This window comes from Flavobacterium sp. JAS, from assembly GCF_020991455.1.
GTDB lineage: Bacteria > Bacteroidota > Bacteroidia > Flavobacteriales > Flavobacteriaceae > Flavobacterium.
Genome location: NZ_JAJMOX010000009.1, coordinates 1 through 57,201 on the forward strand (window position 1 = coordinate 1; position 57,201 = coordinate 57,201).

63 protein-coding genes and 1 tRNA gene (1 of these 64 only partly in view) are annotated in these 57,201 nt (G+C 32.3%); 36 read left to right on the forward strand and 28 right to left on the reverse strand.

Translation table 11 applies throughout. The annotated features are described in order from the left end of the window. Positions 1-417 precede the first annotated feature (417 nt). From LPB88_RS14195 to LPB88_RS14205, 3 genes are read right to left on the reverse strand one after another with little or no spacing between them, the layout of a single operon-like run. Positions 418-2,835 (reverse strand): ABC transporter permease, encoded by a 2,418-nt coding sequence (locus tag LPB88_RS14195; RefSeq protein WP_230716357.1) that lies wholly within the window; start codon positions 2,833-2,835, stop codon positions 418-420. Position 2,836: 1 nt separating this feature from the next. Next, positions 2,837-5,248 carry an ABC transporter permease gene (locus LPB88_RS14200; RefSeq protein WP_230716358.1) on the reverse strand — a complete coding sequence of 804 codons (2,412 nt, stop codon included), beginning with the start codon at positions 5,246-5,248 and terminating at the stop codon, positions 2,837-2,839. Between the two features lie 4 nt (positions 5,249-5,252). Beyond that, positions 5,253-5,966 (reverse strand): ABC transporter ATP-binding protein, encoded by a 714-nt coding sequence (locus LPB88_RS14205; RefSeq protein WP_230716359.1) that lies wholly within the window; start codon positions 5,964-5,966, stop codon positions 5,253-5,255. A gap of 280 nt (positions 5,967-6,246) precedes the next feature. On the opposite strand from LPB88_RS14205, the gene LPB88_RS14210 reads away from it, so the two are divergent. The 9 genes from LPB88_RS14210 to LPB88_RS14250 all read left to right on the forward strand — a co-directional run bounded on the left by LPB88_RS14210 (position 6,247) and on the right by LPB88_RS14250 (position 13,812). After that, positions 6,247-7,596 (forward strand): sigma-54 dependent transcriptional regulator, encoded by a 1,350-nt coding sequence (locus LPB88_RS14210; RefSeq protein WP_230716360.1) that lies wholly within the window; start codon positions 6,247-6,249, stop codon positions 7,594-7,596. Position 7,597: 1 nt separating this feature from the next. Next, positions 7,598-8,932 (forward strand): PAS domain-containing sensor histidine kinase, encoded by a 1,335-nt coding sequence (locus LPB88_RS14215; RefSeq protein ID WP_230716361.1) that lies wholly within the window; start codon positions 7,598-7,600, stop codon positions 8,930-8,932. Positions 8,933-8,988: 56 nt separating this feature from the next. Further along, a complete protein-coding gene (locus tag LPB88_RS14220) occupies positions 8,989-9,552 on the forward strand; it encodes a hypothetical protein (RefSeq protein ID WP_230716362.1) in 564 nt (187 codons plus the stop codon). Positions 9,553-9,635: 83 nt separating this feature from the next. Continuing rightward, positions 9,636-10,139 carry an endonuclease V gene (locus LPB88_RS14225; protein WP_230716363.1) on the forward strand — a complete coding sequence of 168 codons (504 nt, stop codon included), beginning with the start codon at positions 9,636-9,638 and terminating at the stop codon, positions 10,137-10,139. Positions 10,140-10,277: 138 nt separating this feature from the next. Then, positions 10,278-10,871 (forward strand): YdeI family protein, encoded by a 594-nt coding sequence (locus LPB88_RS14230; protein WP_230716364.1) that lies wholly within the window; start codon positions 10,278-10,280, stop codon positions 10,869-10,871. A 57-nt stretch (positions 10,872-10,928) separates the two neighbouring features. Then, positions 10,929-11,492: a DUF4256 domain-containing protein gene (locus tag LPB88_RS14235; protein WP_230716365.1), complete on the forward strand. Its 564-nt coding sequence runs from the start codon at positions 10,929-10,931 to the stop codon at positions 11,490-11,492. Between the two features lie 263 nt (positions 11,493-11,755). Further along, a complete protein-coding gene (locus LPB88_RS14240) occupies positions 11,756-12,562 on the forward strand; it encodes an SDR family oxidoreductase (RefSeq protein WP_230716366.1) in 807 nt (268 codons plus the stop codon). Positions 12,563-12,574: 12 nt separating this feature from the next. Then, entirely contained in the window at positions 12,575-12,880 is a 306-nt protein-coding gene (locus LPB88_RS14245; protein ID WP_230716367.1) for a hypothetical protein, read from the forward strand. 17 nt (positions 12,881-12,897) lie between these two features. Continuing rightward, positions 12,898-13,812 (forward strand): AraC family transcriptional regulator, encoded by a 915-nt coding sequence (locus tag LPB88_RS14250; protein ID WP_230716368.1) that lies wholly within the window; start codon positions 12,898-12,900, stop codon positions 13,810-13,812. Positions 13,813-13,882: 70 nt separating this feature from the next. Here LPB88_RS14250 and LPB88_RS14255 read toward each other — a convergent pair whose 3' ends face one another. Beyond that, entirely contained in the window at positions 13,883-14,317 is a 435-nt protein-coding gene (locus LPB88_RS14255) for a PepSY-like domain-containing protein (RefSeq protein WP_230716369.1), read from the reverse strand. Positions 14,318-14,535: 218 nt separating this feature from the next. On the opposite strand from LPB88_RS14255, the gene LPB88_RS14260 reads away from it, so the two are divergent. The 7 genes from LPB88_RS14260 (at position 14,536) to LPB88_RS14290 (ending at position 19,963) form a co-directional block, all read left to right on the forward strand. Beyond that, positions 14,536-15,171, forward strand: coding sequence for a Pr6Pr family membrane protein (locus LPB88_RS14260; RefSeq protein ID WP_230716370.1), 636 nt, complete (start codon positions 14,536-14,538; stop codon positions 15,169-15,171). A 112-nt stretch (positions 15,172-15,283) separates the two neighbouring features. After that, positions 15,284-15,853 (forward strand): Crp/Fnr family transcriptional regulator, encoded by a 570-nt coding sequence (locus LPB88_RS14265; RefSeq protein ID WP_230716371.1) that lies wholly within the window; start codon positions 15,284-15,286, stop codon positions 15,851-15,853. A gap of 78 nt (positions 15,854-15,931) precedes the next feature. Further along, on the forward strand, positions 15,932-16,669 hold the full coding sequence (locus LPB88_RS14270; protein WP_230716372.1) for an SDR family NAD(P)-dependent oxidoreductase: 738 nt from the start codon (positions 15,932-15,934) through the stop codon (positions 16,667-16,669). Positions 16,670-16,750: 81 nt separating this feature from the next. Then, a complete protein-coding gene (locus LPB88_RS14275; protein ID WP_230716373.1) occupies positions 16,751-17,356 on the forward strand; it encodes a bifunctional 2-polyprenyl-6-hydroxyphenol methylase/3-demethylubiquinol 3-O-methyltransferase UbiG in 606 nt (201 codons plus the stop codon). Positions 17,357-17,431: 75 nt separating this feature from the next. Continuing rightward, a complete protein-coding gene (locus tag LPB88_RS14280; protein ID WP_230716374.1) occupies positions 17,432-18,271 on the forward strand; it encodes a hypothetical protein in 840 nt (279 codons plus the stop codon). A gap of 83 nt (positions 18,272-18,354) precedes the next feature. Then, the gene (locus LPB88_RS14285; RefSeq protein WP_230716375.1) at positions 18,355-18,780 is read left to right on the forward strand and encodes a VOC family protein; all 426 of its coding nucleotides are present in this window, start codon (positions 18,355-18,357) and stop codon (positions 18,778-18,780) included. Positions 18,781-19,117: 337 nt separating this feature from the next. Then, the gene (locus tag LPB88_RS14290) at positions 19,118-19,963 is read left to right on the forward strand and encodes a class I SAM-dependent methyltransferase (RefSeq protein ID WP_230716376.1); all 846 of its coding nucleotides are present in this window, start codon (positions 19,118-19,120) and stop codon (positions 19,961-19,963) included. 101 nt (positions 19,964-20,064) lie between these two features. On the opposite strand, the gene LPB88_RS14295 is transcribed toward LPB88_RS14290, so the two are convergent. Both LPB88_RS14295 and lepB read right to left on the reverse strand, forming a co-directional pair. Further along, positions 20,065-20,646 carry a bifunctional (p)ppGpp synthetase/guanosine-3',5'-bis(diphosphate) 3'-pyrophosphohydrolase gene (locus tag LPB88_RS14295; RefSeq protein ID WP_230716377.1) on the reverse strand — a complete coding sequence of 194 codons (582 nt, stop codon included), beginning with the start codon at positions 20,644-20,646 and terminating at the stop codon, positions 20,065-20,067. Positions 20,647-20,850: 204 nt separating this feature from the next. Continuing rightward, positions 20,851-22,464, reverse strand: coding sequence for a signal peptidase I (lepB, locus tag LPB88_RS14300; RefSeq protein WP_230716378.1), 1,614 nt, complete (start codon positions 22,462-22,464; stop codon positions 20,851-20,853). Positions 22,465-22,636: 172 nt separating this feature from the next. Here lepB and LPB88_RS14305 point away from each other — a divergent pair, with 172 nt between their 5' ends. After that, a complete protein-coding gene (locus LPB88_RS14305; RefSeq protein WP_230716379.1) occupies positions 22,637-23,095 on the forward strand; it encodes a hypothetical protein in 459 nt (152 codons plus the stop codon). A gap of 123 nt (positions 23,096-23,218) precedes the next feature. Here the strand turns inward: LPB88_RS14305 and LPB88_RS14310 are convergent, their stop codons facing one another. Continuing rightward, a complete protein-coding gene (locus tag LPB88_RS14310; protein WP_230716380.1) occupies positions 23,219-23,785 on the reverse strand; it encodes a nucleoside monophosphate kinase in 567 nt (188 codons plus the stop codon). Between the two features lie 408 nt (positions 23,786-24,193). Between LPB88_RS14310 and LPB88_RS14315 the strand changes: the two genes are divergently transcribed. Continuing rightward, positions 24,194-24,655 (forward strand): hypothetical protein, encoded by a 462-nt coding sequence (locus LPB88_RS14315; protein WP_230716381.1) that lies wholly within the window; start codon positions 24,194-24,196, stop codon positions 24,653-24,655. Between the two features lie 359 nt (positions 24,656-25,014). Here the strand turns inward: LPB88_RS14315 and LPB88_RS14320 are convergent, their stop codons facing one another. The 5 genes from LPB88_RS14320 to LPB88_RS14340 form a co-directional block, all read right to left on the reverse strand. Beyond that, on the reverse strand, positions 25,015-25,566 hold the full coding sequence (locus LPB88_RS14320) for a DinB family protein (protein WP_230716382.1): 552 nt from the start codon (positions 25,564-25,566) through the stop codon (positions 25,015-25,017). Positions 25,567-25,623: 57 nt separating this feature from the next. After that, positions 25,624-26,130 carry a Crp/Fnr family transcriptional regulator gene (locus tag LPB88_RS14325; protein ID WP_230716383.1) on the reverse strand — a complete coding sequence of 169 codons (507 nt, stop codon included), beginning with the start codon at positions 26,128-26,130 and terminating at the stop codon, positions 25,624-25,626. Positions 26,131-26,398: 268 nt separating this feature from the next. After that, a tRNA-Val gene (locus tag LPB88_RS14330) sits at positions 26,399-26,473 on the reverse strand. A 161-nt stretch (positions 26,474-26,634) separates the two neighbouring features. Then, a complete protein-coding gene (locus LPB88_RS14335) occupies positions 26,635-27,441 on the reverse strand; it encodes a hypothetical protein (protein WP_230716384.1) in 807 nt (268 codons plus the stop codon). Positions 27,442-27,534: 93 nt separating this feature from the next. Next, positions 27,535-28,770 (reverse strand): folylpolyglutamate synthase/dihydrofolate synthase family protein, encoded by a 1,236-nt coding sequence (locus LPB88_RS14340; RefSeq protein ID WP_230716385.1) that lies wholly within the window; start codon positions 28,768-28,770, stop codon positions 27,535-27,537. 131 nt (positions 28,771-28,901) lie between these two features. Here LPB88_RS14340 and LPB88_RS14345 point away from each other — a divergent pair, with 131 nt between their 5' ends. From LPB88_RS14345 to LPB88_RS14355, 3 genes are read left to right on the forward strand one after another with little or no spacing between them, the layout of a single operon-like run. Then, positions 28,902-29,597 (forward strand): MotA/TolQ/ExbB proton channel family protein, encoded by a 696-nt coding sequence (locus LPB88_RS14345; RefSeq protein ID WP_099709612.1) that lies wholly within the window; start codon positions 28,902-28,904, stop codon positions 29,595-29,597. Positions 29,598-29,600: 3 nt separating this feature from the next. Beyond that, a complete protein-coding gene (locus LPB88_RS14350; RefSeq protein ID WP_230716386.1) occupies positions 29,601-29,996 on the forward strand; it encodes a biopolymer transporter ExbD in 396 nt (131 codons plus the stop codon). A gap of 27 nt (positions 29,997-30,023) precedes the next feature. Further along, positions 30,024-30,521: a hypothetical protein gene (locus LPB88_RS14355; RefSeq protein WP_230716387.1), complete on the forward strand. Its 498-nt coding sequence runs from the start codon at positions 30,024-30,026 to the stop codon at positions 30,519-30,521. Positions 30,522-30,787: 266 nt separating this feature from the next. Here the strand turns inward: LPB88_RS14355 and LPB88_RS14360 are convergent, their stop codons facing one another. The 3 genes from LPB88_RS14360 to LPB88_RS14370 all read right to left on the reverse strand — a co-directional run bounded on the left by LPB88_RS14360 (position 30,788) and on the right by LPB88_RS14370 (position 33,987). Then, the gene (locus LPB88_RS14360; RefSeq protein WP_230716388.1) at positions 30,788-31,690 is read right to left on the reverse strand and encodes an energy transducer TonB; all 903 of its coding nucleotides are present in this window, start codon (positions 31,688-31,690) and stop codon (positions 30,788-30,790) included. 347 nt (positions 31,691-32,037) lie between these two features. Beyond that, positions 32,038-33,264: a Glu/Leu/Phe/Val dehydrogenase dimerization domain-containing protein gene (locus tag LPB88_RS14365; RefSeq protein ID WP_230716389.1), complete on the reverse strand. Its 1,227-nt coding sequence runs from the start codon at positions 33,262-33,264 to the stop codon at positions 32,038-32,040. Between the two features lie 147 nt (positions 33,265-33,411). Further along, on the reverse strand, positions 33,412-33,987 hold the full coding sequence (locus LPB88_RS14370) for a chalcone isomerase family protein (protein WP_230716390.1): 576 nt from the start codon (positions 33,985-33,987) through the stop codon (positions 33,412-33,414). Positions 33,988-34,472: 485 nt separating this feature from the next. On the opposite strand from LPB88_RS14370, the gene LPB88_RS14375 reads away from it, so the two are divergent. The 13 genes from LPB88_RS14375 (at position 34,473) to LPB88_RS14435 (ending at position 43,586) form a co-directional block, all read left to right on the forward strand. Beyond that, positions 34,473-35,615: an acyl-CoA dehydrogenase gene (locus LPB88_RS14375; protein ID WP_230716391.1), complete on the forward strand. Its 1,143-nt coding sequence runs from the start codon at positions 34,473-34,475 to the stop codon at positions 35,613-35,615. A 104-nt stretch (positions 35,616-35,719) separates the two neighbouring features. Further along, the gene (locus LPB88_RS14380; RefSeq protein ID WP_110835517.1) at positions 35,720-36,397 is read left to right on the forward strand and encodes a Crp/Fnr family transcriptional regulator; all 678 of its coding nucleotides are present in this window, start codon (positions 35,720-35,722) and stop codon (positions 36,395-36,397) included. A gap of 93 nt (positions 36,398-36,490) precedes the next feature. Beyond that, positions 36,491-37,087, forward strand: coding sequence for a peroxiredoxin-like family protein (locus tag LPB88_RS14385; protein WP_230716392.1), 597 nt, complete (start codon positions 36,491-36,493; stop codon positions 37,085-37,087). 6 nt (positions 37,088-37,093) lie between these two features. Further along, on the forward strand, positions 37,094-37,552 hold the full coding sequence (locus LPB88_RS14390) for a YHS domain-containing (seleno)protein (protein ID WP_230716393.1): 459 nt from the start codon (positions 37,094-37,096) through the stop codon (positions 37,550-37,552). 8 nt (positions 37,553-37,560) lie between these two features. Next, positions 37,561-37,947 carry a DoxX family protein gene (locus tag LPB88_RS14395; RefSeq protein WP_110835514.1) on the forward strand — a complete coding sequence of 129 codons (387 nt, stop codon included), beginning with the start codon at positions 37,561-37,563 and terminating at the stop codon, positions 37,945-37,947. A gap of 2 nt (positions 37,948-37,949) precedes the next feature. Continuing rightward, positions 37,950-38,438 carry a DinB family protein gene (locus tag LPB88_RS14400; RefSeq protein ID WP_230716394.1) on the forward strand — a complete coding sequence of 163 codons (489 nt, stop codon included), beginning with the start codon at positions 37,950-37,952 and terminating at the stop codon, positions 38,436-38,438. After that, on the forward strand, positions 38,426-39,136 hold the full coding sequence (locus LPB88_RS14405) for an NRDE family protein (protein ID WP_230716395.1): 711 nt from the start codon (positions 38,426-38,428) through the stop codon (positions 39,134-39,136). The genes LPB88_RS14400 and LPB88_RS14405 overlap by 13 nt, the downstream gene beginning before the upstream one ends. 13 nt (positions 39,137-39,149) lie before the next feature. Continuing rightward, a complete protein-coding gene (locus tag LPB88_RS14410) occupies positions 39,150-40,184 on the forward strand; it encodes a D-alanine--D-alanine ligase (RefSeq protein WP_230716396.1) in 1,035 nt (344 codons plus the stop codon). A 2-nt stretch (positions 40,185-40,186) separates the two neighbouring features. Next, on the forward strand, positions 40,187-40,843 hold the full coding sequence (locus LPB88_RS14415; RefSeq protein ID WP_230716397.1) for a hypothetical protein: 657 nt from the start codon (positions 40,187-40,189) through the stop codon (positions 40,841-40,843). 29 nt (positions 40,844-40,872) lie between these two features. Further along, on the forward strand, positions 40,873-41,838 hold the full coding sequence (locus tag LPB88_RS14420) for a M20/M25/M40 family metallo-hydrolase (protein WP_230716398.1): 966 nt from the start codon (positions 40,873-40,875) through the stop codon (positions 41,836-41,838). Between the two features lie 35 nt (positions 41,839-41,873). Beyond that, positions 41,874-42,551 (forward strand): SDR family oxidoreductase, encoded by a 678-nt coding sequence (locus LPB88_RS14425; protein WP_089351992.1) that lies wholly within the window; start codon positions 41,874-41,876, stop codon positions 42,549-42,551. Positions 42,552-42,578: 27 nt separating this feature from the next. Further along, the gene (locus LPB88_RS14430) at positions 42,579-42,854 is read left to right on the forward strand and encodes a four helix bundle protein (protein WP_370635838.1); all 276 of its coding nucleotides are present in this window, start codon (positions 42,579-42,581) and stop codon (positions 42,852-42,854) included. A 120-nt stretch (positions 42,855-42,974) separates the two neighbouring features. Continuing rightward, a complete protein-coding gene (locus LPB88_RS14435) occupies positions 42,975-43,586 on the forward strand; it encodes a SprT-like domain-containing protein (RefSeq protein ID WP_230716399.1) in 612 nt (203 codons plus the stop codon). Positions 43,587-43,717: 131 nt separating this feature from the next. Here LPB88_RS14435 and LPB88_RS14440 read toward each other — a convergent pair whose 3' ends face one another. The 6 genes from LPB88_RS14440 to gcvP form a co-directional block, all read right to left on the reverse strand. Further along, positions 43,718-44,479, reverse strand: a complete 762-nt coding sequence (locus LPB88_RS14440) for an ABC transporter ATP-binding protein (protein ID WP_230716400.1) — start codon at positions 44,477-44,479, stop codon at positions 43,718-43,720. Beyond that, positions 44,479-45,225 carry an ABC transporter permease gene (locus tag LPB88_RS14445; protein WP_230716401.1) on the reverse strand — a complete coding sequence of 249 codons (747 nt, stop codon included), beginning with the start codon at positions 45,223-45,225 and terminating at the stop codon, positions 44,479-44,481. The genes LPB88_RS14440 and LPB88_RS14445 overlap by 1 nt, the downstream gene beginning before the upstream one ends. 81 nt (positions 45,226-45,306) lie before the next feature. Next, positions 45,307-46,155, reverse strand: a complete 849-nt coding sequence (locus LPB88_RS14450) for a glycosyltransferase family 2 protein (protein ID WP_230716402.1) — start codon at positions 46,153-46,155, stop codon at positions 45,307-45,309. Positions 46,156-46,255: 100 nt separating this feature from the next. Further along, positions 46,256-46,783, reverse strand: coding sequence for a methyltransferase (locus LPB88_RS14455; RefSeq protein ID WP_230716403.1), 528 nt, complete (start codon positions 46,781-46,783; stop codon positions 46,256-46,258). Between the two features lie 280 nt (positions 46,784-47,063). Next, positions 47,064-48,122 (reverse strand): 3-oxoacyl-ACP synthase III family protein, encoded by a 1,059-nt coding sequence (locus LPB88_RS14460; protein WP_230716404.1) that lies wholly within the window; start codon positions 48,120-48,122, stop codon positions 47,064-47,066. A 283-nt stretch (positions 48,123-48,405) separates the two neighbouring features. After that, positions 48,406-51,258, reverse strand: a complete 2,853-nt coding sequence (gcvP, locus tag LPB88_RS14465; RefSeq protein WP_230716405.1) for an aminomethyl-transferring glycine dehydrogenase — start codon at positions 51,256-51,258, stop codon at positions 48,406-48,408. A 135-nt stretch (positions 51,259-51,393) separates the two neighbouring features. Between gcvP and LPB88_RS14470 the strand changes: the two genes are divergently transcribed. Together LPB88_RS14470 and LPB88_RS14475 are read left to right on the forward strand one after the other, a co-directional pair. Next, complete coding sequence (locus tag LPB88_RS14470) at positions 51,394-52,206, forward strand: hypothetical protein (protein WP_230716406.1); 813 nt, start codon at positions 51,394-51,396, stop codon at positions 52,204-52,206. Between the two features lie 37 nt (positions 52,207-52,243). Next, positions 52,244-52,675 carry a hypothetical protein gene (locus tag LPB88_RS14475; protein WP_230716407.1) on the forward strand — a complete coding sequence of 144 codons (432 nt, stop codon included), beginning with the start codon at positions 52,244-52,246 and terminating at the stop codon, positions 52,673-52,675. Here LPB88_RS14475 and LPB88_RS14480 read toward each other — a convergent pair. The 7 genes from LPB88_RS14480 to LPB88_RS14510 all read right to left on the reverse strand — a co-directional run. After that, the gene (locus LPB88_RS14480) at positions 52,653-53,123 is read right to left on the reverse strand and encodes an SRPBCC family protein (protein WP_230716408.1); all 471 of its coding nucleotides are present in this window, start codon (positions 53,121-53,123) and stop codon (positions 52,653-52,655) included. The two genes, LPB88_RS14475 and LPB88_RS14480, sit on opposite strands and share 23 nt — an antisense overlap. A gap of 379 nt (positions 53,124-53,502) precedes the next feature. After that, on the reverse strand, positions 53,503-54,414 hold the full coding sequence (locus LPB88_RS14485) for a TIGR01777 family oxidoreductase (RefSeq protein WP_230716409.1): 912 nt from the start codon (positions 54,412-54,414) through the stop codon (positions 53,503-53,505). Between the two features lie 110 nt (positions 54,415-54,524). Beyond that, positions 54,525-54,911, reverse strand: coding sequence for a hypothetical protein (locus LPB88_RS14490; protein ID WP_089351971.1), 387 nt, complete (start codon positions 54,909-54,911; stop codon positions 54,525-54,527). Between the two features lie 19 nt (positions 54,912-54,930). Continuing rightward, positions 54,931-55,278 (reverse strand): hypothetical protein, encoded by a 348-nt coding sequence (locus tag LPB88_RS14495; protein ID WP_230716410.1) that lies wholly within the window; start codon positions 55,276-55,278, stop codon positions 54,931-54,933. A gap of 19 nt (positions 55,279-55,297) precedes the next feature. After that, the gene (locus LPB88_RS14500; protein ID WP_370635839.1) at positions 55,298-56,383 is read right to left on the reverse strand and encodes a YqjF family protein; all 1,086 of its coding nucleotides are present in this window, start codon (positions 56,381-56,383) and stop codon (positions 55,298-55,300) included. Between the two features lie 97 nt (positions 56,384-56,480). Beyond that, positions 56,481-56,771, reverse strand: coding sequence for a hypothetical protein (locus LPB88_RS14505; RefSeq protein WP_230716411.1), 291 nt, complete (start codon positions 56,769-56,771; stop codon positions 56,481-56,483). Positions 56,772-56,839: 68 nt separating this feature from the next. Next, positions 56,840-57,201, reverse strand: the 3' portion of a protein-coding gene (locus tag LPB88_RS14510; RefSeq protein WP_089351967.1) for a GbsR/MarR family transcriptional regulator. The gene runs 142 nt beyond the window's last position; only the last 362 of its 504 coding nucleotides appear in the window; the start codon falls outside the window, past its right edge — the gene reads right to left on this strand; the stop codon is at positions 56,840-56,842.

Sequence of the window (57,201 nt, forward strand, 5' to 3'; positions counted from 1 at the left end):
CCGACCCAGAGGGAAACGCCATAATCGAGATTAAGGAAACGTTATGGTTGTATGATAGATTTTTTTAATGGGACCCAAAATTAGAATAGTCCTCTCTGGTTTTTTTCTTTGGATTTAAGAGCATAAAAAACAAACTTGGACTCTGGCCTGTCTTTTAAACAAAAACCTTTAATTTTTCTTTTAAATGGTTTTTTTTTAGGATTCTTAATATATAATCATTGAAAAACAAATTTCCATTCTATTTGGTGATTTGCTTTTTATTTATGGAGTAGTTAAATGAAGAAGCTCTAGTTTTTAATTAATTTATATTGTTTTTAGAATGCATTATATATTAAAAAACTCCTTAATTTCTTAAGGAGTTTTTCGTGACTAACATTAACAATTTATTCTAAAAAATGATTCTTGTTCTATAATCTTCTATTCATATTTCAAATATTTCAAAACATCGGTTTTTGTTGCTGTATATGCTCTTGAGAGTACAATTATTAAAGTGAAAGTTAATAATGTTATAAAACCTGTAATAAATGGAAGTAAAGTAACATCTATTCTGAAAGCAAAATTCTCCAGCCATTTATTCAGTAAATAATAAACCGGAAACAACGCGATTACAAAACCAATAATGCAATACAAAATATATTGTTTAGATAATTCTTTCAATAAAACATTTGTGTCGGCGCCAAGCGTTTTTCTGATTGCGATTTCTTTCATTCGTCTTTGTATAGAATAAGATGCTAAAGCGAATAAACCAAAAAGCGCAATTAGAATTACTACAATGTTTAGCAGTGAAAACAAGTTTTTTTGCTTCACATACGATTCATAGGTTCTCGCATATTCTTTATCTACGAAATCATATTGAAACGGATATTCGGTATCGACTTTCGACCATAATTTTTCTATGTTCGTAATAGTGTTTCCAAGATCGTCTGATTTTAGTTTTGCATAAACTTTGTTAATGTTCTGCGTCATACCAAACATTTTGATATTGTAAAAAGCAATTGGCGGTACTTTTAATTCAGGACTTAATAAGCTGAAATCCTGTACAATACCAATTATTTTTACTTTCTGCTCATGAATTAAAAGTTCCTTGCCAATAGGATCTTTAAGATTCATTAATTTTAATGCGCTTTCGTTTATGATCACAGAATTTATAGTATCTGAAGCTAGTTTTCTATCAAAATTTCTTCCCTTAATTATTTTGATGTTCAGCATTTTAAACATGCCAAAATCTAAAGGGATAACGCGTTGTTTAAAAAGTTCATTATTGTATAAAACACCTGATATAGAATTGTCTGAACCATCAAACGTAATAAGCCCCGTAGAGACTTGTTCGACGCCTTTAATTTTGCTGAGCCGCTGTTTTATGATGTTGTATTTGTTGTAAATATTTTGGGCTGCATTTTCTCCCTGGTAATCAACTGATGGGAAATTTAAAGATACCGAAATTACCTGATCGCCCTTAAAACCCAGATCTTTATTCTGTAAATATTTAATTTGCTGGTATACGATATTTGAGCCAATAATAAAAAAGGCTGCAATGGCAAACTGAAAAATAAGCATTCCGTTGCGCAGCCAGATACCGTTTTTGCTTCTTTCGAAATTTCCTTTCAAAACTTTAAAAGTTTCGAAATTGGATATATAAATGGCCGGAAATAATCCTGCCGTCAAAATTGTAATGATAAAAATCAATATCAATTGTATGTAAAACTGACTGGCAAGAAGTACAATGTTTTTGTTTAAAAAGTTGTTGTAATACGGCAAAGTCAGCTCTACAATTACTAGCGCCAGTAAAATAGAAAAAGTCGTGGTTAAAACTGTTTCAAAAAGAAACTGACTAACAATATCGCCTTTTGATGCACCCGAAATTTTACGTACTCCAACTTCTTTCGCCCGCTTTACAGCATTAGCAGTTGCGAGATTGATGTAATTAACAATCGACAAAACGAGAATCAAAACAGATAAACCCATCATGATTATTAAAAACTGATAATTTCCTCGTGTTTCAGGATAACCATCTATTATCGAATGTAATCTGGCTTTTGATAAAGGTTCAAGAATAACTGTAAAATGACCCACTTTTTTAGCCATAACTTCGGGTGTAAAACCTGCTTCTTTGGAAAGTAGCGTAATAAAATTGTGGTTGTAAAGTCTTTCGAGCTTCTGTCTTGTAAGATCAAGTTTTGACGGGTCTTTTACTTTTAATAATAACTTTAAAACAAACGGACCAGTCAATCCGGAAGTTGTATATTGTTTCATTTTATTGATGATGGCATTTGGCGCAATCGAAGAATTTCCTGGAATATGGTACACGGCCCTTACAGAAAAAAGCTGGTCAAAACATTTTATTTGTTTTCCAATGGGGTTTTCATTTCCAAAAATCCTTTTAGCCGTAATATCTGAAATAGCAATACTCGCATCATCTTTTATAGCTGAAATTGAATCGCCCTTAATAATTTTGAAAGGAAAAAAAGAAAAGAAATTTTGTTCGACATTGATAATTTTATCTACAAACTCCTTTTTTCCTTTGTAAATAATTTTATCCTTTTGATACCAGCTATCAGCATATAGTATAGATTCGATATTTGGATCTTGGTCTAAAGTCGGTTTCAGGAATAAGGCACAATCTGACAAAGCGGGCATATCGCTTAGTTGAACCAAAACCTGATAAACTTTTTCTTTTTCAGGATTCCAGGCATTGTAACTCTGTTCGTCGTTCCAATAAAGTAAGGCGAATATTAATCCCGCGATTCCTATTGATAATCCTAAAACATTTAAAGCCGTAAAGAACTTGTTGTTTTTGAAGTGATAAATAAATATGTTGATCCAGTTTTTTAGCATTTTACTCGTATTTTAAGTGTTTTAGAACATCAATTTTGGTTACTTGGTAAGCTTTTGCCAGTACAATTGTCAATGTTAGAAACATTAACGCACTAAGGGCGACAAAGAAGGGAAGTACGGGAATGTCAATTCTGAAAGCAAAATTTTCAAGCCATTTTCGCAATAAAAGGTAGGCGGGAATTATTCCGATTACAAAACCAATCAAACAGAAAATCACGTATTGTTTTGATAATTCTTTCAGTAAAATATTGGTTTCAGCGCCTAATGTTTTTCTGATCGCGATTTCTCTCAATCTTCTTTCCATAGAAAAGGAAGCTAAAGCAAACAACCCGAAAACGGCAATCAGAATTACAATTGCGTTTAAAAGTGAAAATAATTGACTTTGATCCTGATATTTTTTATACGTTCTGGCATAGTTTCTATCAACGAAGTTATATTCAAAAGGGTATTCAGCATCCACCTTTGTTTTCCAAAACTTTCCAATAGCATCAATGGTTTGTGACATTTTATCTGGAGAAATTTTAACCGCGATCGTATGCATTTCATTTTGAGACCATGATTGCGTTTTAATATGAAAGAAAATCATGGGGCTAATTTTGTTTTCAAGCCCAAAATAATTAAAGTCTTTTACAATTCCGACTACCTTATAATTGCCATCCTGCCAGTTGACGATCTTATTTATAGGGTCTTTTTCCAGTAATGTTTTCGCTGCAGTTTCATTTAATAAAACATTTGAAATGGTGTCTGAGGAAATTTTTTCTGTTAAATCACGTCCTTTTATCAATTGTACTTTCAAAAGATTCAGCATTCCAAAATCAATACCCATTTGCTGTGTTATAACCTCCTGGTGACTTTTGTAGTGTAAACCAGCCCATGAATTTTCCAGACCGCCAATAGAAAATGATCCTGTAGAAACGGCTTCAACACCATTAATTTTTTGAAGTTCCTGCTGAATTGCTTTATATCTTTCAAATTGTCCTTTTCCTTTTTTAGACTTAAATGAAATATCGATGACTTGCGCTCCTTTAAAACCTAAATCTTTTTCAGTCATAAAATTTACCTGTTGATACACAATAAAAGAACCAATGATAAAAAATGTGGCAATAGCAAATTGTAAAATCAGCATTCCATTACGAAGCCATACACCACTTTTACTCCTCGAGAAGTTCCCTTTTAAAACTTTCAGTACTTCAAAATTTGATATGTAGATCGCAGGAATAACACCAGAAACAAAAACAACAAGAATGAAAACTAATACTAATTGAAGATAGAATTGACTGCCAATAAGAATGAGATTTTTGTTTAATAAAGCGTTGTAAAAAGGCAATGAAAGTTCTACAATTACCAGGGCCAGCAATACTGAAAAAAGTGTAATCAATATGGTTTCAAATACAAATTGAATAACGATTTGCAATTTTGAGGCACCAATAACTTTTCTTATACCCACTTCTTTAGCACGTTTTACAGCATTGGCAGTTGCCAGATTAATGTAATTGGCAATCGATAATAACAGAATTAGTATGGATAAAGCCATCAATATTTGTAAAAAAATCAGATTGCCATTTCCTTCGGCAAATGGAGTATTTCCTTGATAAAGTCTTGCTTTGGTGAGGGGTAATAACTGTGCTTTAAGAGGTTCGCCGTATCTTTTTATGAAGGCTTCAAGAGATAAACCCTCTCTCTTTGCCTGCTTTTTGTAGTTTTCTTCAAGGAAGATCTGATCCAATTTTTTGATAACCGCAGTGGTGTCACTTTGTTTTTTTAGCTTAAGTATTAATCCATAATTCAAACCCCAGCTTTCTCTGTTTTTTTCTAAATCCTCTTCTATGATCGTTGTAACTGCAGATGGCATCACCGAAGATTTTTCGGATAACCGATATACTCCTCGAACAACAAAAAGTTGTTCAGCATATCGGACTTGTTTTCCCATCGGATTCTCGTCTTTAAACAAACGTGAAGCCGTTTCTTCAGAAATTGCAATGCTGTTGCGATCGTGAATAGCACTTTTTGCGCTACCGTGAATAAATTCAAAAGGGAAAAAAGAAAAGAAACTGCTTTGCGCTGTAAGAATCTTATCAACTAACTCTGTCTTTCCGTGGTATTGTATGGTTTGCTTCGAGTAATTGGTTCTAAAATAGCAATAGGCATCTAAATAAGATGTGGTAGATTTTAAAATAGGGGCTGGAACTGCTGAAGATACAGCCCAGATATTTCCTCCTCCAAGATTACTCATTACCGAATAGACTTTATCTTTTTCGGGATTCCATTGGTCATAGGCATGTTCTTCATTCCAATACAAAATCGCGAAAATCAATCCCGCAATTCCAATACCCAAACCCAAAACATTCAAACTTGTAAAAAGCTTGTTATTTTTGATGTGGTATATAAATATGTTGATCCAGTTTTTAAGCATGATCTTAATTGTTTAAAGAGGCTGCAAAAACATCAACATTTCTATTGTTTGTTTTTTCAGAAAGGATAATCCCGTCTTTCATTAAAATTGTTTTTTGCGAGAATGAAGCATCATAATCAGAATGTGTCACCATCAAAATTGTAGCTCCACTAGCGTGCAAATCAGTCAATAATTCCATTACTTCATTACCATTTCTACTATCCAGATTTCCTGTAGGTTCATCGGCAAGAATAATTTTCGGATCATTAATTAAAGCTCTGGCTACCGCAACACGTTGTTGTTGACCTCCTGAAAGTTGCTGCGGATAATGTTTCAATCGGTGCGAAATACCCAATATTGTTGCTATATCCTGTACTTTTTTCTTTCTTTCTGATGCCGGAACATTATTGTAAATCAGCGGTAATTCGATATTGTCAAAAACGGATAATTCATCAATTAGATTAAAATTCTGAAATATGAATCCAATATTTTCTTTTCTGGCTTTCGATTTTAATTTCTCTTTGATGCCAACCATTTCCTGACCCAATAATTGATAACTTCCGTCAGAAGCACTATCTAATAATCCGATGATATTTAACAAAGTCGATTTTCCGCTTCCGGATGGCCCCATGATCGAAACAAAATCACCTTGATTAATGGTTAATGAAATTTCGCTTAAAGCATTTGTTTCTACTTCTTCAGTTCTAAAAATTTTTGAAAGGTTTTTGATGTTGATCATAATCGTTGTTTTAAGATTGATGTTTTTTTAAAGATTTTTTATTGCTGAAGTAGCAGAAACAGGTTCGAAATTAAGATAATTAACAATATAATCGATAGATGCCTATTTTTGTTACTTTTACCAACAATAATGTTTCACATATTTGATGATTTGCTAATCTTATTGTGATTTTCGTGCCAAAATTTTAAAGATTGTAACTGTCTTATTTTTAAAATTTTATTTTTTCAAAGAAATCTGAAGTGTCCATTTGTGGACAGCTTTCGTCCAAAACCGAACAAAAATGAAAAAAACAAATGCCTCAATATTAATTATCGACGATCAGGAAGACATCCTTTTTGCGTCGAAAGTGTTCCTGAAAAAGTATTTTGAAGACATTTATACGCTTAATAATCCAAAAAATATTGTCGAATTATTGTCAAAAAAAACAATTGATGTTGTTTTGCTTGATATGAATTACAGAATTGGTTTTGAAGACGGAAGGGAAGGTTTGTATTTATTGAAAGAAATAAAAACGCTTTCGCCAAAAACGGTTGTGATTTTAATGACTGCTTTCGGAAAAGTCGAAACAGCTGTCGAAGGTTTAAAAAATGGTGCTTTTGATTATATTTTAAAGCCTTGGGAAAACAAAAAACTGCTTGAATCTGTAAAACAAGCCGTTGATAAATCGAGAAAAGAACAAAAGAAAGTTAAGAATGTCGAAACCGAAAATGACTTTTTTATTGGTAGTTCCGAAATTATAAAAAAGGCATATTCACTGGCAGATAAAGTGGCGAAAACGGATGCTAATGTTTTAATTCTTGGAGAAAACGGAACAGGAAAATTTGTTCTGGCGCATCATATTTTTAGTGAATCCGAAAGAAAAAACAATCCATTTGTGGCAGTTGATTTAGGATCTTTGAATTCTAATATCTTCGAAAGTGAGTTGTTCGGTTATGCCAAAGGAGCTTTTACAGATGCTAAAATAGATACTCCCGGACGTTTTGAAATGGCGCAAAACGGAACTATTTTCTTAGATGAAATTGGGAATGTTCCGTTGCATTTGCAATCTAAACTTTTGCAGGTAATTCAGACTAAAACGGTAACAAGATTGGGAGAAACGAAACCAAGACCTTTAAATGTCAGGATTATTACTGCAACGAATTTAAATTTGAAAGAGGAAGTTGCTGATAAAAATTTCAGGGAAGATTTGTATTATAGAATCAATACAATGGAAATTATTTTGCCTCCGTTGCGCGAACGAAACGAAGATAAAATTCCGTTGGCAGAATATCTTCTGGATAAAATGATCGAAAAATACGGGAGAGACGAAATTGCTTTTGATAAAAAAGTTCTGGAACAAATCGAGAAACACGCCTGGAATGGAAACATCCGGGAAATGGAAAATAAAATTGAGCGCGCCGTAATTCTTTGTGAAAACAATAAAATTACAGTTGCCGATTTAGATTTGGAAACTATCACAGCCTACGAAGAAAATCCCGATGATATCCAGCTTTCGTCTGTAGAGAAAGCTGCAGTCGAAAAAGCTTTACTCAAAAATAATAATAATATCAGTAAAACTGCCGATGAACTTGGCTTGTCGAGAGGTGCATTGTATCGTCGTTTAGAGAAGTATAACATTAGTGTCAATTAATATGTTTAAATCATTTCAGACCTACAAATTGCTGTTTTTAAGATTAATTTGTATTGTAGCCGCAATTGAAATTTCGATTTACTTTTTTAAAGACGGTTTGCTTTTTACGGGAGTATTTGGACTTTTTATTGTTTTTCTTCTCATTAGGGAAATGTATTTTTATGTTCGAAATTTTGTTTTGCTTTATGATAAAACTATTGCTTCGATTTTGCAGAATGACTTTACTTCGGATTTTACCAAGCATAAATTCAATAAAAGTTACAATGATTTATTTCTATTGTATGATACTTTAAAACACAAGCAAAACGAACAGGTTTCAAAAGATATTATTTATCGTTCGATCCTGAATAATATCGAAACCGGGATTGTTATTTTGCAAAAGCAGGAAAATGATTGGGATATTTTTTTGATGAACGATTATTTCTCTTCACATTTTAATGTTCCGAAAGTTTCTAAATGGAAGTATCTTAAAAATCAATTACCATCTTTATGTGAGATTATTGAGGAAGATAATTTTCAGGAAATAAAAACATCTGTAGAAATCAGTATAAAAGAACAAAATATGCAGACGTTTGTTTTGCAGGCTTCAAGAACAGAGATTTTTGAGAAAGATTATTTTATCGTTTTACTCGATTCGATTCAGAATGTAGTCGAGAAAAAAGAAAAAGATGCATGGGTAAATTTGATGAAAGTGATTTCACATGAGCTTTTAAATTCCATAACACCAATTCGTTCTATTTGCCAGAATTTGCAGGATTTAGTCGAACAGGATTCCTTATCGGCTGAAGATTTAGAAGATGTAAAAAATAGCGTTGAAACGATGTTGAGACGAAGTGATCATCTTCAAAAATTTGTCGAAGGTTATCGAAAGTTGGCAATGCTTCCTTCTCCCAAAAAAGAAAAAATAGAATTGCAGCATTTGATAGACAATTGTATACAAATTATGAATCCTTTGTTTAAGGAAAATCAGATTGAAGTTGTAAACACAATTTCTTTTAAACGCTGGATAAATGTTGATTCTCAGCAAGTCGAACAAGTTTTGATTAATCTTTTGACGAATTGTATTTATGCCTTAAAAAATATCGATCAAAAACAGATTTTAATTTCGGCGGAAGCCAAAGAAAATCGCCTTTTTATAAGAATTGCTGACAACGGAAATGGCATTGAAAAGGAAATTGAAAACAAGATATTTTTACCTTTTTTTACCACCAGAAATGAAGGTGCAGGAATTGGATTGACACTTTCTAAAAATATTATTGAAGCACATGGTGGTTATATTTCATATAAAAGTGAAGTTGGAAACACTGTTTTTGAAATTTCTTTAATTGAGGAATGATTTTATTTTTAAAGTTGTAGAAATAAATATAGTAGTTATGCTTAATAAAAATATATATGGAAATAGATAGAGACTTAGTCCGAAAAATGATAGATGATTCTATAGGGGGTGATTATGTTATTGATGAATTCATAAATAGTTCTAAATATATATTTATAACCTATAAACATAAAGAATTTGATGACGATGATGAAAGAGGGAAATTAATAGGACCCGGACCAATAGTTTATAACAAAGAATCGAAGGAATATACAACTAGTGGAAGTGGTGAATTTGTTTGTGGAAAATACTCTGGTTACTTAGATGGGTTTAAGGAATATATTGAAAAAGAGTTATCTTTTGAAGAAATTAAAAGTAATATACTCCGAAGAAAATATGTGAATCATGATGATATTTGGTATTTAGAACTTATTTATAAAAAAGGAAAAGGAGATTTTAAATCATACCTTACAAAAAACAGAAACTATAATCTTATGTTGCATAGTATTTATTGTTCTGAAGATCTTGATTCTATCGCATATTTTGAAAATATTTGGATAGAACTTAAACTAAAGTATGAAATAATAAGCCCGAATGAGATATTATTGTGGAAAAGCTATTCTGGAGATCTGCTTGGTTGAGAAGTAGATTTTGCGTTTATAATCTTAGAACAATGCATTGTTTTCCGGATTAATTTATATTAGCGAATAAAAGATTTTTTAAAATGATATTAGCATTTGATACTTATTACTTTGACGGAAAAGCAAAAACCGTTTGTCTTGAATTTACAGAGTGGAACCAAAGTGAAAACTTTAAAGTTCACACCGAAATAATTGACAATGTAGAAGAATATATTCCGGGAGAATTTTACAAAAGAGAACTTCCATGCATTCTGAGTCTATTAAATAAAATGGATTTAACAAATCTTGAAGTCATTATTGTAGACGGATTTGTTTATCTGGACGACGAAAAGAAATACGGTTTAGGCGGTCATTTATACGAAAAACTAAACAAGAAAACTCCAATAATTGGGGTTGCCAAAACAAATTTTGCTTCGATTGAAAAAGACAAAAAGAGTTTGATCAGGGGCGAAAGTGTAAAACCATTATATGTCACAGCAATTGGAATTGAATTGGAAGACGCTTTCCAAAAAGTAGAAAGTATGGCTGGCGAATTTAGAATGCCAACTTTATTGAGGGAAATGGATCGATTGACGAAGGAAATATAAATTAGCGTTTTTGTTTAATTGTATTAAACATAAGTGTTTTAAAAAATCTGTTAAATTTAATTTCTTCTTCCATAAGATTTTTTAAATTAGCATTAAGTATGAATTTTAATACACAACAGTAATTAAAACAGATTATCGATGAGCCCGAATAACTCAAATCCAAAAGTTGATTTTTACTTTGATAAAGCCGAAAAGTGGCAAAAAGAATTGGAACAATTACGTGCAATTGCGCTAGATTGCCAACTTACGGAAGAATTAAAATGGGGCACTCCATGTTATACTTTAGGAGATAGAAATATTGTTTTAATACATGATTTTAAAGAATATTGTGCGTTTTTGTTTTTTAAAGGCGCTTTGCTAAAAGACACCGATAATATTTTAATTCAACAATCAGATAATGTACAGGCTGGGCGCCAGATCAGGTTTACAAATCTTAAGGAAATAACAGATCAGAAAGATATTTTGAAAACCTACATTTATCAGGCTATTGAAGTAGAAAAAGCAGGTTTGAAAGTAGATTTGAAAGAAACAGCTGAATTTGAAGTTTCAGAAGAATTTCAGAAAAAACTGGACGAAATGCCCGACTTAAAAAAAGCATTTCATTCCTTAACTCCCGGACGACAAAGAGGCTATTTGTTACATTTCTCTCAGCCGAAACAATCTAAAACGAGAGAATCAAGAGTCGAAAAAAATATACCCAATATTCTGGACGGAAAAGGATTGAACGATTAATTTGGGAATGTAGATAAACTCAAAAATTATTTAGAAACACAAATAGGCTAATAAAATATGGGAGTCAACAAGAAATTATCATCAGATCAACAAGAAGAATTATTTAGCGTTCTGGAAGCTCGTTTTGAGAACAATCTTAATCGCCATAAAGGAATTGAATGGGATAAAGTAAGAATAAAATTATTGGCAAATCCTGATAAAATTTGGTCACTTGACGAAATGGAAAGAACCGAAGGAGAACCGGACGTTGTAGGTTTTGACGAGAAAACAGGTGAATATATTTTCTATGATTGTTCTGCCGAAAGTCCAAAAGGACGCAGAAGTATTTGTTACGATCATGAAGCACTCGAGAAAAGAAAAGAACATAAACCGCAAAACAGCGCTATAAATATGGCTGCCGAAATGGGGATTGAAATCCTGACGGAATCACAATATCGCGAATTACAAAAACTCGGAAAATTTGATGCAAAAACGTCAAGCTGGATTATAACGACTCCGGAAATCAGAAAACTTGGCGGTGCATTATTTGCCGATTTTAGATATAATACTGTTTTTGTTTATCATAACGGAGCAGATTCTTATTATGCCGCAAGAGGATTTCGTGGTTCGTTGAGAGTATAAATTAAATTTTATAGGTTTTATTTGAAGCTAATCCAGCCATACATTATATCTTTTATGACTCCCGATAGCTATCGGGACCGCCATAAAAGGATACCATTTCTGTCTGGGCTAAAACACAGTTTCATAAGAAATCTAGTGTTTTATAATAACACACTAATTAAAAATTGTGCTGTCGTCATTTTGGCTACTAAAAGAACCAAACAGGCTACATTAAAGCTTCTGTTTCTATAGACTTTTGCATTGTGATCTTAAAACAAGAAAAAATGCAAAAGACAATTTTTATTACAGGCGCTTCATCGGGATTAGGAAAAGCTACGGCAAAATTATTTCATAGCAAAGGCTGGCAAGTAATTGCAACGATGCGTAATCCTGAAAAAGAAACCGAATTAAACCAGTTAGAAAACGTGATTTTACTTCCGCTTGACGTAACTAATTCGGAACAAATTAATGCTACAATTCAAAAAGTTACCAATTTATATTCGATAGATATTGTTATGAACAATGCCGGTTACGGATTAATTGGCGCTTTAGAATCTTTATGCGATGAGCAAATTCACCGCCAAATCACCACAAATTTACTAGGAGTTATCCGGGTTTCAAAAGCTTTTACGCCTCATTTCAGAGCTAAAAAAAGTGGTGTTTTTCTAAATATTTCTTCAACATTTGGATTAATCGGATTTCCAACTTGTTCCATATATAGTGCTACAAAATTTGCTGTCGATGGTTTTTCAGAAAGTATGGCTTATGAATTGGTACAATTTAATACACAAGTAAAAGTAATTGCGCCTGGCGGAATGCAAACTGATTTTGCCATTCGATCTATGGAAGTTGGGCAACACGACGCTTACGTAAAATTGACCGAAGAAGTAAGCAAAGGCTACAGCGCTGAACAAATTGCAAATTACAGTAAGGTAGAAGATATCGCTCAAATCGTGTACGAAGCTGCGACAGATAATAAAAATCAATTGAGATATATTGCCGGAAATGATGCTAATGCTTTGTACGACGAAAGAATGAAATCAGGCGCAGAATCGCAAGTGCAGAATATCAAAGCAATGTTTACTTTTTAATTTAGAGAAGTTATGAAAAATCAAGCCATAGAATTGACTACTTTTAAACTTAACGGTTTTACGATCGAGCAATTTATTGCAGCTAATAAAGAAGTAGACGAATTCCTGAAACGTCAGGAAGGATTTAGATCCAGAAGTATTTTGGAACTCAAACAAGGTGTTGTTTACGATATGCTTATTTGGGATAGTAAGGAACAAGGAACTGCCGCAATGCACCAATTAATGACAGAACTTAGTGATTCAGTCGTTCATGATATGATTGATCAAAGTACCGTGAGTTGGAATATTGCAACAATAGAACATTTTGTAAATTTGTAAAAAGAGGTATTGAAACAATGAAAGATCAACCAAAAATATTCAACAACATATCTGAATTGCATAAAGCGATGGGACAACCCAAACCTATGCATCCACTTATTAGTATTCTGAATTATGGCGAAGCGGTTTTTGATCCTAAAGATTTTGAAAAAGGTATTATTTTGAATTTTTACAAGATATCTTTCAAAACTAATTTTATAGGGAAATTGCGCTACGGACATGGTTTTTATGATTTTGAAGAAGGCGGAATGTCATTTGTATCACCAGGACAAATTTTGCGTATGCAGGATGAAGAAGCTGATTATAGCGGAATGTCATTGCATATTCATCCAGATTTTTTTAGACCTTACTCTTTAAATATCACTATAAAAAAATACGGCTTTTTTGGTTATTCTGCTTCTGAAGCATTGTACTTATCAGAGAAAGAGAAAGAAACGATTTTGGGTGTTTTTGCAAATATTCAGAATGAATTGAATGAACGAATTGATAATTTTAGCCAGGATGTGATTATATCACAAATCGAACTTTTACTCAATTATAGTAACCGCTTTTACAACCGTCAGTTCTTAACTCGAAAAGCGATTAATAATGATGTACTCGCAAAACTGGAAACGTTATTGAATACTTATTTTGATGACGAAAAAACGGTTCTAAACGGAATCCCAACTGTACAATTTGTTGCCGATGAATTGAAACTTTCTCCAAGATATCTGAGTGATTTACTTAGAAATGTTTGTGGTCAGAATACACAGCAATTTATTCATGATAAATTAATTGAGAAAGCAAAAGAATATATTGCAACGGGAACATTATCTGTTTCTGAGATCGCTTATAAATTAGGTTTTGAACATCCACAATCGTTCAATAAATTGTTTAAGAAAAAAACAAATAGTAGTCCAATTGCCTTTAAAGAATCATTTTATAAAAATTAATTCCGTTTTAAAAACAGATTTAGAATCATAAAAAAAACTCCATCTGCTGCGGCTGATGGAGTTTTTAGTTTTAATCTTTTTTACCTTTTATAAACTTTCCTTCTTTGGTAAATTCAAGATCAATTTTGTTTGTCAAATCTACATCGAGATCTTTGTGACCATAATCAATGTGTGTAATTTTTTCGTTAGGATAATTTTTTGCCACATAATCTTTAATTGATTTCGGAATAAAATCTGTCGGAATTGGTTTGCCTTCTCCATCAACTTCCCGATAAGAACCGTCTTTCCAAAATTCAACTTCAGTACCGTCTTTAAGTATGACTTCGTAACCTTTTTCGCCATGTTCAGCATCTTTCTTTGCAGTAACAACTGTGGTGTGACTAAAATATTTTAGAAGAAAATCCTGAGATGCTTTTGGTAATTCAGAGGTTTTAATTTTCTTTTGAGCGTGTGCCGATAGTACAAAACCTAGTAACAATGCGGCAAGAATGATTCTCGTTTTCATAGTTTGCGTATTTTAAGGTTGTCGTAAAAGCTAATTTACGATAAGTAAAATCGCATTCAAATCAATTTAAGAAAGCTTTAGTTTAATGTTAGGGATTTTTGTGTAAATTTAATTTTATGTAACAACGATATCACTTAAAGAAAAAAATGTAAAATCTAAGTTCGTGTTTTTGTTTAGTTGAGAATAAAAGTATAATGTTCAATAACCTGTAATTTCGAATGAATAGTACTGAAAATAAATCAAAGAATAAAGTGCTTTTTGCTTCCATAACAGCTTTTTTTGCCTGGTTTGCAATTCTGTTTCAACTCTATCTTACGGAGGGAACGGTGATTAATTTTCTTAGTTATTTTACTATTTTGTCTAATTTGTTAATTGCATTGTGCGTAACATTTTCGGTCTTTTTATCACAAACAAAAACAGGAATATTCTTTTCTGGCATTTCTGTTCAAACGGCGATTACTCTTTATATATTTATTGTTGCCTTGGTTTATAATGTTGTTTTGCGCGGAATGTGGATTGTAACAGGCTGGCAATTGATTGTTGATAATCTGCTTCATGTTTTAAATCCAATTTTATATATTTTATATTGGTTCATCTTTGCTTCAAAAGAAAAATTAACCTGGAAAAACGGTGTTTATTGGACTTATTTTCCTTTGGGTTATTTGATTTATTCTTTAATTCGCGGCTCTGTTGTAAACTGGTACCCGTATCCTTTTTTGAATGTGACGAATCTCGGCTATAAAAAGGTTTTGATAAATGTTAGCTTCATGATTGTTCTGTTTTTTATTACAGGATTATTATTAATTGCGATCAACAATAAGTTTAGAAATAATAAATACTCTTCTTCTAAATAATTTCAGATGACTAATGCTTAGTTATTTTACGAATGTAAATTGTATAATGACTGCATTCGTTTTTTTGCCAAATGACAAATCCTTCCAAAATAACTTTGATTAACTTGCAGTTATGAAAGAATTTATAGACTACCTATTACAATTTGGAGATTTAAATCAGCAACAACTTGATTTAATTACGAAGAAAGCAACTGAATTAAATCTTCAAAAAGACGAGTATTTTTCTGAAGCGGGAAAGATTGCTCAACAGGTTGGTTTTATTTTAGACGGAATCGTACGAATTTGCTATTATAATAATAAAGGAGAAGAAATTACCACATATTTTATTGACGAAAATAATCTTATAGTCGATTTCGAAAGTTTCGAAAATGATATTTCTTCAAATGTTTACGTTCAGGCAACTACTGATTGTAAGTTATTAGTTTTCTCAAAAAAAGACTGGCGAGAACTTTTAGAGACTATTATTCCGTGGGAAGGTATTGTGCATAAAATTATTTCAAAAAAAATGAGACAAAAAGTAAATAGAATAAGTCGGTTAGTTTCAGAAGATGCAACAACACGTTATTTGGAGTTTTTGGAAATTTATCCCAATGTTGTCAATCGAGTTCCACTTTCTTACGTCGCTTCTTATTTAGGAGTTACACAATCTTCCTTAAGCAGAATCAGGAAAAATATACGTTAAATCGCTTTTTGTCAAATGGCAAATGATTTTGTTTTGAAACGAATGACCTTTACTTCAATAATTTAAAAGATAAGAAAAATGAAATCAGTATTAATTACAGGAGCAAATAGAAGTATAGGATTAGAAATTACAAAACAACTTTCAAAAAAAGGTTTGTTTGTTTATTTAGGAACCCGCGATCTTGAAAAAGGAAACGCAGTAGTAAAAGAATTAAACGAAAATGGATTCGAAAACATCAAAGCCATTCAAATTGATGTTACAAATCCGGATTCAATTGCAACCGCAAAAAGTATTGTCGAAAAAGAACAAGGCAAATTAGACATATTAATCAATAATGCAGGAATAAGCGGTGAATTTCCTCAAAGCGCCTTTGATGCGCCAATAAAAGATATTCAGAATGTATTCGACACCAACTTTTTTGGTGTTATAAGTGTTACGCAGGTATTTTTAGAATTGCTTAGAAAATCAGAAAGCCCAAGGATTAGTAATATTACGTCAGGACTTGGATCTTTAACATTACATAGTGATCCAAATTGGAAATATTATAATTTTAAAGCCACAAGTTATGTGACATCAAAAGCAGCTTTGAATGCTTACACGATTATATTGGCTTATGAACTTAGAGATTTACCATTTAAAGTAAATGTAATTGATCCTGGTTTTACAGCAACAGATTTTAATCATCATCGTGGACCTGGAACTGTAGAAAGCGCAGCAAGTTTTATCATTAAACATACAGATACAGATGAAAATGGACCAACAGGGAAATTTTTTAGTAATGATATTGAGGACGAAACAGGAATTAGTCCGTGGTAATTGTTATGATTCTAAAGGTCGAAAGAATTGAGTTTTTCTTGCGACCTTTAGAAAATAAAATACATAAGTAAAAGTAATATCATGGCAGAATTCTGGGAAGATAATTTTATTGAAAAACAAGAAATGTGGGGACTTGAACCGTCTAAGTCTGCAATATTGGCAAAGGTTTTTTTTGTTGAGAACTCCATAAAAAATATTCTGATTCCAGGAATTGGCTACGGAAGAAATGCACAAGTTTTTAGAGAAAACGGAATTACGGTAACGGGAATCGAAATATCAAAAACAGCAATTGATCTTGCAGCAAAACATTTTGGTACAGATTTGAAAATTTATCACGGTTCTGTGACCGATATGCCTTTTGATAATAACCATTATGATGGAATATTCTGTTATGCGTTAATTCATTTATTAGATAGCGACGAAAGAAAAAAACTAATCAGGGATTGCTATAATCAATTATCAGAGAATGGTTTCATGATTTTTACAGCAATTACAAAAGAAGCTCAGACTTACAGAAAAGGAAACTTTGTAAGCAAAGATCGCTATGAAATATTTGATGGAGTCAAAATGTTCTTTTATGATAAAGAATCAGTTCATACTGAGTTTGATCAATTTGGATTATTGGAAATCATAGAATTGGATGAAAGTTTTCCGTTCTTTTTTATAAAATGTAAAAAAATGAAATAAAGTTTTTGTTGGGTTCAGATTGTTTTGTGTTATTGATGTTAAAATTCTATATTCGTGATAACAATTAACTAACCAATGAAATTAAAAAGATTTTTTTCAAGCGAATTATTATATGTTATAATTTGTCTGTCCTCCTTATTTTGCAATGCACAAAATAATAAAACCTATCAAAAAACAGAACTGACCATTATTGGGACTGTTCATTTTCCAACCAAGAATATAAATGCAGATACTATTTATTCGGCTTTAGAAAGATTGAAGCCTGATATCATCTTGATGGAATCTGATAATAGTAACTTCAATTCAGATTTTACTTTTAAGAAAACTTACGATGAAAATGAATGGAACGCTATTATAAAATACAGGACTAATTTTAAAAATGTGTTATGCAGACCAATTGAATTTGAAGGAAGAAATGATTATAGAAAAACAAACGGAATTCAGAATGTAGACGTTGTTTTTAATGAAATTAATCTTTTAGATTCTTTAAATCTACTTTCGGTAAAACATAAAAAAATATGGGCGAGATTTGTTGAGTTAGCCAATTTTTTAAGCGAATTTGACAATAGCTCTTTAAAAGAAATAAATTCGGTTTCTGTAGAAAATTTGGTTCGCGAAAGACAGTTTTATCAGTATCAGAAATTAAAAGAAATTGTAGATGAAAATGATGAATTTGCAAAGCTAAAAGTGAATACGGCAAGTAAAGAATCAATTTCGTACAGAGAAATGTATAATAGATATTGTTATTTTGAGGAATTAAGAAACAGGACAATAATTGAGAATATTCTAAAATGGAAGGCCAAATTTCCAAATAAAAAAATTGTGACTTTAATTGGTTTCTATCATAAGTACTTTTTAACAAACGAGTTGAAATGGAAACAGAAAGAAAATGATTTTGAATTGAAAGTATATTAGAGATAAAATCAAAAGCCCGTAATAATCATACCGACTATAATAGTTCATAAATTTGTAGATAGAGAATTAAAAAACAATCAAATATGGAAGATTCAAAAAAACAATCGGACAACCCAAATTCATCAATTGATGCAACACCAAAGGTTACGGGAATTGGCGGTATTTTCTTTTTTTCAGATAATCCGAAAGAAACCAAAGAATGGTATTCTAAAAATCTTGGACTTGAAACAAATGATTGGGGTTCGACTTTTGAATCCAGAGATATTAATAATCCTGAAAAAGTAAATTCACTTCAATGGAGTCCTTTCAAAAAAGGAGACGAGTATTTTTCTCCATCAAAAAAAGAGTTTATGATTAATTACCAAGTTCAGCATATCGAAGCACTTGTAGATAAACTCAAAGAAAACGGAGTGACGATAATAGATGAAATCACGAGTTATGACTACGGAAAATTTGTGCATATTCTGGATACTGACGGAAATAAAATTGAACTTTGGGAACCGGCTTAATGGCGAAAGGGATTAAAAATATCTAATAACATAGAAAAAAAAATTATGGTATTTTCTTGCAGCATTCCTTCTCGTACTTAGAAAGAATTTGAGAGTTGCGATGAATAATGAAGAAGCTATCGAAACCGAATTAATTAAAGAAAACGGTCTTAAATTGAATGCTAATTAATTATCTGTTAATCAATAATTTATATCTGGATATTGCGTAAATTAGCTTGTTAAAAACTTCAGCTTATACCATAAAGAAAACTTCTCTTATGCTTGGTATAAATTAGTTAGGAATCATGCTAACTTTTGGGGAAACGGAAACAATTACAGAACATAAAAATTGAAGAAAATGGAACCGCACCTTGAACAAATTCGCGAGCAGCAAAAGCAGTCTTGGAACAAATTTTCTGGAGGCTGGAAGAAATGGGATGAACTCGTAATGGATTTTTTAAAACCCATGGGAGACGAAATAATTAGAGCACTGAATCCACAAAAAAATGATGTTATTCTTGATGTTGCTTCAGGTACAGGAGAGCCAGGATTAACAATTGCCGGAAAAGTAACGGGAGGCAAAGTAGTCATGACCGATCTTGCCGATGACATGTTAAAGATAGCCCGTGAAAATGCAGCGTTAAGAGAAATCGAAAATATTGAAACTGTAGTGTGTGACGTTTGTGAGCTTCCTTTTCCTGATAATACATTTGATGCTATAAGTTGTCGATTTGGATTTATGTTTTTTCCTGATATGCAATTAGCAGCCAAAGAGATGGTTCGTGTTCTTAAACCCGGAGGAAAAATTGCTACAGCTGTATGGAATGTTCCTGAAAAAAACTTTTGGGTTACAGCTACGATGGGAACTATTAATAGAAATATGGAACTTCCACCGCCGCCGCCAGGTTCACCGGGGATTTTTCGTTGTGCCAAAGATGGATTAATTTCGGATATTTTTTTGCAAGCCGGATTAAAGAATATTTCTCAAGTTGAGGTAGCTGGAAAATTGAACTGCAAAACAACTGATGCTTACTGGGGAATGCAAACTGAAGTTGCTGCTCCAATAGTTGCTGCTCTCGCAAATGCTAGTGATGATATGAGAGAGAAAATAAAATACGAAACTTATGCGATAGTTAACGAAAGATATCCTGACGGGAATGTTATAATTGACTCAAGTGCACTGGTAATTTACGGAGAGAAATAAATGTTTATACCTGTTTTAGATTTTTAGAAACTCTCGGCAAAATCGCATAAAAAAACTCCTTAAGAAATTAAGGAGTTTTTTTAGGTTATAAAGTTATTATGCTAACTAACTTGAGAAGTATTAAGAAAACGGTGATACTCTTTAATTTTAATTTTTAACCTTTCGGCTAAATAGTTGTTTCCGTCTTTTAACTCGTCGTGTATAATTTTAGCTTCTTCAATATACTTTAGCTTTTTTTCGTCAGTCCAGTAATAGGGTGGTTGGTACAAATTTGTAATTCTGTCCGCCATTTTAACGGCCCAAATTTCTACAGGCTGATCCTTAATTCTTTTTAGACTATCAAGCATTTTTTCCAACGATCCTTCAATGTTATCATTTTTAGTTAGTGCAAGAACTCCACTTGCAACCTCATGTCCAAAAAGTTCGTTTACTTTTTCGTAGGTGAAAGCAGTATCTTCGATAGTATCATGAAGTATAGCACATTTAATAGCCAAATCGGCATTTATGTTTTCTGTTGATTGAATGGCGTTTAAAACTTCAAACACAACACTTCCAATATGATTTATATACTCTACTTGTTCGCCATTATCCAAACCACCATATTTTTGACCATTATGCAATCTTGAAGCTAATTGCCATATTTTTTGAATTTCATCTATTGACCATTGTTTTTGTTGTGCCATTTTTATTTTTTTTAAAATTAATAGATGCCTATTAAAGGATATTTTGAACAATAAATATATAAAAGAAAAACGTCTTCATCCCATTCTATATAAACAATATTTCCAGAAATAAGCATAAAAAAACTCCTTATGAAATTAAGGAGTTTTTGTGGTTTTTACGAACCTGTTCTTGAATTATTTTCTGCTTGGTTTAAAGAAATTTTCTTAATCATTACCAAGTCTTTTTTTTCTGATTATTTTATTTACTCCAATGTAAAGAGCTATTAGTCCTAAAAAATGTATTAGATAAGACTTAGGCTCACCATTTCCATTTACTACAGAAAAAACGCGATTCCATCTTACTTTGTTAATACCCTGGCCATCTTTATCCCAGCTAAACCAGATAAATACTGGTTTTCCAATTACGTGATTAAAAGGTACATATCCCCAGAATCTTGCGTCTAAAGAGTTTTGACGATTATCTCCCATCATCCAGTAATAATCTTGTTTAAAGGTATAAGTAGTAGATACTTTTCCATTTATTAAAATCTTACCGTTTTCAATTTTTAAATTATTCTCTTCATATTCTCGTATAATTCGTTTGTAAAGAGGCAGTGTTTTTAGATCCAATTTTATGGTTTTTCCTTTTTGCGGAATATAAATAGGTCCAAAATTGTCAACATTCCAACCCAAAGACGGAATATGAGGAAACACACCTCCATCTTCTCCCTTTGGTGATAAATATTTTTTAACTCCCTTTACAACCGGATTCTTTGCCAATGCTGCGGCTTCATCATTTGTTAATGTCAAAAAATATTGGCCCGTATTGGTAAGCGCAAAACTTCCATTGTCATATTTCATACCTTCTCTGACGCCATATTTATGTACAAGATCATCTTGACTAATAGCATCTCCTTTCGTATCAATAAAAAAATTATATTGAGCTTTTGAATCTTCTGGTAAGTTGCTCATTTTACCATTGATATAAATATTTCCGTCGCGAATTTCTAAAGAATCCCCAGGTATTCCAACACAGCGTTTTACTAAATTTGTTTTTTTATCAATTGGCTTGTAGTAATTCCTATCAGGTTTAAAGTTATCCATATCACGTAATGTGTCTGCAGGTTGATTAAAAACTACAATCTCATTACGTTTAATCTTTTCTATTGACGGAAGTCTAAAATAGGGTAATTGAAACTTGTTTAACAGTGATGTTTCTTTTTTTGTAACATCATCATTAAATAAATATGATTTCGTACCAGTAAAAGGAATCGAATCATGCACCATCGGCAATGCAATGGTAGTCATAGGTGTTCGTGCTCCAAAATTAATTTTACTTACAAACAAAAAATCTCCAGTTAACAATGTTTTTTCCATTGACGAAGACGGAATCGTAAATGGTTGTACAATGTAAGTATGCACTAATGTAGCGACAATAACAGCAAATAAAAGTGAACTGATAGTATCTTCCGTTTTAGTTTTCGGCTGAACATCTCTATTTTCAATATAGGTTAGTTTTTCAGAAGTATAGTTTGAAAAAGTGATATAGAATCCTAATGTTAGTAAAACCAATACAATATCCTTTCTGGAGTTTTTTTCAAAACTTCTAATAAGCTCTATCCAAACTACAGGAATCATTAAAAGATTAATAATGGGAATAAAAAGAAAGAAAACCCACCAACGAGGACGATTTATAATTTTCATTAAAACAACCAGATTATAAATTGGTATAAATGATTCTACAGGTTTTCTCCCTGCTTTTGAATAAAGTTTCCAGGTAGATAATCCATGAACAATTTGCATTATTAAAATAAAAAAGAGCCATTGAGATAGAGTCATGTTTTGAGTTTTATTGGTTATTTTTTATAAAGTAAGAATACAATGAATACAGAAAAGTTTTTTACTGATATGGTATAAGTAGTTTTTTGTATAGTTTGTTACAGAATATTGAAATAAAAAACTCTAATATTGCATTGATCAATAATCATGAATTGAAGTCGTAATATAGCAAATGAAGGAAATACTAATTTTTTGTTTTGTAATTTTTGCTTTTAATCTAGCGGTTAGTTTTTTCAGGACTCAGTTCAGTAAAAAAAAGGGGCAAGAAATTTTAAAATTATACCGTCAGGAGAAATTAGAAAAAGTAGACGTTAAAATTTCAGAAACAAGATATTCTCGTTTTTCAAATCGTGGAGGAACTTTATGTTTTTTAAAATGTACAATGTATTATTCTGAAAATGTATTGATTTTTACACAAAACGAAAATTCCAATTTTGCAGAAATTAATTTTACCTTACCATTGGTTGTTCATCCTGTAGACATAAAAAATATTTTTATAAAAACAGATGAATATATTCTGAATGTTGGAAATTCAAAATCAGGAAGAAAACTTCAAATATTTTCAGATAGCGAAAATGAGTTATTGAAGGTGATTTTTAATGGTTTCAAAAAAAGCCTGATTCCATTTTAGATTTGTTCCAAGAAAAAGATATTTAAAAAAAGCATAAAAAAAACTCCTTAAGAAATTAAGGAGTTTTTTGTTTTGAAAGCAGAATATTGAATTTGTGAATACTCTGAATTGCTTTAGTTAGAATCAATTTAAGCTATCTTTAATTCGTTTTGTTATTTCATCAATTGTTCCCAATCCGTCAAAAGTCAAAACTTTAATTCTGGACTTCATGTATTCGATTGCCGGTCTTGTTGAACTTTCAAAAACTTCAATTCTTTTAAGATGGATTGCGGCATCTTTGTCATCTTTTCGATCAGAAGTTTCAGCTCTCTTTTTTGCTCTTTTTAAAAGTTCTGTCTTTGGAACATCAATATTAATTACCTTTCCGATTTTCATTTTTTTTGATTCAACAAGTTCCATCAAATCATTTACCTGTGGTTCAGTTCTGGGATATCCGTCTAGAATTATTCCGTTATTTGATCTATTTTCATCAAGAATTTTACTGAAAAGATCTTTCATTATGGAGTCAGGTACCAAATCACCTTTTTCTTCATATTCAGACATAATCTTTCCAATTTCCGTTTCATTTTGTTTTTCTAAGCGACACCTGTCTCCGGTTGAAATATGTTGAAATTTAAGTTCTTCTTTTAAAATCTCGCATTGCGTGCCTTTTCCGGAATATGGAGGGCCTGTTATTATTAATATTTCCATTTATTTATAAAGTTTTTTGAAATTTCTTTAAACCTTGATCTGTATGAACTGCTTATGTCAACTTATACAGGGCTTCACAAATTTACAAGAAAACGGATTGTTTTTTGAACTAATAAACTCCTTAATTTCTGAAGGAGTCTCTAGGTGGGCTTTAAAAACTTGCTTAGGAACCATTTTTTGCAGGATTTAAAGAAAATCTCAATGAGTAATCGTTTTTATTTATCTTAAAAAGCTAATAAATTGTAGTAAAAATATTTCTTATATTCGCTTGAGGAAAAGTCAATTTATTGCACAAAACCAGCTAAAAAAATGTATTTAATGCCATTTTGTGGTAGGTAAAAGAGAGTTGGGTATCATATTACAATAGCCCTCAGTCAACAAAGAATATTTTAATAACTAGCGACTATTATGAATAAAATATGGATATATAACGATGACGGTTCTTTCTCACTTTACCATAATGACATGGAAATCGGAACACTTAACAGAGGAGATGATTGGGCTAAGCAACTAACAACCTTCAATATATATTCAGAAAATTATAAAATCAAAACCCGATTTGGTATTTTTCGTAAAAATAGGAATTGCATATTAAATGAGCAAGGAGAAACTATTATAGATATAGAACTTGGTTTTAACCAAAAATTCAAATGCCAAAATCGCCATCTATTGTTGACTTTTACTGACAAGCCATTTTGGAAGTGGGCAATAATGGAAGGTAACAAAGTATTGACATCTTACGAAATAAACCTGTCAGACCCACAAATTGGACCGAACATAGAATGCAGTGATGAAGAATATAATAATTATATATTTGACTTCATATTAGGAAACCTTGTTTTAGGTAAAACAGCGCAAGATTTTTATTAAATGGGTTGTATATGTAAAAGTACGAACGTCCAACATGGTTTTTGCGTAATAATCCATACACACAAAGAAAATCCCGAATAGATTCTCAACAATAATATTTTTTTTAAAAGACATAAAAAAACTCCCTAATTTCTTAAGGAGTTTCTTGGTGGGGTGTCAGGGAGAGCAATCGAACTCTTAATCCCTATTTTGACCTTTTTTGAAGCTATAAAATGAAATATTTGATAAGTCATATTTACGCTTCTGGCTTTACTACAGTTGGAGGGATTAAAACTTAGTTTCCTAGCCCACATAACTAAGTTTTTAAAAAAGCGCATTTCGACAAGTATAAACAGTGGTTTTACAAAACCTTATTAGCTTTAGGTATTTTTCATCGCAACTTGTATTCTGTCTATTTGGCTTAAATGTCTAATAATGTGATTGATGAAAAATTGAAAAGTATCGCCCAATCGTAGCTTAATGAAACTTGAAATTGAAGTCTTAATCTTCACTTTATTTAAACTTACATTTCTTGATTGATTTAACAAATCCAAAAGTTTGATTTGTTGGTTTATAAATCTATCAATTACCGATTTGTCAAGTTTGGCATTCAATGGATTTTTGTCTTTAAAAGTTTTCATTTTATTTAGCTTTTCTTTTGGTAACATACTTTTGGCAAAGTAATTTCCTAAAATACCACTGTTAAATTCAATGTCAGTTTTAATGGTTGAATTTTTTATTTCATTTTCTATTTGTGGCAAATAAAAATCGCCATATAAATTCAAGTGCTCCAAACACTCCAAGATGCTCCACGAAATTTCGTTTTCCTTCCATGTTAAGGTATTCAAATCATAACTTTGTAGTTTTTCTGCTTGGTTTATAATTTGTCTTGACTGCTCTAAAAGCATTTGTGTTAATTTTTCAGATTGCATAATTTAAATTTTTTATACAAAATTGTAAAAAGTATTTTCTGTAAACCTTGATTCAAGTCAAGACTTTTTTAGTCGTGATAAAGTTTCGGCACTCATTCTTAAATAATTGGCAATATACCTATTGGGGATTTCCTGAAAAAGTTGCGGGCTTCTTTTTAAAACTCTTTCATATCTTTCTTTTGGCGAATTTGTCAAGATGTCAATTTCTCGTTCCATTTGTTGAATTACCAAATTTTCTAAAATTTTCATCCATAGATTTCTATTGCTTTCTGTTTCTAAAAATTTCTCTATTTGTTGTTTGCTCACAACTTTTATAACCGTTTTTTTTATCGCTTGAATAAATAAGTCAGAAGGTTTGCCTGTCAAAAAAGAGTCCAATGAAACAATTAAATTTTTTTTGTAGCCAAATCTGATTGTTTGTTCTTGATATTCATCTAAAACAAAAATCCTCACACTCCCACTTTCTATGTAATACAAATTTGTATCAATGCTGCCTTTCACTTTTAGAAATTCGTTTCTTTGAATGATTATTATATTGTCCGAAAGTTCAATAATTTCTTTCATTTCCTATCTGGTCGTGGGTTTCGGTATGTTTGCAGCCAACTTATATATCCTCATTATTTTATTACTCATATCTGCCTTATTATTGGGGTATAAGCGCTACCTAATCAAGTAAAAGGTTTACAATAATACGCAAAAACAGAATACTACAATTGGTGTTTTTTAATAAATTGAGATTTGTTGAAACAATAAAAATTATGCTAAGCTATTTGTGAAGTATTATAGAAAAAAACAACGCCATTGGAATCCAATGGCGTTGTTTGTCTTTGTGTGGGCGATGAGGGGTTCGAACCCCCGACCCCCTCGGTGTAAACGAGGTGCTCTGAACCAGCTGAGCTAATCGCCCTATTTTACTAGGTTGCTATCATTTTGTGATTGCGAGTGCAAATATACGCTAGTTTTCGAGTTCTGCAAAGAAAATCCATTAAAAGTTTAAAGTTTTTTTAATGCGCTTTTCTATGTAGTTGGTATAGAATTTGTTATGGTCGTAGATTTTTGTGATTATTTTTATTTTGATACCGACGGAATGTTTCTGTAGATGTAATCGCTGTGTTTTCCGGTGAATGATTTTTGCAATTCATCAAAAAAAGCATCCTGATCTTTTTCTTTTGGCCAAGTCGATTTTATAAGTTCCGTTACTTTCTCATTCGATTTTTCTAAATCTGTCAGAGAATCATAGAAAAAGGCTTCCAGAAAATCGGTACTATTAGATCCCCAGGAATGGCGATACGGATAATAGGCTTTTATATAAGGATCATTAAAAGTAACTTTTTCATTGAATTCTTTTAGACCTTTTCCTTTACCTTCAAAATTCATCTGAGATTTACGAATATAAACAATCATTGGTTTTTTGGTTTCGTCCTTGTATTCCTTTCTGCCAATTGTAGTTACGCTTTGATAGATTTCGTCTGAGTGAACCGGAGAGTAATAACTATCATATTTATCAAAAAAGGTTTTTCTGGCTTTTTCATCCGGCCAGGCTTTTTTGATTAATTCGTCACTGACTTCACCTGCTTTTTCAATATCTTCCCAGGTTTTGTAGACACTTACAAGAACAATTTCAGTATTATCATCAGTATAATAGTGGGTAAGAATTTCTGAACCTATGATCAAATCATTTTTACTGGTAACTTTATCAAAGTATTCTTGTTCGCCAACTTTCCAGTCCTTTCCGTCAGAATTTAGATTTCGATGTAAAGTTGTTACTGTAATAAATACAGGGTTTTCTTTTTCTTGTTTTTCTTGTGCATTTCCAATGACGCACGCCAGAACCATCCACAGGACGAGCCCCAGAAGTGTACTTCTTGTTTTCATGATTTAAATTTATTGGTTATTAAGAAAAAAACTAATCAAATTTAAGTCATTAATAAACAGATGGTTAGAAAATGGTCGTTTAATCGATAAACGTTAATTTTTGCTGTTTAACGGCAGTTCTGCAACTACAAAAGTGCTTCCGCCTACATAAATAAAATCATCTTCCGTGGCATTTTTCTGAGCACTCAAAAACGCTTTTTCTACAGAATTGTATTTTGTTCCTATTAAATTATGTTTTTTAGCAGCATCTTGCAGTATTTCAACACTTAATCCTCTTGACGAATTAGGACTGCAGAAATAATATTGGGCTTTTTTAGGAAAAAGAGGTAAAATCGAATCCAGATCTTTATCGTTTACAACTCCCAAAACAATGTGTAAATTCTCAAAAGTTTCTTTTTGAATCTGATTCATCACCACTGCCAATCCGTGTTTGTTGTGTGCGGTGTCACAAATGATTTTCGGATTTTCACCCAATTGCTGCCATCGTCCTTGTAGGCCAGTATTTTTTACAACGTTTAATAAGCCAGCTTTTAGATTTGTGTCTGAAACATTAAATTCATTCTGAGCATTCAAAACTGCAATAGTTTGCTGAACGGTTTTCTTATTGTGAAATTGATAATCACCAATTAAATCAGACGGATAAACTTCGGAAATTAAATCAGAAGCAAAGTATATAGGTGCTTTGTTTTCTTCGGCTTTAGCCAAAAATACAGGTTGCGTTTCCGTAGTATATTCACCAATAACAACAGGAACATTTGGTTTTATAATTCCGGCTTTTTCGCCTGCAATTGCTGCGGGGGTATTTCCTAAAAACTGAGTATGATCTAAGTCGATGTTTGTAATTACAGAAACTAATGGCGTTATAATATTGGTAGCGTCAAGTCTTCCGCCAAGGCCAACTTCAATAATGGCGATGTCTACTTTTTCTGAAGCAAAATAATCAAAGGCGAGTCCTACTGACATCTCGAAGAAACTCATATCATTGGCTTCAAAAAAATCTTTGTGTTTGGCGATAAATTCACAAACAAAATCTTCCGAAATTTCTTTACCGTTGATTTTTATCCTTTCTCTAAAATCTTTTAGATGAGGTGACGTGTACAATCCAACTTTATATCCCGCTTCCTGCAAAACCGAAGACAACATATGCGAGGTTGATCCTTTGCCGTTGGTTCCCGCAACATGAATACATTTTAGACCATTTTGAGGATTATCAAGATGTGCTGCCAGCAACTTAATATTGGTCAAATCTTCTTTGTATGCCGAAGCGCCTTGAAGTTGGTACATTGGTAGTTGATTAAACATCCAATTGGTAGTTTCCTGATAGTTCATTTATTTTGGTTAAAAGTGTTGTTGATTGAAATAATTTTCGTTTTTTTTAGTTTTATATAACAGCGAAAATTATCTTTATTGCAAATTTCAAATATTTTTTAGAATTAATTATTAAAAACCAGAATTAATGTATGTTTAGTTTTATTCAAGTACAAACAGATACCATTGCAAACGCCGCTTCTAACGTAGTTATAGAAAAAATTGCTCCAAATACCGAAATCTCAGTTTTAGGATTTATCTTAAAAGGAGGTTTTTTCCTGATACCAATTGCCATCTTATTATTCTATACTTTTTATGTTATTATAGAAAGGTATTTATACATTAGTAAAGCTTCAAAAATAGACAGCAGATTAATGCAGGATGTTGGCGATAAACTGAATTCCGGTAATATCGAACTAGCAAGAACAATTGTTGAAAGAAGCAATACTGCAGCCGGAAATATTTTGAAAGAAGGAGTTTTGGTGATCGGAAGACCAATTGCCGAAATCGAATCAAATATGGATCGTGCTGCTGATATCGAAATTGGAGAAATGGAAAGACGTTTAGGGCACCTTGGATTAATTGCTGGTATTGCGCCAACACTTGGTTTTATTGGAACTATTTCTGGGGTTATCAAGATTTTCTACAGCATCTCAGTTACAGAGAATATTAGTATCGGAAATATTTCAGGAGGTTTATACGAGAAAATGATTAGTTCCGGTTCCGGATTAATTGTGGGGATTATTGCCTATAGTGCTTATCACTTATTAAACGGAAAAATTGATGATTTTGCTTTAAAAATTCAAAAACAAATACTAGAATTTGTAAACATAATTCAAAGATCGTAAGTTATGTCTATTAAGAGAAAAAGAAGATTTCATGCCGAAGTAGCGACTTCGTCATTAAGTGATATTATGTTTTTCCTGCTGTTGTTTTTTCTTATTATCTCAACACTTGCAAATCCTAATGTTATCAAAATGACTTTGCCGAAAGCGAAAGCAAATGAAAAAACAAACAAACAACTGATAAGTTTATCAGTTACCGAAGATAAAAAATTCTATATCGACAAAGAACCCGTAGAATTTGACGCTCTCGAAACGACTTTAATGTCAAAAATTGGAGCCGATAAACAACAAACTGTTGTCGTTAGAATTCCGTTTAATTTACAAGTTCAGGATCTGGTAGATGTATTGCAAATAGGAGTGAAGAACAACTTGAAGTTTGTGATTGCTACAAGCCCGAAATAGATTTGTCAGAAAAAAATTGATCGAATTTTGGGAAATAGAGAAATAGAAGCAAAAGGATATACTTTGAATGTGGTTTTTATGATTATCATTTTTACAGGTATTCCATATTTTATGTTTTGTAAATTTTCTAAGGAACTTGTTCATTGGGAAAATTTCAGTGATAACGGTTTTATTACTATAGTCTTTCTTGTTTCTTTGCTTGTTGGTATTCTGTGTTGGGTTAAACTTCTAGATACTGCACCGGCATTAATAATAAATAAAAAAGGTGTCTGGGTAAGAAAATCTATTCTTCCTTTTTCTCCTTTGAGGTTTATTGATTGGAATCAAATTAAATTTGTTGAATTAAATTTAATTAAAGGAAAGAAAAGTCAAACCACAACGGTTTTAGTTATTCATAGAAATGATAGCTCGAAAACAAAAACAATAGAATTGGATGTTATAAATTATTCGTCGGAAGAAATTATTTCTATGTTTAGGGAGTTTTCTAATTTTCTCAATTTTAGAGATAGGTCAGTGATAAGATGATGTTTTTAAAACGCGAAATATTTTAATTAAATATAAAATACAAGGATCTTAATCTTGAAATAAAAAAGGCTTTCTGATTTTCAGAAAGCCTTTTTTATATGCATTTTTGTCATTTCGACGGAGGAGAAATCCTCGCGAGAAGCTCGACAAAGATTGGATTCTCGTTGCGGAGTTACTTGCGAGGATTTCTCCTCCGTCGAAATGATAAGATTGTGTTATATTCGTTTGTTATTAGTGAGATTGCTTAGTTCCTCGCAAGGACAACGTTAATCCAAACTAAAATTATAAATAATTTTTCCAACTTGTTTTGCAGTTGCATTCTCATCAGGAGACCATCTTGTATTCATCGCTGCAATTTTGGCTTGATCTAGCAAACATCTTGCAGTATTCGTAGTTCCTTTTATTCCCGGAGTTGCACTTATGGTTTTTCCACTTTGATCTACAGTAACCTCGACAACAACTTTTCCGGCTTCGTCACAAGTATATTTTGGTGCAGGTTTAGACAATGCTTTTCGCCCGTTTAAAGAATATCCTGATCCACCACCAGAACCACCACCGCTTCCGGCTCCGTAACCACTTCCGGTACCAATACCATTTCCAGTTCCGTTTCCTCCGCCAGTTCCGCCACCGGAACCTCCAGAACCGTAATATCCGTTAGAGTTTAAACTTCCGTTACCTTTTCCTTTATTTCCTGCAACTTTATCATCGCCATCACCGCCTTTGTTTGATCCTTTTAAAATGCTCGATAAAGCATCATTTGTAGAATTAGAAACTTTTGGTTTTTCAGGAACAGGTTTTGTTTCCGGTTTTACAACAGGAGTCGGTTTTTTAGGTTTTTCTTTTGTTGGAATAACAACGTCATTATCGTCAGCTGTATTTTCTTGTGTAATAATAGCTTCGTCAGGAGTTGCTTTTGCTGGAGCTTGTTTGGCTTCGTTTTTTACTTCGAGAACCTTACTTTTATAATTTGCTCCCGAACCTAAATCGCTGTCTCCAAAATTTACCGTCACGCCGCCACCGCCGCCACCGCCATCTGCAAGAGCAACGTTGTTCTCCGGATTATAAGGAGGCCAGAAACGTATAAAAAATAAAAGCAACAGTAATGCAGCATAAATTGCTGTAGATATTAATAGAGATTTCTTTTTATCTGAAGAATCCGTAGAAGTCATTTTGATTCTGAGTTTTGTAATAGTATTAAATAAAAACGCTTAAAAGTACTAAAAATTGTTTAGAATCAAAGGAGGAATTTAACCGCAGAGTTGACGAAGGTTTACGCAAAGCACTCCAGCTTATTTCGCGCAAAGTCGTGAAGTCGCAAAGTTTTTCATTTTTTAAAGTTTTCCTTTGCGACTCTGCGTCTTTGCGAGATTAAAAACAAACAGCTTTGCGAACTTAGCTTGAGAATCAACTCAAACTAGACTTTGTGAACTTTGCGAAAAAACTTTGTGAACTCTGCGGTAAAAAAAACGGACCAAATAAAAGTATTTGATCCGTTTAAAATAAAGTATAAAGTAGATTACACTAATTGTTTCAATGCAATTTCAAAAGCAGTTGCACTAATATTTGTTTTTGATGAATTTAAAGCGTGAGCTTTTACAATCGCATTTTTTATAATTTCTGATGTATCATTAAAGATCGCCTCATCTGTCATTTGCACTTTTTTCTCCATGAAATAAGCAAAAACTCTCGCCATTCCGCAGTTCGAGATAAAGTCAGGAATCAAACTTACTTTACGATCCACTTGTTCCATAATAGACCCAAAGAAAATTTCTTTATCAGCAAAAGGAACATTCGCACCACAAGAAATTACTTCTAATCCGTTTGCGATTAAGCTATCAATTTGAGATTGTTGCACCAATCTTGACGCAGCACATGGAGTAAAAATTTCAGCACCAATAGTCCAGATTTTAGAGTTGATTTCTTCAAACGGAATCATATTATCGGCAACCAATTTGTTTCCGTCTTTGTTTAGGAATAAAGTTCTGATTTCTTCAAAAGAAAAACCATCTTCTTTAATTAATCCACCATCGCGATCAATGATTCCAATAACTTTTGCACCCATTTCAGCCAGGTAAAACGCAGCAGCAGAACCTACATTTCCAAAACCTTGTACGATTGCTTTTTTACCTTTAATGTCTCCGCCATAAGTAGCATAAAAATGACGAACAGCTTCAGCAACTCCGTAACCTGTAATCATGTCGGCAACAGTATATTTTCTAGTAACATCTGGTGAGAATTTTGGGTTTTCGATAACCTTGATAACACCTTGACGTAATTGTCCAATTCTATTAATTTTGTCAGCTTCAGTTGGTTTAAAGTGTCCGTTAAAAACACCTTCCTGCGGATGCCAAACACCACATTCTTCTGTCATCGGGATTACTTCGTGAATTTCATCTACGTTCAAATCACCACCAGTTCCGTAGTAACTTTTTAATAAAGGCGAAACAGCTTTGTACCAACGTTGTAAAACTCCTTTCTTGCGAGGATCATTTGGGTCAAAGTTTATTCCTGATTTAGCACCGCCAATTGCAGGTCCTGAAACCGAAAATTTAACTTCCATAGTTTTGGCCAATGATAAAACTTCATTCATATCTAAGCCTTTTCTCATTCTTGTTCCTCCACCTGCAGCTCCTCCACGTAGTGAATTAATAACGGTCCATCCTTCAGCTTCTGTTTCAGAATCTTTCCAGTTAAAAACAATTTCAGGTGCTTTATTTTCAAATTGCTGTAATAAATCTTTCATTTTGTTGAGATATGTTTAGTTTGCGTAAAAGTATAAAATAGAATAATGCGAATAATGTATTTTGTGTCAAATTTATCAAACATAAAAAAGAAAGCCGAAAACAATACGCTTTCGGCTTAAGAATTTTATAAAAATTTAGGATAATTATTATTGCCCTAATAAATGTTTCTTTAATGTTTCATCAACTGGCTTGTCAGATAACCAGATTCCGAATAATGCTTTTTTGAAATCAAATCCGGGGATTTTTCCTTTTGGGACTTCATTTTTAATTACACTCACAGTTTGGTCTAACGGATTGTACCATAAAATAAAAACATCTTTTTCTGTAATGGCATCGCTTAATAAAGTTTTAAACTGCTCAATTCTTGGACGTAATTCTTCAAGATTACTTCCAGCAGATTTCTCAAAACCAGTATTCATTGCTTTTGTCAATTTGTTTGAAGAAACCATAGATGAGGTAATTTCAATTCTAATTGCCATTTCAGTATCACTGTCAATGATAAATTTTGGATCCTGGCTTAATTGCGATAAATACAAAGCCTGCACATAAACTTCTAACCACATTTTTGATCTTCCGCCAGCGCCATTAAGCTGCATTGTTTTATTTTGAACTTCAATTTTTCTTGGTACTGTAACGCCGTTTACTTCAAGTTGAGCTTGGGCAGAAACAGTCGAAAATTGTAAACTTAAAAGTAAGGTAAGTAATAGTAAAATCTTTTTCATATTCTGTCGATAATTTTGTTTTTGGGCAAAAATAATGCTAATTTATTAATTTTAAGCTGTTATTGCAGATGTTTTTTTATTTCGATTTTTTATTTTTTTCAATGTATATAATTAAAAATCAATTTAGTAAGAGTTATTTTACGTGCATTTGCGCGTTTTAAGGGTTGTTTAATCTTTTTAAGGCGAAAATTGTCTCATTTTTTTGTGTTTTATAAGTTTTAATCGTGAATTATATTCTTAAATTTTAAAGAAAACGTTGCAAAGTTTGTGTCAGTTGCGCTAAATTTCGCTATTATTACGAAAACGTTATCGTAATTGTTGCTGATCTATTAAATTTATATGCGCGCATTGTTAATTTAAGTTTTAAAAATTATCTTTGGAAGCCGTTTAAAAAAGCAAAAACAATTAAAACACAAAACCAAATTATTTCTATAAACGAAGTTTTTTAAATTTTGGTTTTCAAAAACAATAAAACTACAAAGACTATGGATTTCAATCTGACCGAAGAACATTTAATGATTCAACAAGCCGCTAGAGATTTTGCTCAAAACGAATTGTTACCAGGTGTTATTGAGCGTGACGAAAAACAAATTTTTCCGACAGAACAAATTAAAAAGATGGGACAATTAGGATTCATGGGAATGATGGTTGATCCTAAATATGGTGGAAGCGGACTTGATGCAATTTCGTATGTAATTGCAATGGAAGAAATTTCTAAAGTTGATGCATCTGCTTCTGTAGTGATGTCTGTAAACAACTCATTAGTTTGCTGGGGATTACAAGAATTTGGAACTGAAGAACAAAAACAAAAATATTTACCGGGTTTAGCTTCAGGTGAAATTCACGGAGCTTTTTGCTTAAGTGAACCGGAAGCCGGAAGTGATGCAACTTCTCAAAAAACGACTGCCATTGACATGGGAGATCACTATTTAGTAAACGGAACAAAAAACTGGATTACTAATGGAAATACGGCATCAGTTTATTTGGTAATTGCGCAAACGCATCCGGAGAAAAAACACAAAGGAATCAATGCTTTGATTATGACCAAAGATATGCCTGGTTTTTCTATTGGACCAAAAGAACAAAAAATGGGGATCCGTGGTTCTGATACACACTCTTTAATGTTTAGTGATGTAAAAGTTCCTAAAGAAAACAGAATTGGAGAAGATGGTTTCGGATTCAAATTTGCGATGAAAACCCTTGCTGGAGGTCGTATCGGAATTGCTTCTCAGGCTTTAGGTATCGCTTCAGGAGCTTATGAATTGGCTTTGAAATATTCTAAAGAGCGTAAAGCTTTTGGAACTGAAATTTGCAATCATCAGGCAATTGCTTTCAAATTAGCAGATATGGCGGTTAATATCGAGGCAGCCCGTCATTTATGTATGAAAGCAGCTTGGGATAAAGACCAGCATAAAAACTATGATGTAAGTGGTGCAATGGCAAAATTATTTGCTTCGCAAGTGGCAATGGACACAGCTGTAGAAGCGGTTCAGATTCACGGAGGAAATGGTTATGTAAAAGAGTACCATGTAGAACGTTTTATGCGTGATGCAAAAATTACTCAAATCTATGAAGGAACTTCAGAGATCCAGAAAATTGTAATTTCAAGAGCAGTTATTGCAGGGTAATTTTCTTATAAATATTATAAAGTAAAACCCTTTCAGGCGCTTGTGTCTGAAAGGGTTTTTGTTTGGTTTTTAAATTGGTTATCTTTACATAAAGAAACTTTTTTATGTACGAAGATTTAAAATATTGGTATTTAAGAGATCATAAATTGTTTAGAACTTTGAGTTATTCACAAATCAAACAATTGTGTATTATTACAGGTTTTAAAAAAGCTTCAAAAGGAGAGATTATTTATTTCTCTACTTCAGATTTGCCACGTATTTTTTTACTTAAAAAAGGAAATATCAAAATTGTTGCTGTTGACGACGATGGCAATGAAACCATAAAAGACATTATTCAAAAAGGAGATTTGTTTGGCGAATTAACTTTAGAAACCGATTCAAAAAACGAAGAGTACGCAAAAGTCCTTTCAGACGATGTTGCGATTTGTAGTTTTTTAATGTCTGATTTTGAAGATTTATTGCTTAAAAATCCAACCTTGGCGCTTTCGTACACCAAATTTGTTGGTCTGAAAATGAAACGCATCAAGAACAGTTATGCAAATTTAATTTCTAAAGATGCAAAAACCAGATTGTATCACTTCCTGAAGGATTGGGCCGAGAAAGAAGGTATAAGAGAAGGAAATATGGTGGTAATTGATAATTATCTTACTCAAAGTGATATTGCTCAAATCATTTGCACTTCAAGGCAAACCGCGACACAATTATTGAATGAAATGGAATCTAATAATCTTTTAGCTTACAATAGAAAAGAAATTATCATTCCAGACATTACCAAAATATAATTATTTTAGGCTAAGTGTAAATTAGCCGACATTTTCCTTTTTCATAGCAAAGTAATTTTACATCATCAAAAAGATGTAAAACCAAAAAAAACTATGAAAAAATTACTTTTTATTGCATTAGCAACCTTAAGTTCGATTGCTAATGCACAAAGCACAATTCCCAAATCTGCGACAGATATTGCTCCTTTATTAATAGGAGAGAAAATTCCGGACATTACTTTAAAAACATCTGATAATACAGATGTTCAACTTTCTGATTTATTTAAAAAGAAAAAAACAGTTTTAGTTTTTTATCGTGGCGGTTGGTGCCCTTATTGCAACACACATTTGCAGGCATTGGCCGAAGCCGAAAAACAAATTCTTGATTTAGGCTACCAAATTATAGCCGTTAGTCCTGATGCGCCCGAAAATTTAAAAATTACAGAAGAAAAAGACAAAGTAAAATACACCTTGCTTTCTGATTCAAAAGGAGAACTTATTAAAGCAGTTGGAATTATTTATGATGCTCCCGAAAACTATAAAGCAGTAATTTACGTACATTCTAAAGGAGCAAATGCTAATTTCTTACCAGTTCCGTCCATTTTTGTTCTAAACACGGAATCTGATATCTTATTCGAATATATTTCTCCGGATTTTAAGCATCGCATTACGACCGATTTACTTGTTTCAGTATTAACAAATATCAAATAAAATAAGATGAAAAAGCTAATATTATTTGTGTTGATTTTGGTTTCGGGTATTTCATTTGCTCAAAACGATGCGAAACGAATTAATCAATATAACTTAGAAAACAAAGTGGCTATTAAGGGTTATGATCCTGTTGGATATTTTAATCAAGGAAAAGCAGTTAAAGGAAAACAAGAAATCTCAACCTATTATCAAGGTGTGATTTATAAATTTTCGTCAAGCGAAAATAAAGAAACGTTCTTAAAAAATCCATCAAAATATGAACCTCAATATGGCGGATGGTGCGCTTATGCAATGGGAAGTGCAGGTGAAAAAGTCGAAATAAATCCTGAAACTTTCAAGATTGTCGATGGTAAACTCTATTTATTTTACAACGCTTATTTTAATAATACATTGAAAAGCTGGAATAAAGATGAGGCAAATCTAAAGTCAGAAGCTGATAATAACTGGAAAAAAATATATAAATAAAAACGATCATGAAAACAGAAAAAATAATCTGGATTTTAAGAATCGTGGCAGCAGGAATCTTGTTGCAAACCTTATTTTTTAAATTCAGCGGAGCAGCAGAAAGTATTTATATTTTTTCGACTTTGGGAGCAGAACCTTACGGGAGAATTGGCTCAGGAATTGCCGAATTGATTGTGGCAATTTTAATTCTGATTCCTAAAACCACCTATATTGGTGCTTTGGGCGGATGCGGAATAATGACCGGAGCAATTTTGTCGCATTTATTTGTCTTGGGAATAGTGGTAGAAAACGACGGAGGATTTCTGTTTTCATTAGCTGTTATTACCTTGATATGTTGTTTAGGATTGCTTTACTTCAATAAAAATAAATTGTTTAATCTTCTAAAACTAAAATAGCCATGTTACTAAAATCAATACGCCACAGTTTAGATGAATTAATTTCTTTATTAGATCAATTATCAGATAAAGATTATGCAAAATCTTGCGAAGCTTTAAGTAACGCAACGATTGGAGAACATGTAAGACATATTGTCGAAATGTACAAATGTCTTGAAAATGGTTATGAGTCGGGAATTTTAAACTATGATAATCGCGAAAGAAATATCCGTATTCAAACTGAAACCGAATTTGCAAAACAATTTATAACAGAAATAAAAACCGGGCTGAAAAGCGAAAACAAAACCATCTATTTAGAGCAAGTAATTGACGGTCTTGCGATCCGGATTCAAAGCAATTATTATAGAGAGTTGCTTTATAATCTGGAACATTGCATTCATCATCAGGCTTTAATAAAAGTGGTCGTTTTGCAGCTTGAAGATATTTCGGTTAATGAAAATTTTGGTGTAGCACGCTCGACCATAGAATATAGAAAACAATGTGTACAGTAAGTTTTGTAAATAATAACGGAGTTGTCATAATAACTTCAAATCGAGATGAAAAAGTAATTCGTCCGGGAGCTCTTGCGCCAAGAAATTATTGTTTGAATGGTAAAAACGTAATGTATCCAAAAGATCCAAAAGCAGGAGGAACGTGGTTTGCAGTCGATGAAAGCGGAACGGTATTAGTGCTTTTGAATGGTGGAATTAAAAAACACAATCCTGTATTTCTTTACAGAAAAAGCCGTGGATTAATTGCTCTGGATATTATTTCAAATCCATCGCCAAAGGATTTTTGGAACGAAATAAATCTCGAAGATATCGAGCCGTTTACCTTGGTTTTATATCAGAGCGAAGAATTATACGAATTGATTTGGGATGGTTTTACAAAATGGAAGACGCTGTTAGACCAGACCAGAAATTATATTTGGTCTTCGGTCACTTTATATTCTGACGAAATTAGAAAAAGGCGTTCAGACTGGTTTTTTGATTTTTTGAAAGATAAGAACGAAATATCAGCTTTAGATATGCTGGATTTTCATAGAAATACTCAAAGTGATGATTCTGAAAACGGTTTGATTATTAATCGGGAAAACACTTTAAAAACACTAAGTGTGACACAGGTTGTCATTAAGCAGAATAAAGGTACTATGAAGTACTATGATTTGATTAAAACACAAGATTTTTCAACCTCATTTATAAGCATTTAAAAAACAAATAAAGATGAAACTATTTTTCCATAAAATAAGCAATTGGGAATATTGGCCATTTCAGGTTTTGTACGTTCCTATTTATTTTCTTTGGGCATATTATGCAATCAAAGCCAGATCTGTTTTCTTTTTTAATGCCTCTAATCCAAAAATTAAAAATGGAGGATTTATAATGGAAAGCAAAAAACAAATTTATGATTTGCTTCCTAAGAATTTTTATCCAAAAACGATTTTAATTAAGGAAAATACAGATTTAAAAAAGATTGTAAGCACGATAGTTGATAACAGGGTTTACTTTCCTTTAATCGCTAAACCAGATATTGGTTTGCGCGGTTCCGGAGTAAAAAAAATCAGAAATGTTTACGAATTAAGTGAATACGCCAGAAAAGCAAACTTTGATTTTTTGATACAAGATTTAATTCCGTTCAAAAATGAAGTTGGTATTTTTTACGTGCGTCATCCGCATCAAAAAGAAGGTAAAATTACGGGAATTGTATCCAAAGAATTTTTAATTGTTACCGGTGACGGAAGTTCTACAATCGAAGATTTAATTTGTAAAACACCAAGATTTAAATTTCAGCTCGATGCTTTACAGGAAGAATACGGAAGCCAGTTGCATCGGGTTTTGCAAAATGGTGAAATGGTAAATTTAGTTCCGTTTGGGAATCACTCACGCGGTGCAAAATTTCTTGACGGAAGTAATTTGATTACGCCAAAATTAATCGCAATGATTAACGAAATCGCAACTCAAATTCCGGAATTCTATTTTGGACGTTTTGATATCATGTACAATACTTTTGAAGAACTGGAACGAGGCGAAAATTTTCAAATCGTAGAACTTAATGGGGCCGCAAGCGAGCCAACACATATTTACGATCCTAAACATTCCGTTTGGTTTGCCTGGAAAGAATTGGCGCGACATATTACGTACATGTATGAAATCAGCGCTGAGAATCATAAGATGGGAGTTCCGTATTTAAATTATAAAGTTGGAATCCGTGAATACAGATTGCATTTGGCACAGAATAATAAGATCATGCATTTTTGAATATGAAAGAACTGAAGAATATCTCAATTGGATTTCTGGTGAGTTTCATCGGTTCGATTCCGTTGGGATATTTAAATTTAGTTGGTTTAGAAATTTATTCAAAATCGGGTCTTTACAATTTAGTTTTCTTTTTGTTTGGAGTTGTGTTTGTTGAAACCTTTGTCATTTATTTTACATTGCTTTTTGCAAAACAACTCATTAGAAATAAAAGATTAATGAAGATAATTGATTTTTTTGCTGTCGGATTCATGTTTGTTTTGGCCTATTTCTTTTATTCTAATTTTAATTCGACTACAACTTTAAATGATAATTTACTGGGATATTTGATGTATTCGCCATTTGTAATTGGTGTGGTTTTAAATTGTTTTAATTTTTTGCAATTGCCATTTTGGACCAGTTGGAACCTTTATTTACTTAACGGAAAGTATATTACAATTGAAAGAAAGTTAAAATATTATTATATTGCAGGAACTTTGATTGGTGTTTTTTTAGGAATGTTGAGTTTGATTGTAATTCTGCAAACGCTTTTTCAGAAAACAAGTCAATTTTCAAAGTATATAATACCTGTTTTTATTCCGTTGCTTTTTATTGTTTTGGGAAGTATTCAGGTGTTCAAAGTGTATAAGAAATATTTTAAACCAGTTGCTTTAGAAATTTAGGTTCTGAAGTAAAACCAAATCTTTCATTTATGAAAAAAATGTACTTTCTTCTTCCATTTGTTTTTTTAGCCTGTAAATCAAATCCATCCGCAGTAAGCGAAAACACTTCAAAACCCATTGAAATCACTTATAAAGTAAGTGAAACCGAAGTCTCAGATTTTTTAAAATATCTTTCTTCAGATGAATTAGAAGGACGCGAAACCGGAACAAAAGGCATAGATAAAGCAGCAGTTTTTCTGGAAGATTTTTTCAAAAAGAACAATATAAAACCATATTTTACTACTTATCGAGATACCCTTACCAATTTTGATAAACCTGCATATAATATTGTGGGAGTTTTAGAAGGAACAGATCCTAAACTAAAAAAAGAGTTTGTGGTTTTGAGTGCGCATTATGATCATATTGGACTGGAGAGTAAACAACAAGCAGATATGATTAATAACGGTGCGAACGATGATGCATCAGGAGTTACTGCGGTTGCACAAATGGCTAAATATTTTTCTAAAACAAAATCTAATAAACGCAGTATTCTTTTTGTGTTTTTTGCCGGAGAAGAAAAAGGTTTGCTGGGTTCTAAAAGTTTAGTACAGAAACTGAAAAAACAGAATTTTAATTTATATACACAACTAAATATTGAAATGATTGGTGTGCCAATGAAACGAGATTATCTGGCTTATATCACAGGTTTTGATAAATCGAACATGGCAGAAAAAATAAATGAATACACAGGCAAAAAGACAATCGGTTTTCTCCCAAAAGAAGCTGAATATAAATTGTTTTACAGATCAGATAACTATTCATTTTATGATGTTTTTAAAAAACCATGTCAATCTATAAGTACTTTTGATTTTGAGAATTTTGAATTTTATCATCATGTTTCAGATGAATTTAAGGTTATGGATATTCCGCATATGACTTCTTTTATTCAGGAGTTTTTGCCGGCAGTGACTAGAATTGCTACAACGCCAACAGAAGAAATTACGATGAATAAATAACCGGTCATTTTACCGGATTTGCTTATTTTTGCTTTATGAAAAATATTATTGTTACCGGAACCAGTCGAGGAATTGGTTACGAACTTGCGCTACAATTTGCTAATGCTGGTCATCAGGTTTTAGCTATTTCAAGAAAAATACCTCAAACACTTTTAGAACATCAAAATGTTACTTGCCTTTCAGTTGATTTGGCAAATGAAGCTGCTTTGGAAGAAGTGAGCAACTTTCTTTCGTCAACCTGGAAAAAAGTTGATGCAGTCGTGCATAATGCCGGAGCTTTGTTATTAAAACCTTTTGCAGAAACAACTCAGGCTGATTTTGAAAGTATTTACAAAGTAAATGTTTTTGGCGTTGCAAATCTTACCAGAATTTGCTTACCGTACCTTCAAAAAGGAAGTCACGTTGTCACAATTAGTTCTATTGGCGGTGTGCGTGGAAGTCTTAAATTTGCAGGTTTAGCAGCATATAGTTCAAGTAAAGGCGCAGTTATTACCTTATCAGAATTACTTGCCGAAGAATATAAAGAACAAGGAATTTCATTCAACGTTCTGGCTCTGGGATCTGTTCAGACAGAAATGTTAAACGAAGCTTTCCCTGGATATCAAGCCCCAATTTCAGCCGAAGGAATGGCAACTTATATTTATGATTTTACATTGAATGGAAATAAATATTTTAATGGGAAAGTACTGGAAGTTTCGTCAACAAATCCTTAGTTAATTATAAATTATGAATTTTGAGTTATGAATGAAAGTATTGTGAAAACTAAGAGTTTTGAATTAGCAATTAGAGGTGTTAACTTTTATAAATGGTTAGTTTCTGAAAAGAAGGAATTTGTAATGGGTAAACAATTTTTGCGTTCTATTACTTCGGTTGGAGCAAATGTTCGTGAAGCGGTTAATGCACAAAGCAAAGCAGATTTCATTCATAAGTTATCAATTTCTCAAAAGGAATGTGATGAATCGATGTATTTATTGGTTAGAAATTTTAAACGCTACAAATTATGTTTCTACAATTGAGTTTGAGTCAATGCACAATCAATGCGGAGAAGTGCTGAAAATAATCAAAAGTATAATAATTACATCAAAGAATAATCTAGTTAAAAACTCATAACTCATACTTCATAACTCATAATTATTTTGAACGAAACTCTTGCAAGATATATACCGGAACACGCTGTAAAGCCTGTATTTGATTTGATTGTTGCCAATCAGGTTCATCTGAAAATCGTAAACGAACGTCAAACACGTCACGGAGATTACAGAAGGGGTCCGAGCGGTAAACATGAAATCACGGTAAATGCAAGTTTAAATAAGTATCGTTTTTTGATTACGCTAATTCATGAAATCTCCCATTTAGTAGCGTTTGAAAAGTTTGGACGAAATATAAAACCTCATGGAAATGAATGGAAACATACTTTCCAGAGAACGATGATTCCATTTATACGTCCGGAGATCTTTCCGGGTGGTTTATTACCTTTATTAGCGAGACATTTTAAAAATCCATCAGCAAGTAGTGATACGGATACAACTTTGTCTCTGGCATTAAAACAATACGACGCACAAAATGATAAAAACTATGTTTTTGAAATTCCGTTTGGAAGTGTGTTCAGAATTAAAAATGGTAAAATCTTCAAGAAATTAGCGGTTAGAACCAAACGTTTCGAATGTATCGAAATCAGTTCGGGAAGAACTTATCTTTTTAATCCAAATGCTGAGGTTGAACTTTTGCCTATAAAAAACACGAATTAAATAAAAGGGAAATTTCAATATTAGAAATCCCAAATTCCAATCATAAAAGGGAACTTCCAATAAAAAATCCCAAATTCCAATTTTGATAAGCTTGGAATTTGGGATTTTTTTATTTAAATTTTTAAAAGGTTTTAACCTTTCAAATAGGCTTCTCTAACTTTCTTGAATAAGTTCGAAGAGTAAACAAACTTCACAATGTCTTTATTATCAGTTCTAAAGATTTCTTCTTTAGTTCCCTGCCACGCTTTTAACCCTTTTTTTAAGAATACGATGTTTTCGCCAATTTCCATTACCGAGTTCATATCGTGCGTATTGATTACAGTTGTAATATTATATTCTTCCGTAATTTCTTTAATCAGGTTATCAATCAGCGTAGACGTATTTGGATCCAGACCTGAGTTAGGTTCGTCACAAAATAAATACTTTGGGTTATTTACAATCGCGCGGGCAATCGCCACACGTTTTTGCATACCTCCTGAGATCTCCGAAGGTAATTTTTTATGAGCGTCAATTAGGTTTACTCTTTCTAAAACAAAATCAACACGTTCCTGAATTTTAGCTTTGTTGTCGTTCGTGAACATCTTTAAAGGGAAAGCAACATTTTCTTCAACAGTCATCGAATCAAATAAAGCACTTCCTTGAAAAACCATTCCAATTTCAGTTCTTAATTCTCTTTTTTCATCCGGATTTAGTTCCGAATAAACACGTCCGTCAAACTCAATTGTACCTGAATCCGGTGTATGAATTCCTAGTAAAGTTTTTAATAAAACAGTTTTTCCGGATCCACTTTGTCCAATAATTAAGTTGGTTTTTCCAGTTTCAAAAACGGTCGAAACGCCTTTTAAAACTCTACTGTCGCCGAATGATTTTTCTATGTTTTTTACTTCGATCATTATCCTAATAATAATTGAGTTAATATATAATTAAAAAGAATAATACAAACAGATGTCCATACAAATGATACTGTACTAGCTTTACCAACTTCAAGTGCACCACCTTTCATGTAATATCCGTGAAATGATGGAATTGTAGCTAATAACATTGCAAAAATCAAAGTTTTAATAAAAGCATATGTAATATGAAAAGGAATAAATTCCATTTGAGCACCTTGAATAAAATCCTGACTGGTCGAAAAACCTCCATAAGCACAAGCAAGCCATCCACCAAAAATACCCAAAAACATACTGATTCCAATTACGAAAGGATACATTAATAAAGCTATTATTTTTGGGAAAACAAGGTAGTTTAAAGAGTTAACACCCATAACTTCTAATGCATCAATTTGTTCTGTAACACGCATTGTACCAATACTAGAAGTAATGTAAGAGCCCATTTTTCCGGCCATAATTACCGATATAAAAGTAGGAGCAAACTCCAGAATCACAGATTGACGTGTAGCAAAACCAATTAAATATTTTGGAATTAACGGATTAGTAAGGTTTAAAGCAGTTTGTATGGCAACAACTCCTCCAATAAAAAAGGAGATAAAGCAAACGATACCAAGTGAGTCGATTATTAGATCATCAATTTCTTTGAAAATCAACTTTTTCATAACAGGCCATTTAGTCTGTTTATTGAAAATTTCTTTCAGCATTAAAAAATATCTCCCTATTTGGGATAAATAACGAATTAGCATCATAAGTTTTACAAATATTGGCTAAGGTAAAAAGAAGTTACGAGTTTTGGGTTATGAGTTAAGGATTTTCGGTTGTTTTCCGAATCAAATTAACTTTTGTTTCATTTTCTGAAAACGGTAATTTCTAATAAATTTAGCTTGTTCAGGGGTAACGAGTAAAGGAGTTTTTGCTTTTTTAGCTTTCCAGAATCCTTTAATATAATCAAAAAACAGCAATGGTTTTTTCTTCATCATCGCCAGCTTAGCAGAGGCAATTGCTGTAATCCAGAAACCATATCCTAACGTATAAAAAGCTTCGCCTTGTTTATAACGTGCTGTTTTATTGTAATTTGCACCAGTTGGTTTTAGGTGTTTTACATGTAAAGAAGAGTCTGTAACTATTTTCCAATCATAGTATTTACAAAGTAATTCGTCTACCGTATCCCAACCCATTGCAGGTTTTAAACCTCCAATTTGCTGGAAAGTTTCCTTTCTGTAAGCTTTTAGTGCACCGCGAATATGATCTTTATCGGTTAGATTTTCTAAAACCCAATCTCCGTTTTTTTCGATATAACAAAATCCGCCAACCATTCCAATTTTTGGATCTGATTGAAAGTGATTGATGATAGTTTCGAAGTAATTTGAAGGAAAAATTAAATCGCCATCTATTTTTACAATAATATCATATTCTGAATCGAGAGTTTCATAACCTTTCTGAAAAGCCTGAATCACTTTGCTTCCCGGCATGTGAATCGCATCAGAAGTTTTGTTTACAACAGAAATAAATGGATTTTCTTTTGCAAAACCTAAAACAATTTCTTCTGTTTTATCTGTTGAATTATCATTTACAACAACAACTTTTGCAGGTAAAACAGTTTGAGAAACCAAAGATTGTAAGGTCAAGCCAATTAAATCTTGTTCGTTGTGCGCGGGAATGACTATGTAATATCTCATAAATTTTAAATTAAATCCCAATTTTTTTTAAATTCCAAATTCCAATTCTTACCTAATAATGGTTTAAATTGGAATTTGGAATTTAAATATTGGAATTTGTTTATGCTTTCACTTTTTCCGCAACAACAATATAATATCTTGGAGTGAAATATCTTAGTAATGGTCTGAATCCAAACTTCTTTACCGGATGTGTGAATTTTTGACGATCGGTTATTTTCCAGCCTGTTTTTTCTAAAAGCCAGTCCAGTTGCCAGTCTTCAAATTCATGGTAATGTCTGTCCCACATATCTGTTTTAGAACGATATGCTGGTGAAAACCATAAACGTAACGGAATTGAAATTAACAATTTATCACATTTTACGTTTTCTAGAATTGTGTACGGATTTAGCAAATGTTCGAAAATTTCAAAGGCAGTAAAAACAGTATATTCTTCTGTTTGTAAAGCAGTTTGATCGTTATCTAAATCTTCCCCTTTTGTGTTTTTTACGGTATAACCATTTTCTTCCATTATTTTAGAGAACGGATTTGGGACACCAAAATCAAAAATGGTTTCTGATGTTTTAATGTGTTTTTGTAAAAACTCTAGGGTAAGTTTGAATCTTTTATTCGGAAACGTTTTTTCGTACATAGTTATTGAAAGGAACGAAACAATCTGTCGTTCTTGATTTTATAATTAGGTCGCAAATATACAAAGATTACTTCTTTTTTTGCTGTTTTTTAATTTGAATGAAAAATGAAAGCCCGCATTTAAAATGATGGTTTTAAATGCGGGACTTAATTTTTTAAGTTTAATAAAAAGTTAGATTGAATTTCTCGCAAAGACGCGAAGTCGCAAAGTAATTAATATAAAACTTTGCGACTTCGCGTCTTTGCGAGCGTATTAAACTCGCATTTAGAAAAAACTTAATTTAATATCGATATACAAATGCGTTAACATTCATTCCTGCTCCAACAGAAGCAAAAATTACAACATCTCCTTTATTGATTTCATGGTTTTCAAGTTTGCCCTGAATCAATAAATCATAAAGAGTTGGTACCGTTGCAACGCTTGAGTTTCCTAAATCATGAATACTCATTGGCATAATATTTTCGGGTGCAGTTTTGTCGTAAAGTTTGTAGAAACGTGCAATAATCGCCTCGTCCATTTTTTCGTTGGCCTGATGAATAAGGATTTTCTTTACGTCATCAATTGCAATTCCGCTTTTGTCTAAACAGCTTTTCATCGCACATGGAACCTGGCTTAAAGCAAATTCGTAGATTTTACGTCCGTACATTTTGATGTATTTAATGTCTGGATCTAAATCTGGATTATATGATTTTCCGAAGTATAAAAAGTTAGCTTCTTCATTTGCAAAAGTGGCACTTTCGTAAGATAACAAACCAGCTTCATCATCAGATGCTTCTAAAATTGAAACACCTGCACCATCAGAATAAATCATAGAATCACGATCATGATCATCTACAACTCTTGATAAGGTTTCAGCGCCAATTACCATAACGCGTTTTGCCATTCCTGATTTAATGAATGCATTTGCCTGTAAAACACCTTCAATCCAGCCGGGACATCCAAAAAGAATATCGTAAGCTACACATTTAGGGTTTTTGATGTCTAATTTGTTTTTAACGCGTGTTGCTAAACTCGGTAGAATATCAGATTGATTTGTTCCTGTCTTTACATCACCAAAATTATGTGCAAAAATGATATAATCTAAAGTCTCGCGATCGATTTTAGCATTTTCAAGAGCTCTTTCGGCTGCAAAATAAGCTAAATCAGATGAGGTATGTTGGTCTTCGGCATAACGGCGATTTTCGATACCGGTAATACCTTTAAATTTTTTTATTACAACTTCGTTAGGGTAACCAAAAGGAGTTCCGTCTTCATTCAAAAAAACATGATCGCCAAAGTCAGTATTGCTTACTTCTTTATTAGGAATATAACTTCCTATACCTATTATTTTTATTTTCATTATTCCTCGATATATCCGGTAAATTTATTGCTAAAGTATAAATAAATTCATGATAACTGTCATAAAATATACTATGCATGCATATAATTATGAAATAATAATTATTTGCAGGATATATTGTTAATTTTCTAATGATTTTTTGGTTTTACCGAGATTTCAAACGTTTGAAATCAATGGTGCCAGAAATTTTTTTTTGACACTTTTTGAGGTGATGGTAAAAAAATACCCGATAGGTTTTTAAAATCTATCGGGTATGAATATGTATTTAAAGAAAATTTATTTCTTAGTTTTCTTCCATATAAGCTTCAATAGGAGCACAGCTGCAGATTAAGTTTCTATCTCCAAAAGCATCATCAGCTCTTCTAACTGAAGGCCAGAATTTGTTTTCGGCAATATATTCTAATGGGAAAGCAGCTTGTTCTCTTGTATATGGAAATTCCCAAGTTTCAGAAGTTAGCATTGCTAAAGTATGAGGAGAATTTTTTAATACGTTGTTGCTGTCTTCAATTGTTGCAGCTTCAATTTCTTTTCTGATAGAAATCATAGCCTCACAAAAACGATCTAATTCTTCTAAGTTTTCACTTTCAGTTGGTTCGATCATTAAGGTTCCTGCAACCGGGAAAGAAACTGTTGGTGCGTGGAAACCGTAATCCATTAAACGTTTTGCGATATCCGTTACTTCGATTCCTTTTTGTTTGAAAGGACGACATTCTAAGATCATTTCGTGAGCTGCACGACCCATTTCTCCAGAATATAAAGTATCGTAGTGACCGTTTAATTTTTCTTTAATATAGTTTGCGTTTAAGATTGCATGCTCTGTAGCGCTTTTTAATCCATCAGCACCAAGCATCGAAATGTATCCGTAAGAAATCAAACATACTAAAGCAGATCCCCAAGGAGCAGCAGAAATAGCTGTAATTGCAGTTTCTCCTCCTGTTGGAATTACCGGATTTCCTGGTAAGAAAGGAACCAATTGTGGCGCTACACAAATAGGACCAACACCTGGACCTCCACCACCGTGCGGAATCGCGAATGTTTTGTGTAAGTTCAAGTGACAAACGTCAGCTCCAATTGTAGCAGGATTTGTTAATCCAACCTGAGCATTCATGTTTGCACCATCCATATAAACTTGTCCACCATTATCGTGGATAATTTTTGTAATTTCCTGAATAGCACTTTCAAAAACTCCATGTGTAGATGGGTAAGTTACCATTAAACATGAAAGGTTATCTTTATGAAGAATTGCTTTTTCGCGTAAATCTTCAACGTCGATATTTCCATTTTCAAGAGTTTTTGTAACCACAACTTTCATTCCCGCCATAGCAGCAGAAGCCGGGTTTGTACCGTGAGCCGATGAAGGAATCAAAGCAATATTTCTATGATCGTCTCCACGAGATTGGTGGTACGCACGAATTACCATAAGTCCTGCATATTCTCCTTGTGCACCTGAGTTAGGTTGCAAAGTAGTTCCTGCAAAACCAGTAATTACGTTTAATTGCTGCTCTAATTTTTTTAACATTTCCTGGTATCCTTGCGCCTGATCAAGTGGAGCAAATGGATGAATGTTGTTCCAGTTTGGGTTACTTAACGGAAGCATTTCTGCAGCAGCGTTCAATTTCATTGTACAAGATCCTAACGAAATCATCGAGTGATTTAACGCTAAATCTTTACGCTCCAACATTTTGATGTAACGCATCAAAGCTGTTTCCGAATGGTATTTGTTGAAAACATCATGCTCTAAGAAAGCAGAAGTTCTGTTTAAGTTTTCTGGGTAATGATTTGTTTCTGTTAATTCAGAAACTGTAGTTGCTTTTAAAGAAAGTGCTGTAGCAAAAATATTGATAATGTCATTAACATCAGAAACGCTAGTAGTTTCGTTTAATGAAATTGAGATTGTATTTTCGTCTACATAGTAAAAGTTTACTTCATTTGCTTCTGCAACCGCTTTTACTTTTTTAGCATCAGCTTTAACTAAGATAGTGTCAAAGAAAGCGGAGTTAACTTGCTCTAAACCTAAGTTTTTCAATTCGTTTGCCAAAGTTGCAGCCGCAGCATGTACTTTGTCAGCAATGTATTGTAAACCTTTTGGTCCGTGATAAACTGCATACATACCAGCCATTACAGATAATAATACCTGTGCAGTACAAATGTTTGAAGTTGCTTTATCACGTTTGATATGTTGTTCACGAGTTTGCAAAGCCATACGTAAAGCACGGTTTCCGTTAGTGTCAATAGTAACACCAATGATACGTCCCGGCATGCTTCGTTTGTATTCTTCTTTAGTTGCAAAATACGCAGCGTGAGGACCACCGTAACCTAACGGAATTCCGAAACGTTGTGTAGTTCCAACAACGACTGCGGCACCCATTTCTCCCGGAGGAGTTAATTTAGCTAAGCTTAAAATATCAGCAGCAACCGCTACTTTAATTTCGCTTGCAGCAGCTTTTTCGATAAAAGCAGTATAATCGTAAACTTGTCCGTACTTTCCAGGGTATTGTAAAATAGCTCCGAAGAATTCTGTAGAGAAATCAAAAGTTTCATGGTTTCCAATTACTAATTCAACTCCAATTGGTGTTGCACGAGTTTGTAAAACTGAAAGTGTTTGAGGTAAAATTTCTTCAGAAACGAAAAATTTATTTACGTTATTTTTCTTTTGGTCACGAGAACGAACGTCTAGTAATAAAGCCATAGCTTCTGCAGCAGCAGTTCCTTCATCTAATAAAGAAGCATTTGCAATTTCCATTCCTGTTAACTCGATAACAGTAGTCTGGAAATTTAAAATCGCTTCAAGACGACCTTGTGCAATTTCAGCCTGATATGGAGTATAGGCAGTGTACCATCCCGGATTTTCAAAAACATTACGTTGAATTACAGCAGGAACAATTGCCTGATTGTAACCTAAACCAATATATGTTTTAAAAAGTTTATTTTTGTTTCCTAATTGCAGAATATGGTTTGAAAACTCATACTCCGTCATCGCTGGATCTAAGTTTAAAGGTGCTTTTAAACGAATGTCATCTGGAAGGGTTTCATAAACAAGTTGTTCGATCGATTCAACTCCAATGGTCTGTAACATGTGTTGAAGATCTGTTTCTCTTGGACCAATGTGTCTTAAAGCAAAAGCATCTGTTTTCATATAGTTGTAAAAGTGTTGTTTTTTAGTGGCGCAAAATTAAGTATTAATAATAATTTATTATACATTTTTAACTTCAATTTTTATGAAATTTACAACTAAAGAGTTGATTTGTTAATAATTGATTAGATTTGAGGTATGATAGTATCAAAACGGATATTAGATTTTTACCTGAATAGCAGTATTCATGTGGCCTTATCGTGTTACGCATTGGTGCGAATCACGTTTCATGTGTTTCATATTCAGTATGATGAGCCAATGGCGCTGTTTACTTTTTTTGGAACAATTGTAGGATATAATTTTGTTAAATACGATGCTTTAGTCCGCGTTAAAAAAAATCCAATCGGAAATCAGTTAAAAATTATTGCTGTTTTGAGTTTTATTTCGGTGATTTTGGTGGGGTATTATTTTTTCCATTTAAAAAGAATTACTCAAATTGTCTCTGTCGGGATCTTTGCCATAACGGCACTTTATACACTTCCTTTTTTTCCAAACAGAAAAAATGCCCGAAATTGGGCAGGAGTAAAAATTTATATTGTAGCGCTTTGTTGGGTGGGAGCAACACTGGTTTTGCCTTTAATAAATGCCGAAATTTCGTTTACAAGTGACTTCTTTATAAAATGCATTCAGCGTTTTATTTTGGTTTTTGTACTGATTTTAGTTTTCGAAATTATTGATTTGGCTAATGATGATCCGCATTTACAAACTGTTCCGCAGACCATTGGCGTTAAGCGGACTAAAATTTTAGGGTTTTTATTATTAGTTCCGTTTTGGGGTTTAGAGGTTTTTATATCTACTTTTAATTATCATGATGCTTTTATTAATCTGATAATGGTTATAATGTTAATGTTGTTCATCGCATTTGCAAACCCCAATCGCTCAAAATACTATACTTCTTTTTGGGTCGAAAGTGTTCCAATTTTTTGGTGGCTGATGATTGTTTTTCTTTAAGATTTTTAATTCTATATTTGGAAATAAATGAATCTACATGGAAAAACAAATCTCTTTTTTTGGAATGAAGTTTACACAAGTGCAGTATTTTTTGTTTTTCTTCGGATGGATGTTTTTTCTGGCTTTTATTTGGCCGTTCATTATTGGCTCTTATCTTGGAATGTCAATTTTGATATGCGGATTATCTGTTCTTTTTGTTGGTCTGCTTAACCGTTTATTCGGATTATTACTTCTTTTGTTTTATTTCGTAAATAAATCACTTATTAGATACTATCAAAATTTCATGATGGTGCTTACTTCTATTTTGGCTACTTTATTTTACAGTCTTTTTGTGCCCATGAATTTTTATACTTATATGGCACATCTTCTGGTTAACACTTTTACAATCTTTTTAATTCATGATTTTGGCTTCAAAAAGGGCAGTGAAAATATCGAAGATGAGATTATTAGTTTAGATGATGATAATTAGATTTTTCGCAAACTTCTTTTAGAGTCTTATTTCTTTCTAAAAGAAAGTTAGTCAGATGCTTCTCTAAAAATAAAATATCAAAAAGCTCCCCGAAGATTCCAAACGGAGTTTCGTATTGTAATTTGTCTTTCATAATGATAAAGCCATTTTTCTCTTCAAAAAAATGTTCATGTTTGAACGATTTAAACTTTCCTTTTTCCATTTCATCAACAAAGTACTCATAGAAATTCATGGCAGTAATTCGGCTTTTATGAGTAATATAGAATCCAAAATGTTTCCCACGCCAAGTTACGGTTTCATTCAAATTGATCAAACCTGATGTTACGCCCTCAATTGCTTTTTCTTTAGAAGGACTTGCAGATTGCTGATGAATGTCAATATTTCTTGAGGCGTCAAAAACGATTTGTTTTGTTGCTTTTATTTTTGTTGTGAGGTGAATTGTTGTCATGATTCGGTTTCATTTTTAAAATACATTGTAAAAAATATTCCTGCTATAATCGATGAAATTGAATAAGATATGGCAAGGTCAAACCACACAATTCCATTGATGAGCGCTGTTGTTATAAAAACGCCAATTATTACAATTGTGACTAGAATTATTCTTTCATAAATCATTTTTATGTTTTTAAAAAGGAGAAAAATAAACATATAAAAGATATAAGTTGGCAATGAAAAAAGCAATCCTAGTATTATTGCAAATGGATAGAGTTGAAAAAAGCCATAAAAATTGTTTGCACTCCAATTAGATGTAAATCCATTTATTATAGCGAAAATAATTGGTCCGCATAATAATGTGAATATCCAATGTCTTAACATCAAAACCGTATTCATTTATCTAATAAATTTTTAAAAGCGTGACCAATATCTCCAAACTTAAATTTAAACCCACTATCTAAAAGTCGTTTCGGAATTACATTTCTGCTTTTCAAAACTAATTCTGTTTCTGTTCGAATAAAGAAAGATCCAATTTCTAATAAGAATTTATTCATCGGAATTCCGAAAGGAAAATCAACTGCTTTTCGGAGTTTCTTCATGAAATCAGTATTGCGGACAGGTTCTGGCGAAACGATATTAATAATGCCGGTTATTTCTTTTTGAATGATAAAGTCAATTGCATTTGCAAAATCATCTTCATGAATCCAACTTACAAACTGGTTTCCTTTTCCTTGTTTTCCTCCAAAGCCAATTTTAGCCAAAGTTTTAAGCGGAATAAAAGCGCCGCCATTTTTGCCAAGAACAATTGAAGTTCTTAAAGCAGTTTTTAACGTATTTGGAGTTTCGGTTTTAAAGAATGCTTTTTCCCAAGATAGCGCGACGTTTATAGAAAAATCATTTCCAATTTCGCCATTAACTTCATCCATTTGTTTATCCAAAGAAAATCGATAAATAGTAGAAGTTGATGAATTCAGCCAATGTTTTGGCGGATTTTTGCAGTTTAAGACGGCTTTGTTTAAAATCTTTGTACTTTCAATTCGGGATAGTAGAATTTCTTTTTTGTTTTCTTTAGTATAACGGCAATCAACAGATTTTCCCGCGAGATTAATTAAAACCGTTGCGTTTTCCAGTTCCTTTTCCCAACCTGAAAAAGTCTTTGCATTCCAGTTTACATATTTAATTCCGTCAATAGTTTGAGATTTTCCTCGAGTTAGAATTACAATTTCTTCAAATTTATTTTTGAAATGATTGACTAAAACTTGTCCTAGAAAACCTGTTCCGGCTGCGATTATGAGTTTTTTCATTGGTATGTTTTTTTAGCCACGAATTACACGAATTAAGCGAATTTTTAAATGTGTAAAATCTGCGCTAATATTAATTCGTGAAATTCGCGGCAAAACTTTTAAGTAAATAATTATGCTTTAAAAACTAATCTTTCTTCTTGTTGTGCTTCTTTAGCTTTTCTTTTTCCTCTGAAGAAGAAATATAAATTGAAGAATAACATTATACCAAGATAAATAGAAAATCCACCAATTTTATAGCTTAATCTTTCAATTAATTGCTGATAGCTGTCCTGGCTTAACTGAAGTTCTAAGATCATTAAGGCGAACCCAATATTTAAAAGATAAAAACCAGTTTCAAAAAGTTTGTTGGTTGCCTCTGCAATTTCTTCTCGTCCTTTGAAAATATCAAGCATAAAGATTTTTCCGTTTTTGAAAAGTGTTTTAGAAACATAATAAGTAAGAAATAAAGCGATTGGTAAATAGATTCCGTAACCAATTAGGATTTTTGTAGTTTCCATGATATTTAAATTTAAAGTGTTATTTGATTAATTTATGAATGTACTTAGTTAATATAATGATGTTGAGATAATGCAATATTGAAATGATAAAAATGATAATTGCCGTTTTTATTCCGATAGTTTCGACAAGATTGGCGAACGATTGTATTTTTTGCCAGGATATTAAAGTCATTGCACAATAACCAATATTTAGAAGATAGTAGGCTAAAAGTAATACCTGATTAATTTTTTGGCAGATATCAGCGTGATTTGGGATCAATTCTAAAACATAAATGTTTCCGTTTTTGTAGCATATTTTTCCAACTTTTAAAATGATGAAAATCGTAATGCCGAGGTAAATAAAATACCCAATAATATTGAGATTCATGATTTTTGCGTTTTATAAATTAATAACTATTAATTATAGCGGTAAGATTCTCCTGAATTTGTATTTCTGCCAATTTGCATTTGTTCTTTACTTCAATTGCAGATCCTTTTGCAAGAAAAATTGAAGTTGGAATAGTAGTTTCTAAAAACTCAAAGTCGTTACCATAATTTCCCTGAAAATCAACATCAATTTTATGATTTAGAACTTTAAATTGTTCCCATCTCGGATGTTGTACTTCATATTCAAAAGTAGTTTCCTCGTCAATTTTGGTATAACCAAAATAATGTTCTGTTATGAATTCAGCTTCAGAATCTACTTCAATTTCTGTTGGTTTTTTCTCAGTTTCTAATTCAATTGTATTCCATTGTTCTTTATTTTTCCATTGATAAACAAAAGTTTGTGTAGTACCATCTTCAATAATTTCATGTTTCATTTTCTGCGTTTCATAATGTTCCTGATATAAAGTGTTGGCAATAAAAGTGATTGCTTTTTTTGGAACAATTTCTTTAATGAAAACTACACCGCGTTTCCATTCGCCATTTTCAAAACGCTTTACATAGAATCTTAAATTGACTTCTTCAAAATTTATATGAAACGGAATTTTTACTCCCAAAACTTTTGTGTTTTTAAACATGAAACCAACCAGACTTACATAACATTTGTTGTTCCACAAATCTATTTCAGTACCAACGGGAATATATTTTTCTAAAATTTCAGCATGAACTTCATAATTGAAAAGTGCTAAGTTTCTCCATTCTGCATTTAGAAATGAATCAGAAGTAATATTTGCTGTTAGAAAATAGAAGTAAGTTGCTATTAACATCGGAAAAAGAAATAAACTAAGAAAATTTCCCAAATCATTTCCGAACATAGAGTTGCTCAGAATTAATATAAAAGCTGTTAAAACTAAAAGCCAATAAAGTAGAATTTTTCTCTTTTTTTCTTTGCTGAGTTCCTTCATTTTTGTGAGTAAAATAATTCCTATTGTTATTTGTACAATTCCTAAGACGATTTGAAATAACATTCCAAAGTATACCAAAAGGTAAAGCCCGAGAGTTGTGAAGTAAAATATTTTGTTGATTTTATGTAATGTTGTAAATGTCATGATTTAGTTGTTTTTAAACTTTCAGTAAAAAAAGGAAAGTTTTGATTGAATTTTATTTTGATGAAATAAATTGCTGCTAAGTTTTTCCATTCTGCCTTTAAGAAGTTGATAGTTTTGCTTTTTGATGGTATATAATTATGGTTAGGAAAAATATTAGATAAATAGGTATTACGAATAGCCAACCAAAGCCTCCATTCCAAAACGAAAAAAAGAGGATTACTAAAGCAAAATAGATATAAATTAATTTGTTTTCTGGGAAGATTAAAACAAATAAAATTGCTGCCAAAACTTGTAAACCACCAGTAATAGCCAGACCGTAAGCACCAAGTAGTAAAAAAATAAGTGCGGCTATATTTATGATCTCGATTATTTTGAATGTTGTTTTCATGGTTATTGATTGTTTTAAACTTTCAGAAAAAAATGAAAGTTTTGATTAAATTTTTTTAATTTGATATTTTACTTCATAATTTTCAGGACCAAACGTCCCAACCAGTTTTCATTGAATTCTGTCATTTTATCTAACATATTATCAGCTTTTAAAACAAAGTCATACAATTTAGTAGTTTGATCTACAAAGTGTTTTTCTTCAGCAGAATCTTTTGCTTCTATAGTCGAAACTTCTTTTAAAATTTTAAGAGCAGGTTTAATTTCTCTTTTGCTTCTTTCTCGTGCAATTTTAGAAGCCAATTCGTCCAAATCTTTTTCAGCAGTAAAAAATTCTCTTCTTTCTCCCGCCTTATATTCTTTATAGACAATTCCCCAATCCATTAAGGCTCTAAGATTCATACTGGCATTTCCGCGCGAAATTTGCAATTCGT

Coding starts and splice junctions, on each gene's coding strand:
- LPB88_RS14200 (WP_230716358.1), bottom strand. CDS start 5,248: ATGCTTAAAAACTGGATCAACATATTTATATACCACATCAAAAATAAC.
- LPB88_RS14210 (WP_230716360.1), top strand. CDS start 6,247: ATGAAAAAAACAAATGCCTCAATATTAATTATCGACGATCAGGAAGAC.
- lepB (WP_230716378.1), bottom strand. CDS start 22,464: ATGACTCTATCTCAATGGCTCTTTTTTATTTTAATAATGCAAATTGTT.
- LPB88_RS14195 (WP_230716357.1), bottom strand. CDS start 2,835: ATGCTAAAAAACTGGATCAACATATTTATTTATCACTTCAAAAACAAC.
- LPB88_RS14455 (WP_230716403.1), bottom strand. CDS start 46,783: ATGTACGAAAAAACGTTTCCGAATAAAAGATTCAAACTTACCCTAGAG.
- LPB88_RS14235 (WP_230716365.1), top strand. CDS start 10,929: ATGGGAGTCAACAAGAAATTATCATCAGATCAACAAGAAGAATTATTT.
- LPB88_RS14275 (WP_230716373.1), top strand. CDS start 16,751: ATGGCAGAATTCTGGGAAGATAATTTTATTGAAAAACAAGAAATGTGG.
- LPB88_RS14485 (WP_230716409.1), bottom strand. CDS start 54,414: ATGAAAAAACTCATAATCGCAGCCGGAACAGGTTTTCTAGGACAAGTT.
- LPB88_RS14505 (WP_230716411.1), bottom strand. CDS start 56,771: ATGAAAACAACATTCAAAATAATCGAGATCATAAATATAGCCGCACTT.
- LPB88_RS14385 (WP_230716392.1), top strand. CDS start 36,491: ATGAAAAAATTACTTTTTATTGCATTAGCAACCTTAAGTTCGATTGCT.
- LPB88_RS14225 (WP_230716363.1), top strand. CDS start 9,636: ATGATATTAGCATTTGATACTTATTACTTTGACGGAAAAGCAAAAACC.
- LPB88_RS14255 (WP_230716369.1), bottom strand. CDS start 14,317: ATGAAAACGAGAATCATTCTTGCCGCATTGTTACTAGGTTTTGTACTA.
- LPB88_RS14205 (WP_230716359.1), bottom strand. CDS start 5,966: ATGATCAACATCAAAAACCTTTCAAAAATTTTTAGAACTGAAGAAGTA.
- gcvP (WP_230716405.1), bottom strand. CDS start 51,258: ATGAAAACAGATGCTTTTGCTTTAAGACACATTGGTCCAAGAGAAACA.
- LPB88_RS14285 (WP_230716375.1), top strand. CDS start 18,355: ATGGAAGATTCAAAAAAACAATCGGACAACCCAAATTCATCAATTGAT.
- LPB88_RS14220 (WP_230716362.1), top strand. CDS start 8,989: ATGGAAATAGATAGAGACTTAGTCCGAAAAATGATAGATGATTCTATA.
- LPB88_RS14415 (WP_230716397.1), top strand. CDS start 40,187: ATGAAAGAACTGAAGAATATCTCAATTGGATTTCTGGTGAGTTTCATC.
- LPB88_RS14350 (WP_230716386.1), top strand. CDS start 29,601: ATGTCTATTAAGAGAAAAAGAAGATTTCATGCCGAAGTAGCGACTTCG.
- LPB88_RS14475 (WP_230716407.1), top strand. CDS start 52,244: ATGGAAAAACAAATCTCTTTTTTTGGAATGAAGTTTACACAAGTGCAG.
- LPB88_RS14460 (WP_230716404.1), bottom strand. CDS start 48,122: ATGAAAATAAAAATAATAGGTATAGGAAGTTATATTCCTAATAAAGAA.
- LPB88_RS14315 (WP_230716381.1), top strand. CDS start 24,194: ATGAATAAAATATGGATATATAACGATGACGGTTCTTTCTCACTTTAC.
- LPB88_RS14340 (WP_230716385.1), bottom strand. CDS start 28,770: ATGAACTATCAGGAAACTACCAATTGGATGTTTAATCAACTACCAATG.
- LPB88_RS14425 (WP_089351992.1), top strand. CDS start 41,874: ATGAAAAATATTATTGTTACCGGAACCAGTCGAGGAATTGGTTACGAA.
- LPB88_RS14290 (WP_230716376.1), top strand. CDS start 19,118: ATGGAACCGCACCTTGAACAAATTCGCGAGCAGCAAAAGCAGTCTTGG.
- LPB88_RS14440 (WP_230716400.1), bottom strand. CDS start 44,479: ATGATCGAAGTAAAAAACATAGAAAAATCATTCGGCGACAGTAGAGTT.
- LPB88_RS14390 (WP_230716393.1), top strand. CDS start 37,094: ATGAAAAAGCTAATATTATTTGTGTTGATTTTGGTTTCGGGTATTTCA.
- LPB88_RS14270 (WP_230716372.1), top strand. CDS start 15,932: ATGAAATCAGTATTAATTACAGGAGCAAATAGAAGTATAGGATTAGAA.
- LPB88_RS14445 (WP_230716401.1), bottom strand. CDS start 45,225: ATGATGCTAATTCGTTATTTATCCCAAATAGGGAGATATTTTTTAATG.
- LPB88_RS14470 (WP_230716406.1), top strand. CDS start 51,394: ATGATAGTATCAAAACGGATATTAGATTTTTACCTGAATAGCAGTATT.
- LPB88_RS14360 (WP_230716388.1), bottom strand. CDS start 31,690: ATGACTTCTACGGATTCTTCAGATAAAAAGAAATCTCTATTAATATCT.
- LPB88_RS14280 (WP_230716374.1), top strand. CDS start 17,432: ATGAAATTAAAAAGATTTTTTTCAAGCGAATTATTATATGTTATAATT.
- LPB88_RS14320 (WP_230716382.1), bottom strand. CDS start 25,566: ATGCAATCTGAAAAATTAACACAAATGCTTTTAGAGCAGTCAAGACAA.
- LPB88_RS14480 (WP_230716408.1), bottom strand. CDS start 53,123: ATGACAACAATTCACCTCACAACAAAAATAAAAGCAACAAAACAAATC.
- LPB88_RS14245 (WP_230716367.1), top strand. CDS start 12,575: ATGAAAAATCAAGCCATAGAATTGACTACTTTTAAACTTAACGGTTTT.
- LPB88_RS14305 (WP_230716379.1), top strand. CDS start 22,637: ATGAAGGAAATACTAATTTTTTGTTTTGTAATTTTTGCTTTTAATCTA.
- LPB88_RS14380 (WP_110835517.1), top strand. CDS start 35,720: ATGTACGAAGATTTAAAATATTGGTATTTAAGAGATCATAAATTGTTT.
- LPB88_RS14365 (WP_230716389.1), bottom strand. CDS start 33,264: ATGAAAGATTTATTACAGCAATTTGAAAATAAAGCACCTGAAATTGTT.
- LPB88_RS14395 (WP_110835514.1), top strand. CDS start 37,561: ATGAAAACAGAAAAAATAATCTGGATTTTAAGAATCGTGGCAGCAGGA.
- LPB88_RS14250 (WP_230716368.1), top strand. CDS start 12,898: ATGAAAGATCAACCAAAAATATTCAACAACATATCTGAATTGCATAAA.
- LPB88_RS14335 (WP_230716384.1), bottom strand. CDS start 27,441: ATGAAAACAAGAAGTACACTTCTGGGGCTCGTCCTGTGGATGGTTCTG.
- LPB88_RS14230 (WP_230716364.1), top strand. CDS start 10,278: ATGAGCCCGAATAACTCAAATCCAAAAGTTGATTTTTACTTTGATAAA.
- LPB88_RS14405 (WP_230716395.1), top strand. CDS start 38,426: ATGTGTACAGTAAGTTTTGTAAATAATAACGGAGTTGTCATAATAACT.
- LPB88_RS14375 (WP_230716391.1), top strand. CDS start 34,473: ATGGATTTCAATCTGACCGAAGAACATTTAATGATTCAACAAGCCGCT.
- LPB88_RS14495 (WP_230716410.1), bottom strand. CDS start 55,278: ATGAATCTCAATATTATTGGGTATTTTATTTACCTCGGCATTACGATT.
- LPB88_RS14430 (WP_370635838.1), top strand. CDS start 42,579: ATGAATGAAAGTATTGTGAAAACTAAGAGTTTTGAATTAGCAATTAGA.
- LPB88_RS14325 (WP_230716383.1), bottom strand. CDS start 26,130: ATGAAAGAAATTATTGAACTTTCGGACAATATAATAATCATTCAAAGA.
- LPB88_RS14240 (WP_230716366.1), top strand. CDS start 11,756: ATGCAAAAGACAATTTTTATTACAGGCGCTTCATCGGGATTAGGAAAA.
- LPB88_RS14215 (WP_230716361.1), top strand. CDS start 7,598: ATGTTTAAATCATTTCAGACCTACAAATTGCTGTTTTTAAGATTAATT.
- LPB88_RS14450 (WP_230716402.1), bottom strand. CDS start 46,155: ATGAGATATTACATAGTCATTCCCGCGCACAACGAACAAGATTTAATT.
- LPB88_RS14345 (WP_099709612.1), top strand. CDS start 28,902: ATGTTTAGTTTTATTCAAGTACAAACAGATACCATTGCAAACGCCGCT.
- LPB88_RS14265 (WP_230716371.1), top strand. CDS start 15,284: ATGAAAGAATTTATAGACTACCTATTACAATTTGGAGATTTAAATCAG.
- LPB88_RS14370 (WP_230716390.1), bottom strand. CDS start 33,987: ATGAAAAAGATTTTACTATTACTTACCTTACTTTTAAGTTTACAATTT.
- LPB88_RS14260 (WP_230716370.1), top strand. CDS start 14,536: ATGAATAGTACTGAAAATAAATCAAAGAATAAAGTGCTTTTTGCTTCC.
- LPB88_RS14420 (WP_230716398.1), top strand. CDS start 40,873: ATGAAAAAAATGTACTTTCTTCTTCCATTTGTTTTTTTAGCCTGTAAA.
- LPB88_RS14400 (WP_230716394.1), top strand. CDS start 37,950: ATGTTACTAAAATCAATACGCCACAGTTTAGATGAATTAATTTCTTTA.
- LPB88_RS14410 (WP_230716396.1), top strand. CDS start 39,150: ATGAAACTATTTTTCCATAAAATAAGCAATTGGGAATATTGGCCATTT.
- LPB88_RS14490 (WP_089351971.1), bottom strand. CDS start 54,911: ATGGAAACTACAAAAATCCTAATTGGTTACGGAATCTATTTACCAATC.
- LPB88_RS14500 (WP_370635839.1), bottom strand. CDS start 56,383: ATGACATTTACAACATTACATAAAATCAACAAAATATTTTACTTCACA.
- LPB88_RS14310 (WP_230716380.1), bottom strand. CDS start 23,785: ATGGAAATATTAATAATAACAGGCCCTCCATATTCCGGAAAAGGCACG.
- LPB88_RS14295 (WP_230716377.1), bottom strand. CDS start 20,646: ATGGCACAACAAAAACAATGGTCAATAGATGAAATTCAAAAAATATGG.